The organism is Sinomicrobium pectinilyticum, assembly GCF_003725735.1.
GTDB lineage: Bacteria > Bacteroidota > Bacteroidia > Flavobacteriales > Flavobacteriaceae > Sinomicrobium > Sinomicrobium pectinilyticum.
Genome location: NZ_RJTM01000029.1, coordinates 1 through 57671 on the forward strand (window position 1 = coordinate 1; position 57671 = coordinate 57671).

Below are 57671 nucleotides of genomic sequence, written 5' to 3' on the forward strand. Positions count from 1 at the left end.
TATGGCACCGTAAACCCATTCCCTTAAGCGGTCAACGTAACCCGGTTTACTGTCAAAGCAGTTGGGTATGACATCGGAAGCAAACCCTTAAGCGGTCAACGTAACCCGGTTTGCCGTCAAAGCAGTTGGGTACGACATCGGAAGCAAACCCGTTAGCGGTCAACGTAATCCGGTTTACCGTCAAAGCAGTTGGGTATGACATCAGAAGTAAACCCGTTAGCGGTCAACGTAACCCGGTTTACTGTCAAAGCAGTTGGGTATGACATCGGAAGCAAACCGGTTAGCGGTCAACATAACATGGTTTACCGTCAAAGTATTTGGTTATGACATCAAAAGCAACCCGGTTAGCGGCTAAAGTAAATGGGTTAGCCGCTCAACCAACTACTTCCGGCGTTAAAGGGATTGCTTTAATGGCCGTTTTCCGGGTTTTAGAGCGGGAGCAACAGGTTGAATACTGTTTCATGCATTTATGCTGTGGTACGGGAAACGCCGTTCGGGAATTCCGTGAGAAAAATGATAAAACACTAAGAAACTGTTTAAGTTTTGTTTTTGGTTCCGATAATTATCAGGATCATAGTATGGACCTATAAGGTCAGATGATAGATTGAAGAAGATAGATATAGATTGATATTCGATATTTTCAATCTCTTTAATCTGCCTTTGCCCGGCATGAAGAAAATATTTATATAAATGAACTGAAGGATAAAACTTAAACAGTTTCTAACTTTATCCGGAAAGACCATGTGTATTAATAAAATCATTAACCGTTTTTCCTAAGTAAAATATATCCTCTTCCGTATGTGCGGCCGAAAGCACTATGCGCTGTACCAGGGGAGAAGATGCATCCGGATAATGAAAGGACGTGGTCAGGATTCCCTTATCCAGCAAATGCCGGGTGAGGGATTCCTCTTTATAGGCATATGCAGGATGTCCCTGGGTACGGTTAAAAATAATATCCATACCGGAAACAGCATGATCGAAGATAGCCATGTGGTTTCGCAGCTTCTCCCGTTGTAGCTCGTATAAAGATAATGCTTCCGTAAATGTTGCCACAGCCGCGGGAGAAGCCGGACTGGCACCTGCAAAGAACGGGTGTTCCCACAATTTACGGATTATATTTTCTGAAGAGCAAACCATTCCGGCCTGCACACCGAATCCTTTACTGACAGATCCGCATACCACCAGTTCCCGGAACGGTATTTTCCGCAATTTTTTATAAATACCCTCACCGTGTCTGCCCATTACCCCCAGGCCATGAGAATCATCGGCAATAAATACGGTTTGTGCGATAGGCAATTGTTCGTACCAGTTGTTTTCGTAAAGATTATTTCCGGGTGTAACAGAATCGCACAGCACTACGGCTGTCCGATCGGGACCGGATGTGGTAAAAGCATTGACTTCCGCAATGAGTTTTTCCACGGAACCGGAGGTTACCGTACCGGGGTGGGAGAGTGCCGGATGGGTATCTGAGGTACTGAAAAAAGCAAACATATCTCCCTGAAAGGCCTGTAATGCCAGTTGTCCGGCCAGGAATCCCGAAGACACGGAAAGAGCGGCTTCGCTACCGATAAGGTCTGCCATAACCGCTTCGGCCTTTTCGTATACGGACATGCGGATATTGGCCTTACGGGATGCTGCGTAACCCGTACCGTACCTTTGAATATTATGAATGAAAATCTGCTGGAAATCAGGAAGGGTAGCCAGGCCGAGGTAGGCGGTCCCCCCGAAATAGCGATAGCTTTTCCCTTCGGAAAATACCAATCGGCCCGGAAAGGAATCGCTACGGCAGATCATGCGGTAAGCACTACTCCCGACCCGGGTTCCTTCGGGAAGATTACTTTTCCGTTGTCTCGTATAATAACCCCGGTAGCTATATCACTTTTCAGCAGCATGGCCCCGTCCATGTCTACATAATCGAGTTGGGGAAGTAGCTGTGCAATGGCCGATATGCCCACCGTAGACTCGGTCATACATCCCACCATAACCTTCAGGTCAAGGGATTTTGCTTTTTCTATCATTCTCCTGGCCGGAGTAAGTCCGCCACATTTGGTAAGTTTTATATTAACCCCGTGAAAATGGTCTTTACATTTTTCCACATCGCTTTCCACGATACAGCTTTCATCGGCAATGACCGGAAGAGCGGATTCCGCCATTACTTTTTTCATGCCTTCCCGGTTATCTGCTTTTAGCGGCTGCTCAATGAACTCTACCCCCAGTTCTTTAAGTTTGTAAGAGTTTTCAATAGTTTCTTCCGGGGTCCAGGCACAGTTGGCATCTACCCGGAAGGTAGCATCCGTATGTTTGCGCAAAGCCTTTACAATAGCTACATCGTGGTTAGTGCCCAGTTTTATCTTGTATAAAGGCCACGGTTTTTCTTCCATTTTCTCCACCATTTTTTCAATAGTGGCTATACCTATGGTATAATTGGTAATAGGATATTTAGCTGTGCTATAACCCCATATCTCATAAAGGGGTTTGCCGTGTAATTTGCCGTAAAGATCATTTGCCGCAAGGTCCAGGGCACATATGGAAAAGTTGCTCAGTCCTTCCCGGACGAGAAACCCGTGAAAGGCTTCGGGGGAGATGAGATCGAAACCGGCAATACGGTTTTCTATGGCGCGGATCTCATTGATCATGGAATCTACGGTGATATTGTAATACGGGTTTGATGTAGCCTCGCCGTAGCCCGTTTTTCCGTTGAGGGATAAACAAACGATTAGTGTATCCTGAAAATCACGGGATTCCCTGGAAATACTGAAGGTGTGTTTTAGTTCTAGTTGGTATTTTTTCAGTACTGTTTGCATTATGCGATATTAAGCAGGGAACGGACGCTAATTGTTCATTTCGTATTCCTTATTTTTCGTCGGTTCGTAACCGAACAAATGCTTTTCTTTGATGAGGCCGGCCACACCTTCGGGGAGCATATCTTCCCAGCCTTCTTTGCCATCGGCTATCATTTTCAATACTTCTCTCGAATAAATATCGAGGGTATTGGGGTCAAAATCCGTAATATCCACTACTTTACCGTTGAATTTGAAGAACTTGTAAAGCTCCTTCATTCTCGGGTGTACCTTCAGGTTATCGCTGGTTATGATCTCTCCGGTGCTCGGGTCTTTCATCGGGTAGAGGTATACTCTCAGGTCTTTGAAGAACAGTTTACCGAAAGCTTCCAGGATACCTCCGCTGAGGTGGCGGTAGTATTTCTCATCAAATACATCAACGAGGTTACTCACTCCCATGGAAAGCCCCATACGATATTTGGTATACCGCGAAAAGTATTCCACCAGTTTGTAATACTCCTGGAAGTTGGATATCATTACCGTTTGTCCCAGGGAACACAGCAGTTCGGCCCGGTCCATAAAATCCTGCTCGTCAATTTCCCCTTCGGCACGCAGGTTGGACAAGGTTATTTCAAAAATAACTTCTGTTCTTTTAGGGTCTACCTTGTTTTCCTTGATAAACATTTCGTATGCCCTTTTGTACATGGTCATGTTTACCTTGGTGACCGGACGGAAGCTACCCCTGAGCCCCAGTATATTCTTTTTGTAAAGCAGGGCGGCAGGGAGAATATTGTTGCCGTCGGGTCCGAACATTACGGCCTCTGTCATTTCGTTTTTCAGTAGTTGAAGGCTCATCAGCCTGTTGTCTACCTTTACAAATCTGGGCCCGGAAAAATTGATCATATCTATCTCCAGCGTATCTTTTTCTATATTGTCATAGAGATATTTAAGCAATTTTTTAGGCTTGTCGTGCTTGTAATAAGCACCGTATATCAGGTTAACCCCGAGCACTCCCAGGGTTTCCTGCTGCAAGCGCGGATCCGTCTGGTGAAACCTGATGTGGAGGATGATCTCGTTGTAATTTTCCTTAGGGTCTGCCTGGAAACGGATACCTACCCAGCCGTGACCCTTGTACTTTTTGGTAAAATCGATGGTAGCTACGGTGTTGGCGTAGGTGAAAAAAAGTTTGTTCGGATGTTTCTTTCTGGAAATACGCTCTTCCACCAGCCGTGTTTCGTGATCCAGCATTTTCTTCAAACGCGATTGGGTAACATATCTGCCGTCTTCTTCCAGGCCGTATATGGAATCACTGAAATCCTTGTCATAGGCGCTCATGGCTTTGGCGATGGTCCCGGAAGCCCCGCCGGCCCTGAAAAAATTCCGAACGGTTTCCTGTCCGGCACCTATTTCCGCAAAAGTTCCGTAAATGTCTTCATTAAGATTAATTCTCAGTGTCTTCGCCTTAGTGGAAGGTACGTTCTCAATTTGCTTGTCGCCCTTTAAAACAATTGTCATCTGGTGTGCGTTTTATTTGGAACAAAGTTAAAAATATTCGTTAAGTTTTACGGTAAATAAGTTACAAAATTCCGGATCAAAAATTGCAGGATTGTCATGTAAATTAAAGCTTCCGGATTTTGCATTCGATTTTTTGGCAAGGATTTTTATGTAACTTAGCAATTCGTATATTACAAGTATAACATTTGAAAATCAACCTAAAATTTCCGGTTTGAAAATCACATTTTTAGGCACAGGTACTTCACAGGGAATTCCCATTATCGGCAGTGACCACCCGGTATGTCTCAGCAGTGACCCCAGGGACAAACGACTTCGGGTTTCCGTACTGGTGGAATGGGATGATTACTGTTACGTAGTAGACTGCGGGCCCGATTTCCGGCAACAGATGCTCAGGGCCGGGGTTTCGCGGATAGACGGTATCCTGTTTACACACGAACATGCCGACCATACCATGGGGCTTGATGATATACGCCCTTTTTTCTTTCGTCAGGGAGATATACCTATATATGCACATGCAAGGGTCCTCGGGGAACTGAGACAACGATTTCCGTATATTTTTGTCAACGGTAAAGATAAATATCCCGGTGCCCCGGGGGTGAGAGAATTCGAAGTGATTAACAACCGCCCCGTATCACTGGGGAACATGAAAGTAGTCCCGGTAAATGTTATGCACAACCGGTTACAGGTTTTCGGTTATCGCTTTGGCAATTTTGCTTATCTGACAGATGTAAAAACCATAACGGACGAAGAGGTTCGCAAGGTTGAAGGGGTGGAGGTACTGGTCATTAACGCTTTGCGGATAAAACCGCATCCGTCACACCTGAACCTGGAAGAAGCTCTGAAAATGGTCGAAAAAATAAAACCCGGCAAAGCCTATTTTACACATATCAGCCATTTACTCGGGTTCCATGAGGAGGTCGAAAGGGCCTTGCCGGAAAACGTGTTTCTGGCTTACGACAACCTGGAGGTGAAAATTTAATATCAGGCCGTTCCCCGTGTCCACAATAAGAGAAACAGACAACTTTTGAAGAAAAACAGGGGTAAAATAGAAGAGGTACAAATGGATTCGCGGGAGCTTGCCACCCCGGCAGGGTATAGCATAACCGCAAAAGAATTTGTATGTGCAACACGTTTAAAGGGAGTTGTTGTCATTGTTCCGGCTACCGGAGTGAAACAGTCGTATTATTTTAAATTTGCAGATTTTATCCGGAATAACGGCTATGTGGTCTTTACTTTTGATTATGGCGGTATCGGGGCTTCACGGAAAGGTCCTTTACGGGACTTTCACACCTCGGCCACGGCCTGGGCAAAGAACGACCTTGAAGCGGTCATCCGTTATGCCGGCAAAAAATACCCGGAAGCAAAACAGGTATTGATAGGACACAGCATAGGAGGACAATTAATAGGACTGGCCCCATCCTCGGTACTGGCAAGCCGGATAGTACTTATAGCAGCCCAGAATGGATACTGGAAATTCTGGAAAGGTGCCGGGCGACTGCGGATGCTTTTGAACTGGTATTTTTTGTTTCCCGTAATTACAAAGATTTTCGGATATTTCCCGGGCAAAAAACTCGGGGTTATGGAAGACCTTCCGAAAGGAATGGTCCGGGAGTGGAGAAAATGGTGTGTAACACCCGATTATCTCTTCGGGTATTATGAAGAGGAATCGCTGTTCTTTCATAAGGTTCGGGGAAAACTGATTGTATATAGTGTAGAAGATGACCGCTTTGCCCCTGAAGAAGCCGTAAACTGGCTGTCCCGGAAATATGCAGGTACCGGGATGGTGAGACGACATCTTATCCCGGCTGATTTCGGGCTGGAAAAAATAGGGCATTTCGGAATATTCAAAAGTAAAAATAAAAGCCACTTCTGGAACCTGCTGCTCGGGGATATGGAAAATTGAGAAATTGAGAAGAGAGCGTTAGAAGTACCATAAAATACTTTGGAAGAAAGCATAACCCGGTTTTAGAGGAGTGTCCCGGAAGATCAGGAGAACATTCCCGGAACAGAATTTTGTGATGCACTGATAAATAAATGAGTAAAAATAAGACAGGCAACACGGGAAAAACAAATTCATGCCCGGAACCGTTGACTGCCGGATAAATTGTAAAGCTGATGAAAAGCAGAATATTTATGTACCTCTCGGTGTTTGCCATACTCATGGCCTTGTTCCTCTATGTGAATTCAGACAAGATGCTGGAATCCAAAGAGAAAAGGATCGAAGAGCTGGAAACAGAGATAGAAAAACTGAAGGAAGAAACAGAAATTATTCGCGATTCTTCACAAACGCTTCTTCTGGATAAACTGGATCTTCAATATTTTTCACTGGAAAACAACGAGGAGGCATTATCTGCCCTGGACGAATTTTCACTGGAAAACCCGGCACAGTATATTGCAGATAAACTTCTGGAAACCAACGAATCGGAAGGAGATAACCCGTTGGTGCCGTATGCGGGAATGAACGGCCCTATGAAGATCAACAAGATAAAGGTGCTCAACCACCGGTGGATCATAGCCGATTTTTCGGATGGTAAATACTGGGGAGAACTCTTTATCCGCTATGAAATCAAAAAAGACCTGGGGATTAATTTTACCCTGACAGATCACCTGCTTTACAAAGCGGAGTAGCGGCGTCCCCGATCAGGGAAATTACGGGATTCGGCTTTTATAAAAAAGAAGCCGTGAGGCCGAAGATTAGTATCTCTGTGCTATGGAAATCTCCGGCAAGTAGTAGAGGCAGGCAGGCTCACGGCTTCTAACACGGGCAAGGGAGAGAAAAAATTTGATGCTGCCCGTTCCGGGGAACCGGGCTGTGACAGCCGGGCATACCCGGTGTAACGGGAACAAATTTATTTTCCTGGTATTGCTTCGCATTGGGGCATATTTTTATCTGTGAAAAAGGTGGAAAAGAGTAATACGCACTATTTTCCATCCTGATTAACAGGATAATTTTTCATCCGTTTATTTTTTATTGTTTCTCAATGGTCAGATGTAACCCCTGCCTACCGGCAGGCAGGTTTGATGACCAAAATAATCATTGTCCTGTGTGTCTAAAGATTATTTTAGTCATGTCGGTTTCATTTGGTAAATATACACATGCTCTTCCCGGAAAACTTATCTAAAGAGGATTATTTACTTATCTGAGAGGGATTTTCTGCGTTCTTTCAGGTTCTAAAAAATTATTTATGCCACAAATTCACGAATGAATATGGATTTGTACTTATAAAAATATTGGTGAATTCGTGGCCAAACATACTTTCAGTCTGCCACAAACCTATGGACTTCAAGTCCGGGAGTGGTTTAATTTGACAGGTAACTCAGTAACAATCTCGGGATAGTGCAGGGGAAGTAACGATAAAAACGGCCGCAGGCAAAATTGGTAACATGCAAAAACGGATAGGATTGCCCGCGACCGCTGAAAATAAGATTTCCGTGATAAGGCTGGTGAGTTATATCTAATCGCGTATTTTCTGTTTGAAGCAGGCAATGGGCGAATGTAGCGCCTTTTAATTTCAGAAGCTTATCCGGGAGGGATTATTTCTTATCTGAGAGGGATTTTAAACGGGTACATGATGGATAACTTCAATATAAAACGGGAGCCTGTTCACCGGACTCCCGTTCCTTATGGTAATGGAAAAATATATTATAATTTTGGTATGGCACCTATCTGCTGCAGGACTCCCAGGCGGTCCGAATACACCTCGTTCTCTATGATCTTGCCATTGCGGAGCTTGTAGACAGTCACGGCCTTGTTGATTACCTTTTTTCCCGTAGCGGGAATACCGAAAGCCGTATGCAGGTGTGTGCCTTCGGATGTCCATTGCGTAACAACCATATCCCCCTCCGCAATAAGGGTCTGCAGGGTGAAGTGTATATCCGGAAAGCCGGTAAGTATTTCCCTGACGGTCTCGGCATAGCCGGCAGGTCCATGAACGGCTTTTCCTTTGTACAGGCCGGTGTAGTCCCCGGCGATAAAGAGAGGCAGGATGTCCGTATTTCCTGTGTTCAGGCATTCTTTGTAAAACCTTTGAATTGTTTCTTTGTTTTTGTCCGGGGTTTGTACTGTGAGCATGTTTTCCTGATTTTGAGGGTTACGCAATGAAAAAGAATCTCTTTGCTGTGCAGATATGCCGGTAGTCAGTACCGACAGCAGCGAATGTTATTTAAAAATTTCATTTTGTTGATTTTTCAGATAAAAATAGCCTGTCACATAAGGTGATCATTGTAAAAAATCATTGATTTACCAATAGGTCCCGGAACGGAAGAAGACTGTGGGTGTGGTGCCTGTGAAGCGGCGAAAGTCCTTTATGAAATGAGCCTGGTCAAAATACCCGGAAGTATATGCAACAGCAGTAAGACTATCTTTCGGAGGACCGGAAAGGATGTTCCGCATTCTGACAATGGAAGCAAACTGTTTGGGAGAAGTCCCGGTTAACCGGCGGAAACGTTTTTCAAATGGGTCCCGGCTTAAAGGAAGGCCTTTCAGCAAATCCCGGATAGGCAGCAGCCCTTTGCTGTGTTCTATTTTTTCTATGGCCCTTGCAATAACAACATCATGAACCGGAGGATGGAACAGGGAAAGCAAAAAATGTTCTATCACGGCAATTTGCTGTAGCCGGTTTCCGGCTTCCCCTAACAGGTTTTCTACCCGGTTGATCTCTTCCCGTGTTGTAAAGTTATCCAGTGATACAGTCTCCCCGAAAAGTTCGTGAACCGGTAAGGGCAGAAATGCGGATGCCCCGGTCTCAGTGAATTTCACGAGAAATGTTGCCGATCCTGCTGCATAACAAACATGTCGCGGAGATTTTCGAAGGCCGGTGATTACGGAGAAAGGAAGCGGCCCGGTTTCCTCTTTCGTGCCGTAGGATATTTGTCCGCGCATACGAAAAGCCATAACTATCGACGTGTCCGGTACCAGGTTGTTTTTCATACCGCCTTTGCTCTCAATGATGAGATAGGATTTTATAAACGGACGTAGATGTTCCCCCGGAAGATAGGTATGTACTTTCATAGCTTTCCTTTCTGATTTACGGATTGCGCGTAATCTGTAGTTATAAAGGTACGGATTATAGCATAATGTCTGTCACGATTGCTGGGGAGGGAAATTAACCGGCCAGCTGTGCGGTAAGCCAGCGATGAAAGGAAAAGAAGTTCTGTGGAGCAACTCCGTGTCCTACGGGAAATTCCTCAAAGGTATGTGTAATACCCAGCTTTTCCAGCAACAGCGGGGCTTTTCTGGCCCAGGCGACAGGGATGACCTGGTCTGCCGTGCCGTGGGAACAGTAAAAAGAGAGATGAGAATGATCTTTTTTGTCATAGCTTTCCGTGAGTATGCTTTCATTAATATAACCGCTTAACGCTATGATATTCTTTACCTTTTCCGGATAAGACAGGGCAAGGGCATAACTCAGTATGGTCCCCTGGCTGAATCCAAGCAGGGTAATGTTCTTGTCATCGAGATTATATGCGGTGACAGCCTCGTCAATAAATCGGGCCATCATATCGCGGGATGCTATGGCTTGTTTGTCGTCCGACCACTTACCGTCTTCGGAATCGAAATGGATGGCATACCAGGCGTATCCGTAAGGGGGCAGGGCATAAGGGGCCTGAACGGAAATGATACAGAGTTCTTCTGGAAGTTCTGAAGCAAAAGAAAAAAGATCTTTTTCATTGCTGCCGTAACCGTGAAACATAAAAAGCGCAGGTGTTTTCTGCCCGGTGATCCCGGACGGGCGAATAATGTGCTGTAACGAAAGTTCCTGTGTTTGCATATGTAGTTTTTTATCCGTTCGGAGCTTGTTAAATGACCTTGGACTCAATTGTTCTTTTTGTCGGTCCGGATACACATCCGTGACCTGAATTCTCTTATATAAATCCTAGCCATTTCTGAAAGAGTTTCCCCAGCAGCGGAACCATTTGTTTCTTCCCCGAAAGGGCCCCGGTAAAACCGTAGAGCAGCAATATAATAAAAAAGATATAGAGACCCATGGTGGCATATATGCTATTGGCGTGGCCTATGAGAAAACCCAGGGCAAAAAACGATATCCAGAGCCCGAAAGCCTGGCGGATATGAAAGACGGCAAATTCGTTTTTGGCCTCCATGTTCATGGAAAAGGCTATTAACGTGCCGATAATGGTAATGTAACTTACAATTGCGGTGTTTTTTCCTTGTTTTACAGTATCGCTCATGGTTGTTCTTTTGTCTGTATGATCGTATAGCGAAGTTCCGGGCTTCATTGTATTACTCCCCGGTTATTTCCGGCTTACCGTTAGCGATACTTCCATATACCCTGCCTCTGAGTTTTTGGCCCGTAAAAGCACTGTTTTTTGACGTAGAGAGGATATCGGATTCACCGAAGCTGTATTCGGTATCGGGATCAAACAGGGTAAGGTCCGCTTTTTTTCCTGTCCTGATGTCGTTCTCTTCCAGTCCGAAACGCGAGCGTCCCTTAGTGAGCAGGTCAATTACGGAGTCGGTATCGAGCAGGGTCCTAAGTGCCCCGAAAGTGCTCTCCAGGGCGGTACTGCCGTACATGGCATGATCGAACTCTACATTTTTGTGTTCTACGTCGATAGGATTGTGATCGGAAGTTACAAAGTCGATCACCCCTTCTTTTAAGCCTTCCAGCAGGGCAGCGATGTCTTTTTTACCCCGTAACGGAGGTAAAAGTTTATAATTGGTGTTGAATTCTTCCAGTACTTCATCGGTAAAGCACAGGTTGTGTATGGCTACGCTACAGCTTACATCCAGGCCTTTTTCTTTGGCTTCGCGGATCAGGTGTACCGATTTGGCCGTTGATATGGTAGGTATGTGCAGCTTGCCGCCGGTATATTCCAGAATAAATAAATCTCTTGCTATATGTAATTCTTCGGCCAGGGCGGGAATACCTTTGAGACCCAGCCTGGTAGATATTATCCCTTCGTTCATGACCCCTTTTCCGGCTATTTTGTTTTCCTGGGGGAAAGAGACTACCAATCCGCCGAAATTCCCGGTGTACTGCAGAGCGATCTTCAGCAGGTTCGGGTTGCTCACGGGCTTTTGATAATCGCCGAAAGCCACCGCTCCGGCATTTTTCATATCGAACAGTTCTGCCAGATCTATGCCTTCGCTTTTTACGGTAAGGGCGCCTATGGGGTGCAGGGCGGTAGTATGGCCCTGCGCTTTTGCCTTCAGAAAAGCAATATCGGCATTTGTATCCGCGACGGGGTACGTATTCGGGTTGACCAGAACTGTCGTGAAACCGCTCTTTGCAGCTGTTTTAAGGCCGTTACCGATCGTTTCCCGGTCTTCATAGCCCGGTTCGCCGAAACTTACACTGGTATCCAGCCAGCCCGGAGATACATGAAGGTTTTTTAGCTGAACAATTTCCGTGTCTTGGGGAGGGGAAACGGTATCTGCTATTTCGGAAATAATGCCGTCTTTGATTAGGATATCGAGCGAGTTGCGGTGGTATTCGCTCTGCGGGTGGATGATCCTGGCAGATTTTAAAAGAATGTTCATTTAAAAAATTTTAAAAGGAGTATTTCTGTCACGAGGAATACGAGGGCAAAAATAACAAACCATTTCCAAAGCTCACGGATGCTTCCGGTATTTTTTATTTCCTCCAGGGTGTTTCGGAACGAATTATGAACGGTTACATTCCCGGAAGTGCGAAAGGAAGGATAACGCAGGTCGCTTTCCTTTCTGTCGTAATTGAAACTTATATTTTGCAATACGCTGTCGGAAGCCTTTACCTGGTAAATACCATCCCTGGCAGGGACTTCTCCCGTAGTGATCTGTATTTTTTCCGGAAATACCCGCTGCATGGGAATGAAACTCTTCCCGTCCTTTTCCAGGGAAACAACTGCATCACGGGAAAGGCCTGTCCGTTTACGGATGTCTATCGTATGGCCTTCTCCGGTAAGGTAATACAGTTCCGGAGTCCGGAGGGATAGTTTGCCAATGTTGTAAAGCGCGGGGACGATGAGCGGTGAATTCCGGAAATTGGAATAGGAGGTGTCGAGGGACCCGGTGAAAAAATATACCCGGTCTTTTTCTGCCATAAACGGATTGCCGTCTTCAAAAGCCAGTATGGTATTTGCATCCGTTTGAAGATCAAAGACCATCCCGGCTTCGGGATATTGAAAATTGGTCAGCTGCTTTTTTCCAGGGTCAAAAACATTTTCAAACAAAGGGTGGGAAATGCGGATATCCGTAATTTTTTTCCGATCTTTGACAGCGATATCTTCTTTGCCTTTCGGGAGTGCTGGTTTTTCCGTGGAAATCTCATTTTTGTAAGAAAAACCACCGGAATAGATTTTCTTTATAGTGCCTGTATTTAATGTGTTAAATAATTGGTTATGAGATGGGTGATTCGGGTTATGTGAAGGAATTATTAAGATATTTTTTCCGTTGTCATGAAAAGCCTTCAGAGCTGTTATCAGAGGAGCCGGAATGGTATTCAGGCCATTGAGTACAACCAGATCCTGCCCTGAAATAAGACTGTAATCCAGTTGCTGGAGATCGGTAGAAAGAAAGCGGAATTCATCATCGGTAAATATCTTTTCAAGGAAGTTTGCATCCGTTTGACTGATGGCAAGTACCCTTGCTTTTTCCCCCGGATTCAGATTAAAATACATGGTGTTGTCATACAGCAGTCCGTTATCTTCAATGACCACTTTTCCGTTCAGGATGTCGTTTCCGGATATGCGGAATTCTGTTTCCGCTTTATCCGAATTAGCGAATCCGGCCGTGGTTTTGGCAATAAGGGTGTCGTCATTGTACAGGGAAACGGGCAGCGTCAGGTCGGTACTGTCGTTTTTGGACAGGGTTACGGAGAGTACAAGGCCCCTTGAGGTGCTTTCGGAAATATATATGCTGTCTATAGCAGTATTCCGGGTGTTTTGCGGAGATAACCGTACCAGGTTGTAATGTATGTGAGTATCGTTTTGAGGCAGGATGCTTTCGGGCCATCCCCGGAAATCGGAAACAAGGATAAAATTTTTCAGGGTGGCGGTGTCTTTGCCAAACAAATTTCTGCCACGGAGCAAAACGGATTGTGGTGCGGGACTGCCGGGAGAATAATCCAGTTGCAGCAATTCCTGTTTTATGGAAGGTATGTTTATGTCGGTATAGGTGGCATCATTGGTAAAGAGGGAAACAGTGCCGTTGCTGTTCTCCTCGGTCAGGAGGTCACGTACCGCCTGTGCCAGTAATTCCCCCCGGGGCCCACGCGCCTGCATACTGAACGAATTGTCCAGGTAAATGACCGTTTCCAGTGTTTTTCCGGAATCTTCACTGTTTGGCAGATAAGGTTGTGCAAAGGCAAGGACAAGACAGGCGAGCAACAACACCCTGCTCATCAGTACCAGCCATTTTTTTACCTGTGAACTCTTTCGTGTTTTTTGCTGTATGGCTTTGAGAAACCTGACATTCGTGAACGGGGTTTTCTGAAACTTTCTGAGCTGGAACAGGTGTACTATTACCGGAATAAGCAGGAAGAATAATGCCCAAAGTATCTCAGGATGTTTAAAATGCATGGTCTGGGTTTTGTTGTCCAAACTTACGCAAAAAAAATTAACGATATACGACCTGCAGCCGGTCTGTTCACTTTACCGGATGCGGGTCGTACAGGCTTGCCTGTGCCCGGGTTAGTCCAGTTTTTTCGCCATCCGGAACCCGAGGAAGAGTCCCAGTCCTGCCATAATGAGGATACATGCCGGGTAAACGATCCTTCCCTCCATGCCCTGGTACTCCAGCAAATGCCCGGCGAAAAGGCCGAGGCCTATGCCGATGAGCAGGAGAGAGAGGTTGAGGATAAGGATCTTCCAGACGGGTGCCGTTTTCTGCTTTTTGCTGAAAAAAATGTCGGCATCAGCGCCCTTTTCAATAAGGGCCATACGCTCTTTGTTCCGTGTAGTGTAATACAGATAGGTTATTCCGAAGATCGTAGCGAAGATAATCAGGAAAATTAATACGGGTTGTAACTGATGCATAATGTTCGTTTTTTTGATATATTCAACAATCGGTTTTCCTGGTATGACGATACCGGGAAACTAGCGGTTACAAAAATCGTTTTTTTATTTTTTGTAACCGGACCGGAATTTTGTCGTCCTATGAAATGATATGGCCAACCATAAAGATGATTATTATATCCGACAGGTTATCGTGGGAAATGCAAATGCCTTTGCTCCCCTGGTGGAAAGACATAAGGACATGGTCTTTAGTCTGGCTGTTAAAATGCTGAAAAACAGGGAGGAGGCCGAAGAAGTAGCGCAGGATGTTTTTATAACATGCTATCGTTCGCTGTCCGGGTTCCGGGGAAAATCGAAATTTTCTACCTGGTTGTACAAGATTACCTATAACAAATGTCTTGATGTGTTAAAGGTTAAGGGGAGATCCTGGGGCTGGAGTGAGAGCGTAAAGGGGGCAGAGCAGCAGGAAGAAACATTAAATGCCTTGCAGCAGATAGCCGAAAACGATCGCAATGAAGCTATTAGGCAGGCTGTCCGGCTGCTTCCGGAAGAAGAACAGATACTGGTCTGGATGTATTATTTTGATGAATTGACTGTCAAAGAAATTGCAAAAGTGGTAAATTTGAGCGAAACCAATGTAAAGGTTAAACTTTTCCGGAGCAGGAAGTCCCTGTACCGGATACTGGAAAATAACAGCGTAATCCGTGAATAATGCTAGATGGAGATCCACATAAAGAAGACCTGATAAGGAAGGCGGTAAAAGAGAGCAGCCCGGAAATCCCGTCTCCTGATTTTGTGCATCATGTCATGTACCGGGTAGAGCGGGAAGGGGAGCGAAAAAAAACAGATAAACCCATAATATCCCCTGCAGCCTGGGGAATTATTGCCGCTATGGTCGCCGGAATTGTTTTTCTTTCGCTTTTTAAACAGGAAAACTCCTGGACGGTGGATCTTTCGTTTTTCTCTTTTCTCCAAATATCTGTCTCACCTTTCCTCTGGTATAGTGTGGGAGCCATAGCGCTCCTGGTACTTGTACAGATCCCCTTGCTGAAAATATATCACAGCAGGAGAATAGATCATATGTAGGCATCCGGATAGGGACGAAAACAGGTCTTTTTGCGGGAATTTTATGGGGGCATCCCGGTAACGGCACACAGGATATCTCGTTTTGGTTTTAAGGACAACACCTTTAATGGTTGCTGGCATGGAAAACATAAAACAGCCCGGTATGATCCTCCATACCGGGCTGTTTGTTAAATGATTTTTAATAGTGAAGGAGGCTATTCCTCTTCGGCAATCACCCATTCTCCTTTTTTCAGAAGGGGTTCGGCCTGTTTGAATTTCATGGTCTGGCTTTCGCCGCTCATGACATTCTTGATGGTCACCTTGTCATTCCTGCCGATTTTCGGCTTGTCTCTCACTACGGTTTCGATAGTCTGTTGTTGACGCGGCTGGGCCTGCTGTCCTGCCCGGCGGTGTCTTTCTGCTATTTCATCGCTGTTCAGTACCTCTTCTTTGGAAGTCCGGTAATCTTCCTTGGTTTTTGTTTCCCGTGCTTCGTGTATGTTGGAACTGTCTTGCGCGGGGAGCTCTCCCTTGAACAGGAAGGTTATCACTTCCTTGTTTACATTCTCGATCATGTTCTTGAAGAGTTCAAAAGCTTCGAATTTGTAGATAAGCAGCGGGTCTTTTTGTTCGTGTACGGCAAGCTGTACCGACTGTTTCAGCTCATCCATTTTGCGAAGATGCGTCTTCCAGGAATCGTCTATGATAGCCAGGGAGATATTCTTTTCAAAATCAGCGATAAGTTTTTTACCGTTACTTTCGTAGGCATCCTTCAGGTTGGTCACTACATTAAGTGTTTTGGTACCGTCTGTAAAAGGAACTACGATGCGTTCGAACTTGTCCCCCTGGTTTTCGTAGACGTTCTTGATAACCGGGAAAGCAGTTGCTGCGTTGCGTTCTATCTTATCGTTATAGTGCTTATATGCGGTTTTATAGATATTGGAAGTTATTTCCTGAACGGTCATCTTGTTGAAATCCTCTTCGGAGATCGGGGAAACCAGTGAGAAATACTTGATAAGCTCAAATTCGAAATTCTTAAAATCACCGGCCGCTTTATTCGTTTCCGTAATTACTTCGCAGGTATCGAATATCATATTGGCGATGTCTACCTTAAGGCGCTGGCCTTGCAGGGCGTGTCTGCGCCTTTTGTAGACGACCTCTCTTTGTGCGTTCATTACGTCATCGTATTCCAGGAGGCGCTTCCGTATGCCGAAGTTGTTCTCTTCAACTTTTTTCTGTGCTCTCTCAATAGATTTGGTCATCATGGAGTGTTGTATCACTTCTCCTTCCTTGAGCCCCATTCTGTCCATCATTTTGGCCACGCGATCCGACCCGAAGAGACGCATCAGGTTATCTTCTAAAGAAACATAGAACTGGGAACTTCCGGGGTCTCCCTGACGTCCGGAACGACCTCGGAGCTGTCTGTCTACCCTTCTGGAGTCATGGCGCTCCGTACCGATGATGGCCAGACCTCCGGCCTTTTTCACTTCATCAGTGAGTTTGATATCCGTACCACGACCGGCCATATTGGTGGCTATGGTCACTACGCCGGGGTTCCCTGCTTCGGCCACGATATCCGCTTCTTTCTTGTGGAGTTTGGCGTTGAGTACGTTATGAGGTACTTTCCGGAGTTTCAGCATTTTGCTGAGCAGCTCGGATATTTCTACGGATGTGGTACCTATCAAAACCGGTCTTCCCGCCTGGGAAAGCTCGGTAACTTCTTCGATAACCGCGTTGTATTTCTCTCTTTTGGTCTTGTATATGAGATCTTGTTTGTCATCGCGGGCAATAGGCCTGTTGGTGGGTATTTCTACCACGTCCAGTTTATAGATTTCCCAGAATTCCCCGGCTTCCGTAACTGCCGTACCGGTCATACCGGCAAGCTTGCGGTACATACGGAAGTAGTTTTGCAGGGTTACCGTGGCAAATGTCTGTGTAGCGTCTTCGATCTTCACATTCTCCTTGGCTTCGATGGCCTGGTGAAGTCCGTCGGAATAACGCCGTCCGTCCATAATACGGCCGGTCTGCTCGTCCACGATCATTACCTTGTTGTCTATGACCACATATTCCGTGTCTTTTTCAAACAGGGTATATGCCTTCAGCAACTGGTTCATGGTGTGGATGCGTTCACTCTTTACACCGAATTCCCTGAAGAGTTTTTCTTTCAGTTCGGCTTCTTCCTCTACCGGGAGGTTTTGTTTTTCTATTTTGGCTATTTCCGTTCCTATATCGGGCATGACAAAGAAGTCCGGATCGGTATCTCCGGAGAGGTATTCCACTCCTTTATCGGTGAGTTCTATCTGGTTGTTCTTTTCGTCGATGACAAAAAGCAGTGTTTCGTCTACCTTGGGCATTTCCCGGTTGTTGTCCTGCATATAATGGTTCTCGGTCTTTTGCAGGAGCTGTTTTACACCTTCTTCACTAAGGAATTTAATAAGGGCCTTATTTTTCGGGAGCCCTCTGTGTACGCGGAGCAAAAGGAAACCTCCTTCTTTGGTGTTGCCTTCGGCAATGAGTTTTTTTGCTTCCGCCAGTACGCCGGTCAGGTATTGACGTTGTCTCTGTACGAGGTCTGAGACCACGGGTTTCAGTTCGTTGAACTCGTGCCTGTCGCCCTGAGGTACAGGCCCTGAAATGATAAGCGGTGTACGGGCATCATCCACGAGAACGGAATCGACCTCATCGACAATGGCAAAATTGTGCGGGCGTTGTACGAGGTCGTTCGGTGTGTGGGCCATATTGTCCCGTAAGTAATCAAAGCCGAATTCGTTATTGGTACCGTATGTAATATCGGCGTTATACGCTTTTCTTCGTCCGTCGGAATTTGGCTGGTAATTGTCTATACAGGCTACGGAAAGTCCGTGGAATTCAAATAAAGGTCCCATCCAGGCGCTATCCCTTTTTGCGAGGTAGTCGTTAACCGTTACCAGGTGTACCCCGTTGCCGGTAAGGGCGTTGAGGTAAACGGGCAGTGTAGCTACAAGGGTTTTACCTTCACCGGTCTGCATCTCCGCTATTTTACCCTGGTGCAATGCAACACCCCCTATGAGCTGTACGTCGTAGTGTACCATGTCCCAGGTGACCTCTTTACCGGCAGCATCCCAGGAATTCTTCCATACGGCCTTATCGCCTTCTATGGTAACATGGTCTTTGGTGGCAGATAATTCCCGGTCGAAGGGACTTGCAGTTACGGTAATGGTCTCGTTGGCGGCAAATCGTTTTGCGGTTTCTTTGACCACGGCGAATGCTTCGGGAAGTATTTCGTCGAGAGTGGCTTCGGTAGCCTTGTAAGCCTCGTCGTTGAGTTTGTCGATCTCGGCATAGATATCTTCTTTACGGTCTATGTCATCCGAGGAATCGGCTTCGCTTTGCAATTGTGTTATTTTTTCATCAAAAGAAGCTCTGGCTTCTTGCAGGCGGGATTTGAAGTCCGCCGTTTTAGCCCGCAGTTCGTCGTGAGATAGCGATGATAACTGCTGTTCCAGTGATTTGATCCTATCCACCAATGGCTGTATCTCTTTGATATCCTTCTTCGCTTTATCTCCTACAAAAACTTTGAGAACAGAATTCAGTAAACTCATAATGGTTTTATTTTTAATTTTAAAACAGGGAGGTCCATGATGTGTTTTCTCCCGTTGAGGTGCATTGTTATCACGGCTTTACCGGTCCTTTCAATTACCTTTTACAAAGCTAATGAAAAAAAACAGTGCCCCGGTGAATTGATATGCAGGGATTTAAAGGTGTTTGACCATAGGTCCTTTCACCTTCTGTGTTACCTGTTTTTACAGCGCTTATAAAAAGAGCAAAAAAAAAGCCTCTTGAGAGACTTTTAGTTTGTTGTTATTGTGTTAATATTCATCTTCGTTCCAGAGGTAATCTTCCTCTGTCGGATAGTCCGGCCATATTTCTTCTATAGACTCATAGATCTCACCCTCGTCCTCCATGGCTTGCAGGTTTTCCACTACCTCCAGCGGCGCTCCGGTCCTGATAGCATAGTCGATCAATTCGTCTTTTGTAGCCGGCCAAGGTGCATCACTCAGATAGGATGCAAGTTCTAATGTCCAATACATGAGCTATTCGGTTTTTATTTTTTGCAAAAATAAATTTTTAAACTAAAAAGTCAAGTTAAAACTATTTTATTTACGCATTAATTTTAAGAACGTAATGAAACACGGGTTTTATTGTCTAATAAGTAATAAAAAGCCACTCTGTTTACGAGATCGGCAAGTTTTTTTGCATCGTGCCGATTCTGCCTTCCCGGGAGGGCCTTTGTATGCCCGTTTTCAGCATATTGTGTTTCAGATCTTTGTCCGGAATAAACATTCCCTATTCGGAATTTCCTTTTTTCGGAATCCATTTAATTTCCTCGACTTTCAGCGAGAAGGACAACTTTCGTGCCAACACAAAGAGATAATCCGAAAGGCGATTGAGATAGGGAAGAACAGTGTCTTCAAACGGCTCGTTATCATATAGTTGAGTGGCCAGTCTTTCGGCCCTCCGGCACACACACCGGGCTATATGACAATATGACACGGTAGTGTGACCTCCCGGAAGGACAAAATGTGTCATAGGGGGGAGTTCTTCGTTCATATGGTCCATTTCCCTTTCGAGGACGGCGATATCTTCTTCGGAAACCCGCGGGATATCCAGACGTTGTTTTCCGCTTTTCAGGATGGCTTTCCCGGGATCGGTGGCGAGGATGGCTCCCAGGGTGAACAGCTTGTCCTGGATAGAGAGTAGTACCTCCCGTTGTGCACCTGTATCCTGGTCGCGTATCAGCCCTATCCAGGAATTAAGCTCGTCTACCGTGCCATAGGTTTCGATGCGGATATGATGTTTCGGTACCCGGGTGCCCCCAAAGAGAGCCGTGGTGCCTTTATCGCCGGTTTTGGTATATATCTTCATGTTCTTTGCTGTTAGTGTATGTTACAAAGATACACAGAGATTTAGGATTTACGGGAAGGGGAATACCGGAATTAAAAAGCGTACCTGCAAACGGGGAGATGTCCTTTCTTTTACAAATACGACAGTGTTTGTCAGGGAATTCTAGAGGGGCGGGGGTATTCCGGTTAATGTGACCTGCTCCGGAGTTTTTTGCTTTTCTGCTGTTGATAATATATCCGTTATCCGCGTCAGAATCTTCCCGGTTTGGTACGCCATATTGGCGAGACGGCATGGCAGGGTACTTTTTGCCCCTTCATCTACAGGTGATCTCTGTTGTTCTTCTTCGCGGATAACCAGGAAGAAATTCAATTTACGATCGTTTTATATTTTTTTGCTAACCTTCGTTGGTTTTTTTGTTCCGGTGGCTTCCTGCCGTTTTTTTATCCGCGTTGTCGGGAGAAAGGTTGTACTCCGGTTTCCACTGCCTGATATCGCCATTGTATATGGAGGTATTGGCCAATGCTACACAAATGGCTGTAGTACCCCCGGTGTATACATTGGAATCGGGAAGGGTATTTTCGGAAATAGCCTTGTAAAAATCCTCAAAGGCATAATAGCTTCCGTCTTTCAGTTTCGAATCTGCCAGTTGTATCCCTTTTTTATCATCATTCCAGGTGAGTTTGGTAGCACCGCTTACCCCGTCAACTTCTTCCAGTTCTTTCCTGGTTTCCGGTTCCGGATAAAAAATGCCATCATTGACGAGAAGTGACACCATTCCCCTGGAGCCCTTGATGCGGAAAGAGTAGCCATCGTGCTGGTTGGAGCACGTAGCGCCAAAGTTACCTATCATCCCTTCCTTTTCATAACGGATATTTACCTGTACGTTGTCATAGGTTTCACGACCATCTTTAAAACGGTCTATACCTCCCGTACCATAAATGGTGGTGGGCAGGCAGTCAAAGGCCCAGTGTATGAAATCCATCTGATGGGAGAGGAGTTCGGCCGGCAATCCGCCGGAATATTCCCTGTACATCCGCCAGTTGATCTTTCTTTCCAGTTTGGGATCGGGAACCGGCCTTCGCCAGTTCCAGTTACGGTCCCACCGGGCATCTATCTGGGTTACTTTTCCGAGATAGCCCTCCTGTATCATGTTGCGTACTTTGTAGTAAAGAGGAGAGTAACGGTACTGGTGACCTATCTGGAGTGTTTGCCGGGGATGATCTTTGGCAATACGTGCCAGGCTTATCGCCTGATCGGTAGTGAAAGCCATAGCTTTTTCGAGCAGTACGTGCTTTCCTGCTTCGAGTGCATTCCTGGCAATTTCGTAATGGGTATTCAGCGGAGTGGCAATGATCACTGCATCTATATGCTTATTATTCAGTAATTCGCGGTGATCCCTGTACAACCTGACCTTATTTGTATCTGCCATTTCCCGGGCGCGGTTCAGACGCATATCCAGCGGGTCACAGAGGGCGGTCACTTCAAATTTTCCGGGGAAGTCCCGGAGAACATTAAACAGGCCGCTGCCACGATCGCCAAAGCCAATAATGCCTATCCGGTATACCCGGTCGTTTTCAATATGGGTCATGCCCGGCAGGACAGCTCCCGAAAATAGAAGAGCTCCTGTGCCCAGGGTACTGTTTTTAATAAAATTTCGTCTGTTCAAAGCTTTAATAATATTTTTCGGAATCGATTGCATTCAAATAGCATCGAATAAATGAAATCCGCATAAAAGTAAATATTTTTTTGTAAAGAAGGAAAATGTAGCCGGTGTTTATTGTTAAGAGCTTGTTTAAACTAATTCCAATTGGTTGCAAAATGATCTTTTCACCCCATATTTCGTCTTTTTCTTGCTCCATAGTTATGGCTATGCAGCGCAAAAAGGCCTTCATCTGGGGCAAAAATCTCTATTTTTCGCGGCAATCAAATCAATTTAAACAAGCTCTAAATGAGTTCAATAACAAAAATGCCCCGCTTTTGTTATTTTCTGAATTTATTGAGGTACCGGCCACCGGAAACCCCCTGAAACATTCGGATCTGAAAGCATGTACAGAAAAAACAGGATTTTAGCACCGCAAGGAGAGATAGCGTTAATTTTCTTTTAAAGGTGAGGTATACCCGGGGCTGCTAATTGGTTGTCCGTTATTTTTTTCTTAGCTTTATTGGAAAATTATTTTTTACCGCTTTATTTGTGTATATTCTACGGGGACATTAGGATCTGAACTGATGTGTAGCTGTGATTCCGGAACGATTACCCGGCAATGATATTCTTATAATCACCGGCAAACTTTGTTTTCAGATCAGGGAAAACATGTTTAGATCACCGTTGGACATGCTTATTTACAATAATGGGCAAAAAAGGTATTATCCTCCATGGAGGCATAAAGGGATAGCTTTATCCCGGACCAGAAATCAAAGGTATACAGCACCTACTGACCGCAAATCCTAATCAAAAAAATAAAAAAGAAGACTATGAAAAAGCATTTGATCGGATTTTTAGGGCTCTTGTGTCTTACCAGTTCTTGTGGTGTTTTAGGTAAAAAGGGGAGTACTGGTGTTACTTCCGGAAATACGTATACCCATACGGAGGCAAAACCTTATGACAAGATCATATCCAAAGAAGCGGTCAGCAGCAAAGGACTGGTAGATGTTCACCTGGTAGAAGACAAGTATTATTTTGAAATCCCGGACAGTTTGCTGCAAAGAGAGATGCTCGTAGTGAGCAGGTTTATTAAAACCCCGGCGGGCGCAACCACTTATGGAGGGGAAGAGATAGGAGAAAAGACCATCTGGTTTGAAAAAGGACCTTCCAATAAAATATTTCTGCGTATACAAACCCTGGTCAGTGTAGCCAGTGAAGAAGATGCCATTTCCAGAGCGGTTACCAGCTCCAATACCACCCCTATCCTCGAAGCCTTTGATATTAAAGCCATAAATGAAAAAAATAATGCCTATGTCATTGATGTAACCGATTTTATAAATAGTGAGAACCCGTTGCTTAGTCTTACGGAAAAACAAAAAAAGAACTTTAACCTTACCACGCTGGAAAAAGACAAATCTTTTATCCGGGCCATAAACACCTATCCTATAAATACCGAAATAAAAACGGTAAAGACATATAAGGCGAGAATATCGGAAGATAAGAACAAAAACCTTCCGGCCGCCATCCTTTCGGGAATGGTCACCGTAGAAATCAACAATTCTATAGTATTGCTTCCGAAAATTCCCATGAAAAAACGCTATTATGATCCCAGGGTAGGGTATTTTGCCAGTTCTTACTGGGAATACGGGGACGACCAGCAACGGGCGGACCGCAATACGTATATTCACCGGTGGAGGCTTGAACCGAAGGAAGAAGATATTGCTAAATGGGAACGGGGAGAACCGGCAGAACCCAAAAAACCGATTGTGTTTTATATAGACCCCGCCACACCCGCTAAATGGCGGCCTTACCTTATTCAGGGAATTAACGACTGGCAACAGGCATTTGAACAGGCAGGGTTTAAAAATGCCATTATCGGGAAAGAATGGCCCGTGGATAATGATAGTATGAGCCTGGAAGATGCGAGGTTTTCCGTACTCCGCTATTTCGCTTCACCGGCCAAAAATGCTTACGGTCCCAATATTGTGGACCCCCGCAGCGGAGAGATCTTGGAAAGCCATATCGGCTGGTATCATAATGTTATGAATCTTCTGCACAACTGGTATATGGTACAGGCCGGGGCAGTTGACCCCCGTGCACGGAAAATGGAATTTGAAGAGGAGCTTATGGGGCAGCTTATACGCTTTGTCGCTTCACATGAGGTAGGCCATACCCTCGGACTGCGGCATAATATGGGGGCCAGCTATGCCACTCCGGTGGAAAAGTTACGGGACAGTGCCTGGCTGGAGAAACGCGGGCATACGAGTTCTATTATGGACTATGCCCGTTTCAATTATGTCGCCCAGCCGGAAGACAGTGTTTCGGTAAACGGGTTGATGCCAAGGATAGGGGATTATGACAAATGGGCCATCCGGTGGGGGTACTCTCTTTTCGAGGGGCATAAATCCGTTGGAGAAGAGAAGGAGATATTGAGCAAATGGGCCACGGACAGTATAGCGGCCAATCCCCGGCTGTGGTTTGGGGGGGAAGGCCGGAATTTCGATCCGAGGGCGCAGTCGGAAGACCTGGGGAACAATGCTATTATAGCGGGGTTTTACGGTATAAAAAACCTGCAGCGCATTGTTCCGCAGTTAATTCAGTGGACGAGTAAAAACGAAAGTGATGACTATGACAACCTGGAAGAAGTCTATGATGCGGTTTTAAGACAGTACAACAAATATATTTCCCATGCTCTTAAGAATATCGGTGGTCTGTATGTTACTCCCAAGACCGTAGGAGACGAAGGCGATGTATACAGGCCCGTTCCGAAAGAAATGCAAAAGGAGGCCCTGGCCTTTGTAGACACTTATGTGTTCCATGAGCCGTCCTGGTTGTTATACGGGGATATTCTCAATAAAATAGAGGCACCGCTGTCCAAAAAAGATCTATCCCAGACCATGGAGGGGGTGATGACCACATTATTGGGAGGCAGCAGGCTTAGCCGGATGGAATTTATTGCCGACAGGTACCAGTATGAAGAACCATATACTCCGGAAGAATTTGTGGAAGAAGTAGACAAACTCGTATGGAAAGAACTGGATTTCAATGCACCGGTAAATGCCTACCGGAGAAGCCTACAGAAAGCTTATGTGGCCAATATGCTTACCCTGTATAATCCGAAAAAACCGCAAGGAGGTTTTATCGATGCCCTCCTTGCCAAACTATCCGAAGGGAGGACTTTGCATACGGATGTAAGGGCCATAGCCCTGGATAACCTCATAACCCTGGAAAGCAGGCTGCGGGCCAGCATCCCCTTTACCCGGGATACCATGACCAGGATACACCTGCAGTTCCTCTATAAACAAATAGAAGATGCGATAGGCGAGGATAAATTCCCGAAAAAGATTTACTCGCCTCTGGACAATAAAATGTCGATACAACAGGACGATAAAGGAAACTTCTAGGCGTATTTTTTCTGCCCGGCCTTTGTATGTGATAAAAAGTGTTTTGATCCTGTTCCCCGGAAAATCACTTGTATCCCTGCCTGCTAAAAGGGAACGGAACTCCGGGGATTGTGATTCGGAACCGTTTTCCTTACTACATGTAACTCCTTCATATCGACGACATGCAATATCTTCATGTAAGCAATACGGAACACTTTGATATAGACGACATGAAGCCGAATGACAGGGCGGGTGAAGGTGTACAAAGGGCGGGTGGTTACCTTCCTCCGGTTATATATTTAGAACTATCCTGTAAGGTAACGGCATTCAGTCGAGATTTGCCCTGCAGATTACTATAACACCGACCGAATGACATTGCAAGGCATGGAGATAGTGCTCTATATCCCCCGGTAGTATTCCAGTACCCGTACCCTGAGCAGGTATTCGTATTTGGCATTGGCCAGTCCTATCCTGGCATTATCCATATTGTTTTTGCTTGTAATGTACTCTACGATATTGGAGACACCACTGTTAAACCGTACTTCATTGACGCGGAAAGATTCTTCATAAGCCTTCACCTGTCCGGTCAGAATATGATAACGGTCATAGGCAGACTGCATGTCCAGGTAGGCCTGTTCTATAGCCTGTGTGAGTTGCAGCGTGGTGTTTTCCAGGTCTACTCTGGATTCTTCCATTTTTATTTTTTCTAGGGCTACATTATTCCTGGCCCGGAACCCGTTAAAAAGAGGGATAGTTACGGACAGCCCTATGGCAGAGCTGAGGTTGTTGTTAAACTGGTCTTCATAACTAATAGCTTCACCCACGTGATGTGTCTCTTCCCGTAAAACCGGGTACTCCTGTCCGTTAACAGAAACAAAATCCCCGGTTTCTTCTACGGATGTGCCGGTTTCGTTCAAAAACTCGGCAGCACTGGAATAATTGGTATTTAGTTCCCCGAATATTGAAACCTGGGGGATGTAACCTGCCCGGGCTACTTTCACCCCGTTTTTGGCAGCATCCAGACGGAGTGCTTTTGCTTTGAAAGTGGCCAGGTTGGCCAGTGCGTCCGTGAGCACTTCTTCGGCAGACAGCGGATATTGTTGCAGGGTATCAGTAGCCTCTATTCCGGCAAATGCCATATTCGGGGTGCCTTCCGTATTGAGGAGTTGATAAAGGTTGAGAACGGAGGCTTTGAGGCTGTTTTCGGCCTGTATTGCCGTGGTCTTGTCGAGGGCAAGTTGTCCCTGCATATCCGTATAATCTGCCGGGTTCCCGGAACCTTCCTTATAGAGGGAGCCAAGTCTTTCCAGCTGTTTTCCGGTGGTTTCCATTCTCGCTCTGGCCTGTTTAAGAAGTTCCCTGTTGTTTAATATCTGCAGATAGGCGAGGGTAACGTCCAGTACCAGGTTCTGGCGTGCTTCCCGGACTTCCATTTCGGAAGCCTGGAGGTTGTACCGGTTCTGCCGGATGGTATTGAGCAGCCGGAAGCCGTTGAATACCGTAAAATTCAACTGGAGTCCCGCATTGGAAAAGGTCAGACGCTGGTCCAGATAACTATTGGTGTAAGGGTCTATACTCCGGCCATTGGTAACTCCCAGGTTATAACTGGCATTGGCATTGGGCAGGATATTGAACCTGGATTGCCGGTAATTTACCCTGGCGGTATTCGCTTTGAGATGTGAGCTCTTCAGGTCAAGGTTGTTCTGAAGGGCGGTTTCTATACAGTATTCCAGGGTTACGGGCCCGGTATTTTCCTGTCCGTAACCGGATAAGCATGCCATAAGACATAGTGCGCTAATATATTTGGCTGACATAATTCTTCTTTCTTTATGTTCTCCGGGAAAATGATTTGCCGGCGGTTTTACAGGCTGACTTTTCTGCCATCCAGCAGTTCGATGATCCTCGATCCGTAGGCAGCGTTTTTCTCGGAGTGGGTAACCTGGAGAATAGTCACCCCTTCTTCATTAAGCTGTTTGAAGAGCTCCATGATCTCTTCACCCTGTTTGGAATTGAGGTTCCCCGTTGGCTCATCGGCCAGGATGAGTTTGGGTTTGGAAATAAGTGCCCGGGCGATCCCGACCAGTTGCTGTTGTCCGCCGCTTAGTTGTTCCGGGAACAGGTCTTTTTTGCCTACAATATTAAACCTGTCCAGCATATCGGCTACCAACGCTTTGCGTTCGGCCGATTTGAATTTTTTATACAGGAGGGGTGTTTCTATGTTTTCATACACGGTGAGCTCATCGATGAGATGGTAGGCCTGGAATACAAAGCCGATATACTCTTTATATAGGTTTGCGCGGTGCTTTTCTTTCAGTTGATGAACGGATTCATCCATAAAATGATATTCTCCTTCATTAAAACCATCCAGCATTCCTATAACGTTGAGCAGCGTAGTTTTTCCCGATCCGGAAGGCCCCATGATGGAGATGAACTCTCCTTCTTTTACGGTGAGGTTAATGTCTTTTAGCAGGAAGGTCCTTTGCCCCCCGGCATTTACCCATTTAAAGATATTGTTAAGTTGTAGTAGCATTTTTTAGTTTTAATTATTAGTGTTACAGGTTTCAAAAGTACGAAGCGGGAAGCCCGAAACCCGAAGGGTGGAGTCTTGTAGTCTCTTTGTCTCCCAATCTCTCGATCTTGTAGTTCCCATTTTCAAATTATCAAATTGTCTCATTTTCAAATTAATTTATTCGGTCTTGAGTGATTTAACCGGATTTTCCAGTGCCGCCTTTATACTTTTGAAGCCGATTGTTATCATGGCAATGAGCATAGTAATAAGTGCTGCCAGGACAAACACCCACCAGGCCATTTCGGTGCGATAGGCGAAATCCCTCAGCCAGCGATCCATGAAATAATAACCAAGGGGAAAAGCGATGGTAAAGGACAGCAGTATGAGTTTTAAAAAATCTTTGGAAAGTAAGGTTACGATCTGCGGTACGTTGGACCCGAGTACTTTGCGTATACCGATTTCCTTTAATCTTTGTTCCGTGGTAAAGGTCACGAGACCGAACAGGCCCAGACAGGCTATAAATATGGTAAGTAGGGCGAATATACGGAGAATGTCGCCCATTTTTTGCTCTGCATGATAGGTTTCCCGGTAGGAATCGTCCAGGACAGTATAGGTAAATGGTTCCCCGGAATCAAATTTGTTCCAGGTGCCGCGGATACTTTCAATGAGCCCGGACATATCCGCAACAGTGGTTCGCAGAATGAGTCCGCCGTACGGATTGTTCCTTAATATAAGCGGATCTATCTGCTGATGTAAAGATTTGAAGTGAAAATCTTTAACGACCCCGATAACCGTAAGCTCTTCACCGCCGTTATCCGTATCTCTTACCAGGGTCTTTCCGATGGGATCATCTTTGAATCCCAGTACTTCCGTTGCCGTTTCGTTGATGATGATTTTGAGGGAATCTCTCCCGAAATCTTTCGAAAAGTTCCTTCCGGCAACCAGTTCCATACCCATGACGGGAAGATAATGCTCATCCACATCGTAATAAAACATACGTCTCTGATAATTTCCATTCAGAAAAATACCGGACATACTGTTGTTAGACGGACCGGCAGGCAGATAGGAGGATGTGGTTATATTTTTTACCCTCGGATCTTTCAGTATCTCATTTTTGAAGGCGGTTTGGTTATTTCCCAGCAGGTAGGCATCCCTTAATACCAGGATCTGTTCCCTTTCATAACCTATATTTTTATTTTGTATATACGACATTTGCCTTCCCACGACCAAGGTGGCAAAAATAAGTCCGGCCGATATGACAAACTGAAAAACTACCAGCCCGTTGCGCAGGGTTTTAGTGCCCTTACCCGTGAAAAACTTGTTCTTCAGCGCACTTACGGGTGCAAAGGAAGAAAGTACAAAGGCGGGATAAGCCCCGGCCGCAAGGCTTATACCAGCAATCATAAGGAACAGGAGAAGCCATACCCGGTATTGTAATAAAAAAGAGAGGTCGATCGCTTTTCCTGACAGGTCATTGAACAGGGGAAGGATGAGAATTACAACCAGGATCCCGATAACCGTGGCAATACAGGTTGCTATAAAGGACTCGGTGAGGAACTGGTATACCAGCTGTATTTTTTCGGAGCCGAGTACTTTGCGTATACCTACTTCTTTAGCCCTTTTGGCGGCGGTTGCCGTAGACAGGTTCATAAAATTGATGCAGGCAATACACAGCATAAAAATCCCGACAGCACCAAAAATGTAAATGTATTTGATATCGCCGCCCTGTTCCAGTTCGCTGGCACTGGCGAAATCCGAGTTCAGGTGTATTTCGGTAAGGGGTTGCAGAAACAACCCTATTTGATTGTCCTTGGTGAAATCGGCGAATGACATCCCGATCTCGTCTTTAAGCTGTGGCCCCATATGGCTTTCCACCACGGAAGGCAGTTTGTTTTCTACCGATCGGATATCGGTGCCTTTATTCAAAAGAAGATAGGTGAAGAAATCCGATTTGGTCCAGGAGGTCCCTTTAGCCGGTAAATATCCGAGCATAGAAGCGAACATGTCAAAATGAAAATGCGAGTTTTCCGGGACCTTGTCTATGATGGCGGTTACCCGGAAAGGCTCATGGTTTTCGCCCACAAGTAATTCCTTCCCTATGGGGTCCGTGTCACCAAAATATTTCCTGGCCTCATCACGTGTAAGTACAATACTGTTCGGCTCCCCGAGCGGGTTTACAGAGTTTCCCCGGACAACCGGGAGCGTGAAGATCTCAAAAAAATTAGGGTCTACATAGGCAAAGCGACTGTTCCGGTAAACGGTGTTCCCGTAGCTTATTTTCGGGGTGCCTACCCTTCGTATGCGTGTGGCATCGGCCACTTCGGGGAATTCCTCTTTTAAGGTTTGTGCCACAGGAGCCATGACTACAGCTTCCTTCATAACTTCTCCGCCGACCTTTCCCCTAAAAACCACCCGGGCTATGCGATCCGATTGTTCATTGAATTTGTCGTAACTCAGTTCGTCTGTGATAAAAAGGGTCAGGAGCAGGCAGGAGGTTATTCCTGTTGCGAGCCCCAGGATATTCAGTAAAAAGACCCCTTTGTTCTTCAGGATGTTCCGCCAGGCGATTTTAAAGTTATTTTTTATCATGAATCTTGGATTTCATTCTGTTTCCGGAAATTTAGCAAAGCATCTACTTTATTATAAGCTGAAATATACAGCAACCAGGCCAAAAAAATAAAGCCTTTATTATCAGTGTTTTGTATTAGTCCGGAATTTGAATACTGTCCGATATCGAACAACCGGTGTTCAGATACGGGCAGTTTTGAGGTTGTCCGTTCCGGTATAATTGTTAATCTGTTTTCAGGGTTTTTACAGGGTTCAGTAAAGCCGCTTTTACGGACTGGAAGCTTACGGTAACCAGGGTGATGATAACAGCTCCGAGAGCGGTTACGGCAAACATCCACCATTGTATTTCTATCCGGTAGGCAAAATCGAGCAGCCAATTGTACATGGCCCACCATGCCAGGGGGGAGGCGATGAGAAAGGCTACTCCTACCAGTTTTATAAAATATATCGAAAGCAGGTGTACAATACCGGTTACCGGAGCGCCGAGTACTTTGCGTATACCAATCTCTTTGGTACGCTGTCTTATTGTGTAGGCCGAGAGGCCGAAGAGACCAAGACAGGCCAGCAGGATGGTGATAGCTGAAAATATACTCAATATTTTACCGATACGCATTTCACCGGTATAGAGTTTTGAAAAAGCGTCATCCATAAAGCGATACTCAAAAGGGCGGTGCGAAGCTGTTTGCTGCCATTTTTTCTCAAGAAAAGCCAAAGTCTCGGGGAGATGGCGTCCCGAAGTTTTGACAATGAGATGCGCTCCCCAGTTTTCAGGAAAAAGAACCAGGGGTTGAATTGGTGTATGTAGGGAGGCAAAGTGAAAGTCGCGAACAATTCCTTTTATTTCGCCTGTTCTTCCCCCGAGAAACATTTTTTTCTCGATAGCTTCATCCGGGCCCCATCCCAGTGTTGCTAATGCGGACTCGTTAAGGATAAAGTGAAAATAATTGTCTTTATCATTTCCATGCGATGCATCGCGGACATCCTGTTCGGTCAGGTCCTGCCCGGCTATCAGTTGCAGGCCGTTTGCACGGAGGTATTCTTCGTCAATGACATTGCCGCCAACCATAATGGATTGTTCGTAAGGTGTGGTGTTTCCCCATAGCGAATATCCGCCCCGGATATGTGTTGGTAATTCTCCTGCCATGGATACAGCAAGAATATTCGGATTTTGTTTCCATTCTTTTTTAATGAAATCCAGTTTGTCTTTTATTTTATTGTCCATAGGAAGGACAAGGACATGGTCACGGTCGTATCCCAGTTTTTTGTTGCGGATATAGTGTAACTGGCTTTGCATGACCATTGTGGCGATGATAAGGAAGGTGGAAATGACGAACTGGAACACAATAAGGCTCCCTTTAAACCAGGTACCGGCAGCGGAGCGGTGGAAAGCGCCTTTGAGCACTTTTACCGATTTGAACCCGGAGAGCACAAAAGCAGGATAACTCCCGGCGAGGAAGGAGATGCTGACCAATATAACAAGCATGCCTGACAAAATTCCGGGGTGTAAAATACCGGAAGGCGAGAGGGATTTTCCTATAAGATCATTAAAGGCGGGAAGCAGTAATAAAGTGATGCCGATACTCAGTACTATGGCAAAAGCGGTAAGTAAAGCGGATTCACCTATAAACTGCCAGAAGATCTGGTTGCGATAAGCCCCGGTTACTTTCCGCATGCCCACTTCGCGGGCACGTTCGAGGGAACGTGCCGTACTGATATTGACATAGGTAAAGCATGCAATAACAAGGATGAGCAAGGCCACACAACCGGAAATATACAGGTATTTGATATTGGTGTTAGGCTCAAAACTATCGTAAGGAGAGTGGAGGTGTATCTGGTTGTAGGGTTCAAGCTCGTAATTGACATAGATGTCCCTTTCACCTTCCGCCGCCATTTCCCCGGCCATAAAAGGTGCTATTTTGGGTTGCAGGGAATGTATGGATCCGGGGGACCGGAGAAGGAGATAGGTGGTGTAATTGGCGCTCCAATAGATAGGTTCGGTCCGGGCCGCCTGCCGACTGGCAAAAGAAGCGAGAAAATCGAACTGTATCTGGGAATTGACCGGGCAATCGGCTGCAATCCCGGTAATGAGATAATCCTTTTCACCGGCTCCTATCCGGAGGGTTTGCCCGATAGGATCTTTATCCCCGAAATACTTTTTGGCCGTGGTAAAAGAAAGAACAATTTTGTACGGGGCGTTCAGCGCTTCCGTAGCACTGCCCTTCAGCAAAGGAAAGGAGAACATTTTAAAGAAGGCGGAGTCTGCATAGAGGAAACGGGTTTCATTAAAAGCATGTTCCCCTTTTTTTACCAGGGTCGGCTCCTGGTACATCCGCACACCATCCTCCACTTCAGGAAAGTTACTTTTCATGGCGGTCAGGACCTTGGTGCCGGTAAAATTTCCTTTTTTAACATCGTCTTTAGTGCGTCCGTATGCCATAATAGCCCGGACAATACGATCGCCATTTTCCTGGAATTTATCGTAACTCAGTTCGTGTTGTATGTACAGGATCATTAACAGACAGCAGGTAATACCGGTAACCAGACCAATGATATGTATAGCAGAAACCGTCTTGTTCTTCCAGAGGTTCCGGAAGGCTATTTTGAGATAATTTTTGATCATAGCAGCTCTTAGTTGTTTAGTTCGGAGTTTTGGAGTATCGTTTTCCAAATCTCAGAATGTTTGTTTATAATTTGGCCGGGGCTTCGGTACATCCCGAACGGAGTTCGGGACACTCAGCCGCCTTTGTTCTGGCTTGTAAAACCACCCTTTGGCTACGCTCAGGGACTGCAACTTGCAACTTGTAGCCTGTAACTTTTTTCAACCCGTCCCTCTTTGTGAAACTCCATGTTTCTTTGTGCATCTTTGTGTCATAACTTCCCAACTCCTTCACTCTGTTTTTAACGATTTCACCGGGTTTGCCATAGCGGCTCGGATGGTACGGATACTTAGAGTGGCAAATGCAATCAATACGGTAATTACGCCGGCTACCACAAAAAACCAGATGCTGAGATTTATGCGGTAGGAGTAATTTTGCAACCATTTATACATTAACCACCAGGCAATCGGTGCAGCGATCAGGAAGGCCACGATCACCAACCTGATAAAGTCCTTACTCAAAAGGATAGTTATGGAGGATATGCTTGCTCCTACTACTTTTCTGATTCCAACCTCTTTGGTCCGCTGGGCTATGGTAAGCAGGGAAATGGCAAAAATACCCATGCAGCTTAAGAGAATGGCAATAATGGATCCGCACGTAATAAGAGTAGTCATGGTTTTTTCCCTATCGAGAGTCCTGTTTATGTTTTCGTCGAGATAGGAACCGAGAAATTCGGCATTGGGTTCTGCTTTTTTCCAGGCTTCTTTTACTACAGACAGTGATTGTGCCAGGTTAGCCGAATTAACTTTTATATAAGCATAGTCCAATTGCTTGTCGCGATTGAAAAATAAAGTAATTGGTTCAATAGCCTGGTCGAGATCCCTGAAATGGAAATCCTTTATAATTCCTATTACCGTGTGCTGTTTGGAGTCCAATAGGCTAAGCGGGGTGTTCAGTATATTTTGTCCTCCCAGTTCTTTTGCGAGGGATTCGTTAATAATCACGGACAGGCTGTCACGGGAGAAATTTCTATCAAAAGATCTGCCGGCAACCAGGGAAATTCCCAATGTTTTCAGGTAATCGTAATCAACGACCAGCATATTGGTATTGACTCCTTTTCCCTTGTAATCAAAATCAAATGCGCTTGTACTCCGGCTGCCATCCCTTCCAAGCCCTAGGTTGTTATCGGCGGCAGTAATGCTTTGTACTTCGGGGATCGGTAGTAGTTCATTTCTGAGAAGATCGAGTACAAGTTGAGAATCCTTTTTTCCGTTTAAGGGGAGAGAAATGACCTGCTCTTTATTAAACCCTAGGTCTTTTCCCTGCATGTATTGCAGTTGACTGTATAAAGTTATAGTACAGCTTATTAATAGAATGGCAATACTGAACTGTACAACAACCAGCAGGTTTCTCAAGCGGTTTTTACCCTGGACTTTCAATGTTCCTTTCAGGGTCTGTACGGTATTGAGTTTGCTGAGACGGAAGGCAGGATACCCTCCTCCAAGCAGGGTAACTATTAATAGTACAATGAAAGTCCCCCACAGGAATACCGGGGTGTTCATATCGGAAAAAACAGCCCCGGTGCGGAAAAGTGTTTTAAAACCAGGGAGCAGGGCTTTACTCAGAAGTATTCCTGTTACGATCGAAATTGCGAATACGATAATGCTTTCACACCAGAACTGGAAAAATAACTGCTTCTTTGCGGCTCCCAACGTTTTTCTTACCCCGATCTCCCGAAGCCTTTTTATATTGATACCGACACTCATATTGATAAAATTCACACAAGCAATGAAAAGGATAAGTAATGAAATGCCAATAATCAGGAAAGGAAAGGTCTTGCCGCCCGTAATCCGCCCGTTGATTTGACGTATAAAGTGCCAGTCTTTAAAGGGGAACAGATTCAATTGAATGTATTGTCCGTTGGCATCTGCCTGTGCTCCGTCGCGTTTATCTTTTTTAATGTCGTCTTCAAAATACCGATTGCTGAATGCCCGGGTATTCTTTTGGAATGTTTCCACCGAGACCCCTTCCTGTAGCGTAAGAAAGACCTCGTGATTGCGGTAATCCCATTGTCCTTTTTGACGACTGTATGCGGGGTTATTAACAAAATTGACAATAATATCGAAATGGAAACTGCTTTGTCTCGGAATATCTTCAAGCACCGTAGCAACGGTAAAGGGAGTTTCTACTCCGTTGAGCATTAACATTATATTTTTTCCTATGGCCGTATCATCCCCGAACATGATTTTTGCGATTTTTTGTGTAATGATTATGTTCTGACCTGATTGAAGTGCCTGGCGGGCATCTCCTGCAATGGAAGGAAAAGAGAAAACAGAAAAGAAATCGGGATCAGTATAAAGAATATCGAGATTGATTTCCTTTTCCCCGAATATTCCTATTATACCGGACTGCAAATGTCTTGTAATGGAGGCTATCCCCGGAATTTCCTCTTTTAGCGCTGGAGTGAGGGGTTCCGGATTGGATATACTGCTTTCAGGTCCTTTCGGTGTCTGTTCCGTGCGATAGAGAAGATAGGTGCGGTCCAGGTTGTTATGAAAACTGTCAAAATTCAGATGAAAAATGGCTGTCATGCTCAAAAGTATGGCAATGGCAAAAGCAATGGATAGCCCCACAGTATTTAATACGGTAAACATTCTGTGTTTCCAGAGATTCCTGAACGCTATCTTTAAATAATTTCTGATCATAGTTTCTTAGTTATTGGTCCAGAGTTTTAGAGGGTTGTTTCCACATTTCCGAATGTTTGTTTATAATTTGGCCAGGGCTTCGGTACACCCCGAACGGAGTTCGGGACACTCAGCCGCCTTTGTTCTGGCTTGTAAACCGCCCTTTGGCTGTACTCAGGGACTGCAACTTGCAACCTGTAACCTGTAACTTTTTGTAACCTGCAACCACTTTCTCTGTGAAACTCCGTGTTTCTTTGTGCATCTCTGTGTCATAACTTTTCAGCTCTCAAACTCTATCACTCTGTTTTCAGTGATTTCACAGGGTTAGCCATGGCGGTTTTTATGGCCTGGAAACTTACGGTTAACATTGCTATGATCAATGCCCCGGCTCCAGCCACTAAGAATACCCAGGATGAAATATTGATGCGATATGCATATTTCTGAATCCATGAAGACATAAAATAGTATGCTAAAGGCGAAGCCAGAAAGAGCGAAATAACTATTAAAAGCATAAAATCTTTGGAGAGCAGGAGCCACAGGTTGGCTACGGTAGCCCCTAATACCTTTCTAATTCCCAACTCTTTGGTGCGCTGTTCGGCAATAAATGAAGCCAAACCGAACAAACCGAGACAGCTGATAAAAATGGCTAAGCCGGTAAATATACCAGCCAAGCCGGCGATCCGTTCTTCCGAAGCAAATTTCTCGGCATATTTTTCATCTATGAACTGGTATTGGAAGGGGAGGTGCGGGAATTGTTTTTTAAATACCTTTTCTAAGGTTGCTAAATTTTCGCTGATACTGTTATCCGGATTTAGCCTAAGATTGTAATAGCTTGCAGATTCATACTTGTCAAAGGCATAGACTGTCTGCTTTACAGGCTCGTAAGGTGATTGCATGATCATATCTTCAACGACTCCGATAATCTGTAGTGGCAATTCGGGATCATCGGCATCGGTATCTCTTAAATACTTGCCAACAGGATCTTTGAGTCCCATATATTGTGCGGCGGTCCTATTTATGATTACTGCATTAGTATCTGAAGGGAACTCCCTGGAAAAATCCCTGCCGGAGATAAATTTGAGGTCGAGTGATTTTGCATAATCATACGAAACATTTGTCCAGGCAAAATCTTCCTGAAAACCTTCGGCTTTGCCATCCCATGTATACCCCGATCGATTAGACCATACGGAAGTTGTAGGACTGCTTGAGGAAGACATTTCAACAGCAGCACCAGAGCCAAGAAAGGTATTACGCATCAATTCGTATTTGCCTATGTAATCGGAGCTCATCACAGGTATTTGTATCAGACCGGCTTTGTCATACCCGGAAGGCCGGTCCTTGGTATATTGTATTTGTTTTTGAATGATTAGGGTACCGATAATGAGTACTATGGAAACAGTAAACTGAACTACAACAAGGACCTTTCTCGGGACTGTGGAGAATCTCCCCGTCCGAAATGTCCCTTTTAGTACTTTGACCGGTCGGAAAGAAGATAAATACAGTGCCGGATAACTTCCGGCCAATAAGGCCGTAAGCAAAATAAGGAATGTAGAACTTATCCAGAACGTTGCATTATTCCATGGAAAAATAATTTCCTTTCTCGCCAGATCATTGAAACTGCCCAGCAATAACAGTATTATAACTAAAGCAATCATAAAAGCAATGACCACGACTAAAAAAGATTCACTTAAAAACTGGCTGATAAGCTGGCTTCTCACAGAACCGATCGTTTTCCGGATACCTACTTCCCTGGCTCTTTTTTCCGAACGGGCGGTGCTCATGTTCATGAAATTTATACAAGCCAAAAGCAATACAAAAATTCCTATAGTTCCGAATAGCCAAACGTATTCTATCCTTCCGCCTACTTGTTTGCCATTCTCGAAATTAGATCGCAGATGCCAGTCTTTCATAGGTAATAGCATGAATTCGGGATTGAATGGCCTGGTTTCTGCCGAAGCATTTTTCTTAACATCCTTTATGACAGAAGATACTTTTTTCATGGATGTATTATCCGCAATTTGAACAAAGAGCTGGAATGAGTTATTTCCCCAATTGTCAGCAGATTCCTTTACCCAATTCTGTGTAGTGATAAAATGCTTCCATGGCATGATAAAATCGGTATTGTCGAAACCATTATTATAAGGAATGTCATTATAAATACCTGTTACCTTCATTTGGTCCTGGCTTCCTACTTCCACGATTTTCCCAATGGGGTCTTCAGCTCCGAAAAGGGCTTTGGCACAAGAGGCAGAAAGCATGATGGAATTTTTTTCCTGTAAGCCGTTTGTCTCACCTTTCAGGATATCTAGCCATAACATTTCAGGAGCATTCTCCTGCATAAAATAGCCTCTTTTTGAAATGTTTGTTTCACCATATCTGAGATATTTTTCCTGTGTTCCGGAGGACATTACTATATGCTTGAAATAATCCCTGTAGTTGTTACGTAAAACCATTTCCAATGGCCTCGGAATAACCGGAACGGTATGGATTTCATTATTGAATGTCTGATTTTGAAACACCTGTGCAATTTGCTCACGATCTTTAAAATAATTGTTATAGTCCAGCTCATCTTTTATCCAAAGCCCGATCATTATGGCTACAGCCATACCCAGGGCAAGTCCGAAAATATTCAGGAAAGAATATGTTTTGTGATTCCACAGATTCCTCCACGCTATTTTGAAATAGTTTTTAATCATGATTTTTCAAGTTATTCTGTTTTTAATGATTTCACAGGATTGGCCATTGCCGCTTTTACCGCCTGGAAGCTCACCGTACACAAGGCAATGCCGATAGCTGCCATTCCTGCTATAGCAAATACCCACCAGGAAATTTCAATCCGGTAGGCATATCCCGTTAGCCAGTGTTGTATAATCCACCAGGCGATGGGTATGGCAATGCCAATGGCTATAAAAACCAACTTTAAAAAGTCTGTGGATAATAACTGAACGATCCGCTTTACATTAGCCCCCAATACTTTCCTGATACCGATCTCCTTTTGCCGCTGTTCTGCGGTGTATGCTGCCAGGCCAAAAAGCCCGAGACAGGAGATTAAAATGGCCAGGAAGGCAAATACACGCGATAATTTTCCGATAAGCATTTCACTTGTAAACCTGGCATTGAAATCGTCATCCACAAAACTGTATTCAAAAGGATAGGCAGGGTTGTGTTTTTTCATTATGGCCTGTAAACTGCTGAGGGTTTCTTGGATATTAGCGTTGACAGACATTCGGATATACATATAAAAGGCATAATCCGGTTCGTTGAGAAAAAATATGACCGGGTCGCTGTTGCCGTACATATCTCCATAAACAAAATCCCGGACCACGCCCAATACCTCGAAATCTTTTTCAAATAACCGTATGTCTTTCCCTACTGCAGTTTCGGCCCCCATGAGTTTAGCCAGCGACTGTGTGATAAGGATACGGGTGCTGTCTCCTGGGTGGTTTAGGCGAAAGTCTCTTCCTTCAATGATTTCCATTCCGGCGGTGGAAATAAATTCGGGACTGATATACCTGTAAGAGATCAGTATGTCGCTGCCACTTTCGTCCATACCTTTCCAGGTAGCCCCGGAACCGTTATTGCCTATAGAAAGGGTCTCATAACTGTTCAGGGCCACATTTTCCACCATTCCTGTATTGAGCATATCCTGTTTAATGCTGTTAAACTTCTTTTCCATATCACCGCGGACCTTCATAGTGATCAAATGGTCCTTGTTATATCCCAATTTCCGATTTTTTACATGCTGGACCTGTTGGTATACTATAATGGTACTGATGATAAGAACAATGGAGACCGTGAATTGGGCGACCACCAATCCCTTGCGGATAAAAACGGCGCTTCCCTTTGCAGATCTTATTTCTTTGAGGACTGCCGCCGGTTTAAAAGAAGACAGGTACAGGGCAGGATAACAACCGGAAAAAATACCACAGAACAAGGTGATGAGTAGCAACACGAGGAGATGTAAAGGTTTGCCGAGGTCCATGACGAGCTGTTTTTCAACCATCAGGTTGAATTGAGGCAATGCCAGTTGCATTAACAATACACTGATAACAACGGCAAGAAAGGCCATGACCATGGCTTCTGTAATAAATTGTATGACCAGTTTCTTCTTTTCGGCTCCTAATACCTTTCGGACACCCACTTCATTGGCCCTTTTTTCGCTTCGGGCAGTGGCCAGGTTCATGAAGTTAATACAGGCAATGAGTAATATGATCCATGCGATACCTGTAAAGAGGCGAACGTAAATGATACGCCCACCAGTTTGCTTGCCATTTTCAAACCGGCCTCGCAAACGCCAGTCTTTCATGGCAAATAAAAATGCGGATGTCTGGTTGTCATAACCTATTTTTTCCTGTATGAATCCATTGAGTTTTTTATTAATAACCTCCACATCGGCATCTTCGGATAATTCCACATAGGTATCCATAGAATTACTCCCCCATTGATGCATCCAGTCTTTATATTTGGCAAAGGGTTCGTAAGCAGCGATCCATTCATAATTTAATGTGACGTTTTGAGGTTGGTCCTTTATCACTCCTGTTATAACATATTCGCGCGTATTGTCGAGTTTTAATGTTTTTCCGATCACATTGGTGTCATTACCAAAAAACTGCTTTACCATTTTCCGGCTGATCAGAATACTGTTGATATCTTTAAATGCTGAGGCGGCATTACCCTGTAAAAATTGTAAACTGAAAATATCTGTAAAATCGGGATCAGCATATATCCCTTTTTCATAAATCGAATTATCTCCGAGACTGAACAAATGTTCTCTCGGAACTACCCTGGAAACGCGTTTTATCCCCGGGATTTCTTCTTTAAGAGCAGGAGCGAGAGGCCCGGGTGTGGAATTGAAGGTACGCCATACCCCGTCATATTTTTGGTTGGTGGGGATATAATATATCCGGTCCTTATTGGGATATATGGAATCAAAATTAACCTCGTCTTCCACCCAGAGAAATATAAGCCCGGCACAGGCAATACCGATGGCCAGCCCAAAGATATTGAGGAAGCTGTAAGTTTTGTTGCCCCATAAATTTCGCCATGCTATTTTAAAATAATTTTTGATCATGGTTTAGTTGTTAGTTTTTTAGTTTGGGAGTTGTGGAGTTTGTTCTCCCAGGATTTCCCAACTTTATAATCTATTAGCTGTACAGCGGTAAAACCGTACACGGAACTTAATGTCTTTTTTCAATAACTCCTCAACTCCAAAATTCATCTCTTCTTAATTGTCAGGCTAACCGGTTGTTGTGCTAAGTAACCGGCTAACCCAACAGGTTTTTAAACCTAATTAACTAAACTAAATTCTTCATTCGCTCCGTAAACTTTTTACCGGGTTGGCGGTTGCGGCTTTTATGGACTGCCCGCTCACCGTTATCCATGCTATGAGTATTGCGACAGATCCGGCAAGGATAAACATCCACCATTGCAATTCAATACTATAGGCAAAGCTGTTCAGCCATCGATGCATTGTATACCATGCAACCGGTGAGGCGATTACAATAGAAATAAGTACTAGCCTGGTAAAGTTTCCGGACAATAAGGTGACGATATTGGTTACGGAAGCACCGAGAACTTTCCGGATACCGATCTCTTTGGTGCGCTGTTCGGCAGTAAAGGCCGCCAGGGCCAATAGTCCCATAACGGAGATCACCATGGCCAGGATACCGAAATACTTGATTAATGTACTGATCATGGTGTCCGTTCTGTATAGTTTTTCGTATTCCGTATCTAAAAAGTGATATTCAAAAGGGTAATTGGGATTGAATTTCCGGGTCAGTTTTTCAAGGTCCTGAATGGCTTGTGCAGTTTTTCCGGCACGGGTCTTTACCAGCATGTGGGAAGAGTTCAAGGGATCCAGACATAGGATCAGGGGAGTTATAGGCATATGTAATGACTGTATGTGAAAATCTTTCATCATACCTATCACCGGAGCTTCTCCGTTCCAGAAACTGATCTGTTGGCCTACCGGGTCTTCCATTCCCATCAATTCTGCCGTTGATTCATTGATAAGGTAGGCCAGGCTATCGGTCCGGAAATCTTTGGAAAAATCCCTTCCTGCGGCGAGCTCAATATTCATGGTTTTTATGAAATCATATCCCACATGCATTACCGATACATTGGTTTGCAGATCCGGATCCTTTCCGGGCCAGGAAAGATCACCGGAAGAGGACCCGATATCAATAGGAAGCATAGCCGAAGTCGTAGCGTTTTCTACGGCCGCAGATCGTAAGACTTCCTGCTTAAAGGGTTCCATCTTGTTGTACAATTCTCCTTCCAGTGGTATGGAAAGGACCCGTTCCCTGTCCAGCCCGAGGTTCTCGGAACGCATGTACTGCATCTGTCCGTTAATAACGATCATGCTGATGATCAGGAAAATCGACAGGGTAAACTGGAACACGACCAATGACTTTCTGAGAAAAGCAGCATTGAAAAATCCCGGTTTCAGTTTGTTCTTTAAATTGTGAATGGGGGATATGGCAGAGAGGTACAGGGCCGGATAACTACCGGACAGGAATCCTGTAATGAGTAATAATGCAATAATACTTGTCAGGGTTGTAGGGTCGGTAATGTCCATTTCTATCGGTCTGCGGACAAACCGGCTAAATGCCGGAAGGGTAAGCTTTACGAGACCAAGGGCCAGGAGCAACCCCAGCAGGCTGGTCAATATCGATTCGCTTATGAATTGTTTAAAGAGGGAGTTTCTGGCTGCTCCAACCACCTTTCGTATTCCTACCTCTTTGGCCCGAAGGGAAGAACGGGCGGTGGCCATATTCATAAAGTTGATGCATGCGATGGCCAGGATAAAGAGGGCTACGATCATAAATATACGTATGTATTCGATCCCTCCGCCGCTGGGTTTGCCGTTTTTGTAATCGGAATATAATCGCACGTTTTTGAGCGGTTGCAGGATGGGGAAAACATCCATATCGGCATATTTCGGATAGATCCCTTTCATATTGGTTTCGGCGTTCTCCGGGGCCGCTTCCGGATGCAGGCGTACATAGGTACGAAGCATCGTATTCCCCCATAGTTGCATCCATTCCTGTTCCGTTTCCTTAAAGTTTACAACCCAGTCCAGCTGTACGGTAGAGTTGGAGGGAATATTTTCGATAACCGCCCCCACGATATAGTCCTTGTCATTGTTGAGCCGTATTGTTTTTCCCAGGGGGGAAATGTCCCGGAAATATTTTTCGGCCACATTCCGGGTTATGACAATGTGGTTCGGAGAGGCAAGGGCATCTTTCGGGTTACCCGCTATTGCCGGAAGCCGGAATACGTCAAAGAAATCATCTGAAGCATAAAGTCCGTTTTCCTTGCCGGCCTTTTCACCGAAGTTAATCAGAAGGTCCCTGTTATACGCAAGCTTGGTAGCAAAAGCGACTTCCGGAACATCTTTTTTCAATGCTTCTGCAAGAGGAGAAGGGGTAAGGGCACTGGTCACAACCTTTCCGTTAAAGTCAGAATTACATCTAACATAATAAATATCTTCATAATCGGGATAAAAACGGTCATAACTCATCTCGTCCTTTACCCAAAACCATATCAGGAGACTGCAGAACATCCCCAGGGCAAGCCCTGATATATTAATTATAGAATAGAACTTATTCTTTTTAAGGTTCCGCCACGCTATTTTAAAATAGTTTCTGATCATAACGGTTCGGTTTATTCGGTTCGCAGGCTTTTTACAGGGTTGGCGGTTGCGGCTTTTAAGGATTGGCCACTTACCGTAAGCAAAGCGATGGTTATTGCAGCTATACCCGCCAGGGCAAACATCCACCATTGCAGTTCTATACGGTAGGCAAAATCTTCCAGCCAGCGTGTCATGGCATACCAGGCGAGGGGAGATGCTATAACAATGGCAATAACTACCAGCTTTATAAAGTCTTTGGAAAGGAGCATAACTACATTGGTCACAGATGCTCCCAGCACTTTACGGATACCTATTTCCTTAGTGCGCTGTTCTGCAGTATAGCTGGCCAGTCCGAAAAGTCCGAGACATGCTATGAATATAGCCAGACATGAAAAAATAGTAAACAGCTTTCTGAACCTGAAGTCTGCCTGGTATTGTCTGTTAAAATCTTCATCGAGGAATTTGTATAAGAACGGGCGATGTGGTACAGTACGGGTCCATACATCCTTTATCTTGGCTATCGTAGCAGGCAGATCACTTGTGGTGACCTTTAGGATCAGATAACGGCATTCCGATGGCGCGAGCCTGAGTGTCAGGGGTTCTATGTTTTGATGTAAGGAAAGGTAATTAAAATCCTTTACTATGCCTATAACTTTTCCCTCTCTTCCCCATTGTTGAAATCTCTTGCCTATAATATCATCAGGATTATTATACCCGTAAAGTCTTGCAGCCGCCTCATTAATTACCAGGGATTGTATGGTATCTACGGGAAAATCGCGGGAATAAGCCCGCCCGGCAACCAGTTCCAGGTCAAAATGAGGAATAAAGTCCACATCTACTTCATAAATTGCAGGTACATTAAGAGCCATAGTTCCTTCCTGCGATTCGATAGTGGTTCCGGCATTCGGGAAATAACTCCCGGGAACACTTCTCGCTGCCGCTACAGAAGATATTTCTGGCAAATTATTAAATGTGGTTTTTAATGTTTCGATCTTATTATTAACCCTGCCATCGTAATTATAATCTATAACAAGCATTTGTTCTCGGTCAAAACCGAGGTCTTTATCTAATAAATACCCCATTTGTGTAAAAACAATACAAGTGCCGATAATCAGGATTATGGAAAGACTAAACTGAAAAATAACCAAGCCTTTTCTCAATTCTGCTCCTTTGGTGCGGGTATTGGATATCCCTTTAAGGATCAGGGCGGGTTTAAAACCGGAAAGGACCATCGCAGGATAAATTCCGGAGATGAGTCCCAGTCCGAATATGATACAAAGATAAACGAGGGCCGACTGCCAGTTGAACAGATCGACACCTCTGAAACTTTTTCCTGTCAGGTCGGTAACAAAAGGCAATGCTATGAAGACAAAAAGCAAGGCTAAAAAAGCGGCAAAAGTCACAATCAAGACAGATTCGCTCAGAAATTGAAAGATCAGGTTTTTTCGGGCAGCGCCAACAGTTTTCCGAATGCCTACCTCCCTGGCCCTTTCTAGGGACCGTGCCGTGGAAAGATTCATAAAATTGATACAGGCAATGGCCAGTATAAATAATCCGATTAAGGAAAAAATATAAATATTGGGCAGGCTTCCCGTATCGCCGGGTTGTCTTCCCGCTTCAGATTTCAGGTATACGTCAGACAAGGGTTCTAATGCAATAGTGTATTTGGAATCGGGGGAAACACCACGTCTGCGGGTTATAAAATCCGGGATCTTTTTTTCAAACGCTTCGATGTTAAAATTTTCGGAAACCAGTAGGTAGGTGTAAAAATCTACATATCCCCACATGTCAAATATATCTTCCCTGGATTTCCGGAAGGTATTCATGGATAAAAGTGCTGGAAAATTAAAATGCGAATTTTCCGGTATATCTTCTATAACACCGGTAACCCTATAACTTCCGGCATTGGCCCTGCCCGGGGCAGACGAGCCTTCGAGCGTTTTTCCAATGGGATTTTCTTCTCCGAAATACTTTTTTGCCGTACTTTCCGGCAATACTATACTATACGGGTCTTCAAGTGCGGTTTTAGGGTTGCCGGCAATGAATTTCCAGCTAAAAAGGTCAAAGACAGTAGCATCGGCAAAGAATATACCCTCTTCCTGAAAATTCTTATCCCCATGCTTCAATAAAATATCGGCTCTGCCCGAAAACTGGACGACTTCTTCTATTTCGGGGAAATCAGCTCTCAAAGCCGGTCCCACAGGTGCATTACCCCAGACAGCAAATTCACCAGGAGCAGGAGGTGCTGTATTTTTGAGGTCTTCACCATAGGTTTCGGCATGGACAACCCGGTATATCCGGTCTGTATTGGTGTGATATTTATCATAAGACAACTCATCCTGAACATACATGGCTATTAATAAGCAACACGCCATCCCTATGCCCAGTCCCAGTATATTAATTGAGGTATATATCTTTTTTTTCCAAAGATTCCGCCACGCTATTTTGAAGTAATTCCTTATCATAACAGTTCGGTTTATTCGGTTCGCAGGCTTTTTGCCGGGTTGGCAGTCGCGGCTTTTATAGATTGTCCGCTTACCGTTATCAGGGCAATAGCCACTGCTATCAGTCCTGCAAGAGCGAACATCCACCATTTTATATATATTCTATATGCAAAACCTTCCAGCCATGAGTTCATGCTCCACCAAGCAATAGGTGAAGCGATGAGAATGGCTATCAACACGGGTTTTATAAAATCTTTTGATAAAAGGGTCACTATACCCCCGGTGGAGGCGCCCAATACTTTGCGGATGCCAATTTCCTTGATTCGTTGTTCTGCAGCATAGGTAGAAAGACCAAGTAGGCCAAGACAGGCAATAAGGATGGCTAACAGGGTCATTATTGTAAAAATGGTTTCTCTTATTCTGTCATGGCGATAGAACAATTGCCATTGTTCATCGAGAAAATGATATTCGAGTTGATGGCCCCGGTCGATCTCATAGAATATTTCCTGCATTTTTTTTAGTGCAGCAAGAACATCCGTATTCCCCTGGGCAAGCCTCACCGTAAAGTAATCTATATTGTGAACCGGATTGTTCTGGGCTCCGATTACCATTGGGGCCAACGGTTCACGAAGCGATTGAAAATTGAAATCACGCACAATACCCACCACCCTGGCAAGGAATGGCTTATCCAGCGGGGAAAAATCACCTCCGAAATTTACGGATGGGATTTCGATAAATTGCCCGGAGGGTTCTACAATATTCAACGCCTCGGCGGCGCTTTCATTGATCAGTACCGACGTGGAATCTGTCGAATGGTCGGGGAGGAAATTTCTTCCCCGTACGAGTTTTATGTCATAGGTTTGTAAAAACTGATCGTCCACTCCCAGGAAAAACATATTTTTTCCCTGTGGAGCCCCGGCATTGTTGTATACAGATACCCTGGGCAGGTTTTTCCACTCCCCCGGAACCCTCGAACTTACGGATACACTGGCAACCTGTGGGAGTTTTGAAAATTCGTTTCTAATGGTTTGCCAGCTGTTCCGGACATCTCCACTGTTAATATCGACTACGACCAACTGATCTTTCCGGAAACCTATGTCCTTGTTGTTGAGGTATTTCATTTGCAGGTAAATCACCATAGTAGCCACGATCATGAAGATAGATACCACAAATTGCAATACAACCAAACTGCGGCGCAGGGAAACTTTCCCTTTGTTCATCTGGTCTTTGTGTTTCATCAGCGAGAGCGGTTTCAAAGCTGCCTGGACCAATGCCGGATATAATCCGGATAACAGTCCTACCACGATGGTAATTAAGCCTATACCTAACAGGATACGATAATCGGTTGCTATTCCGAGTGCCAGTTGCTTTTCTGTGAACGAATTAAACCAGGGTAATGTGATTTTGGTGATAATCAGGGCAAAAATAATGGCGATAACTGTTGTCAAAAATGCTTCGGTGAGAAATTGTCTCGTCAGGTTCTGTCTTGATGCACCTACTACTTTGCGAACAGCGATCTCTTTGGCCCTGTTGGCATATCGTGCGGTGGTCAGGTTCATATAATTGACACAGGCAATAAAAAGCACGAAAAATGCAACAATGGAAAAGACATATATTGTGGTTAGAGAGCCTTTTTTCCCCGAATCACCCTCAATATCTTTAGAATGGAAATGAATATCTGCCAGGGGTTGCAGCGCAAGTTCGGTTTTACCGGGAATACCGGTATCCCGATTTTCTGCTATAAGTGCGGTGATGCCAGCCTCAACTTTTTTAGGGTTGCTCTGGTCTTTCAGTAAAAAATAAGTAGCAAAAGCATCCGAATCCCAGTCTGTGTTTATGAAATTCTTAAATCCGTCGCCTGTCATACTCGATTCGGAAAAAAGCATATTAAATACGATACTCGAATTGCCCGGAAAGTTTTTTAGTACTCCGGTGATCTTAACAGGAATATCATCTACATCGGTCTTTATGGTTTTTCCCAATACATCGGCAGTGCCGAAGAGCCTATGTGCCATTTCCTCCGTCATAACAACGGTATGGGGCTCGGTTAATGCATTAGCCGGGGTTCCCTGCAGGAATTCGAAATCGAAAGCATCGAAAAAATGTGGGTTGCCCAGGGTGATGTATTCGTGAAAAACCAGTGAATTGTCTAAAGTAGAAACATTGGTCCGCCCTAAAGTGATCATCCTGGCCATACCTTGTATTTCAGGAAAATCGATTTTTGCTTTTTCCGAAACCTGGTAACCTGTTCCGGCGATCTTTGTTAATTGGCCGTCCGAATTCGTTTTATGATTTACCGCTCTGTAAATATTGGATGTGTGTTGGTGAAAACGGTCAAAAGTCAGTTCGTCAAAAATATAAAGGGCTATGAGCAAAAAACACGACGTACCGATGGTGAGTCCAAGAATATTGATAAAAGAAAAGAATTTGTTTTCTTTAAGATTCCGCCATGCTATTTTAAAGTAATTCCGGATCATAACTGTTTTTTGATTGATGGATGTGTTTTTATTCGTTTTACACCAGGATATTCTCCGTTACTTTTTGCCCGTCCAGCATCCGTATGATGCGATGGCTGAACTTGGCATCGTGTTCGCTGTGCGTTACCATAACAATGGTCGTTCCCTGCTGGTTGAGTTCCGTAAGGAGGTCCATGACCTCGTTACCGTTGCTGCTATCGAGGTTTCCCGTCGGCTCATCGGCAAGGATGAGTTTGGGATTGTTCACTACAGCACGGGCAACGGCAACCCTTTGCTGCTGTCCGCCGGAAAGCTGTTGCGGGAAGTGATTTTTCCGGTGCATGATCTGCATTTTTTCCAGGACTTCGTGTACCCTTTCCTTGCGGTCTGCGGCTTTTACTCCCGTATAAATGAGCGGCAGTTCCACATTTTCAAATACGGTAAGTTCATCGATGAGGTTAAAACTCTGAAATACAAAACCTATGTTGTGCTTGCGAAGGTTGGCCCGTTTTCGTTCGTTAAAACCTGAAACTTCGATACCATTGAAGATAAAGCTTCCCCCGTCCGGGTCATCGAGCAACCCCAGGATATTCAGCAGGGTCGACTTTCCGCAGCCGGAAGGCCCCATAACCGCCACAAATTCTCCTTCCTTTACATCAAAGGAAAGCTTGTTAAGCGCAACCGTTTGTACCTCTTCCGTGCGGTAAAACTTTTCTAAGTCGGTAATTTTTATCATGGATGTTTGTTTTTGTCTTTTTTAAGATTGTGTTTTACTGCTGTAACACCCCCCTCCCCCCCCTCAAGGGGGGATATCTACCTCTCTTTGAGAGGAACTTTTTCCCCCCTTGAGGGGGGCAGGGGGGGTGTCCCCTAATTCAAAATCAATTCCTGTATATCTCCAAAGTTATCATATCCGGAGGTAACGACCTTATCTCCGGGCTGCAGGCCTTCCAGAACTTCATAATACTCGGTGTTCTGGCTGCCGAGCCGTATTTCCTGCTTATAGGCACTCTTGCCGTCTTCACTTACCTTGAATACCCAGTTACCACCGGTTTTCTGGAAAAATCCGCCTTTGGCCAGGAGCAATGCTTCTTTTTCCTGGCTGAGCGCCAGGCGAATCTGTAATGTTTGTCCGCGGCGTATACCTTCCGGTACATCTCCTTCAAAGTGCATGTCTACCTGAAAACGACCATTGGTAACCTGGGTGTATACTTTTTTAATGACCAGGGTATAGGTTTCGTTTTTAAAGGTAAAGGAGCCGGATTGCCCGTTGTATATCCTTGAAATATAATGTTCGTCGATGTCTGCCCGTACTTTAAAACCGCTGAGCACATCTATCTGTCCCAGTCGTTCTCCCTTGGTTTTGGATTGTCCTATTTCGGCATCGAGAGAGGTTAATTGCCCGTCTACGGGTGCCCTTACCACCAGGTCCCCCACTTTTTTACGCATCAGATCGAGGGCGTTCCGGGTTCTGTTATACGAACTTTCTGCCTGGTCCAGTTCCTGCCGGGAGGCCATAGAATCCTGTTTAACTACTTCTTCGGCCAGTTTCATTCGTTCCTTCTGGTAGTTGTAATTGTTTTCCGATTCCAGCAATTCCTGTTTGCCAACAGCCTTTTCGTCAAAAAGCCTTTTATTTAGTTCGTATATCCTTTTGGCTTCGATAAGGCTGTTTTCCACATCTGTTAATTGATTGAGCCTGTTTATAGTATTTTGCCTGGCAGCATTTTGTTGTATCTGCATTTGGGTAAGCAGGTTATATACGGCTGTTTCCTGGTTTACCAGACTGAGTTCCAAATCCGTATTGGATAACCGGAGAATAGGGTCACCTGCTTTCATCACGGCTCCGTCTTCCACAAATTTTTCTTCTACCCGTCCGCCTTCCACGGCGTCCAGGTAAATGGTGGTAATAGGGAGTACGATACCGTTAACGGGAATATTTTCCTGGAAAACGCCCTGTTTTACTTCACTTATGGTTATGCGTTCGGTGTCTACATTGAGTTTGGACCCTCCTGAAGAAGAGATAATTGTGAAAATAATAAGAGATAAGAGTAAAACACCCCCGACCAGCATGATAATGCGGGAAGTGGTAAAACGTTTCTTTTTAATCGGAATATCCATAAAGTGCAATTTGTCGAGTATTATATCATTATCGTGCCAAAAGTCTAAAATACTGTTTTATAGTGGTTTGATTGATTTTCTACTGAGAAAAGTGTTCGGTTTCGATACACTTTATGTTCGCTGGTAATACACTTTTGTACTTGGGGAAATTAGGATCGGTACTTTTTTTATTAAAAGGGATTATATTGTAATATTGTAGAGATGAGTTGCAGGTTTCAGGTTGCAGGTTGGTTTGATCAGATACAGAATATAATGGCCAGTATTAAAAGATTTGAAGATTTAGAGGTATGGCAGCTTGCCAGGGGAATCTGTAAAGATATTTGGAACCTTATAGAGTCAACACCACTAAAAAACGATTATAAATTAAGAGAGCAGATGAATGGCTCTTCGGGATCCATAATGGACAATATAGCAGAAGGGTATGAACGTGATGGAAATAAAGAATTCATTCATTTTCTCAGTATTTCAAAGGCTTCCTGTGGAGAGCTACATTCTCAATTATACAGATGTCTGGACCGAAATCATATTAATTCAGAAACTTTTGAAAGAACGTACGATAAGTTAGTTTTGACCAGCAAAAAAATAAAGTATTTTATGACCTATTTACAGAAATCAAACAGAAAAGGCTCTAAATATAATTACGATTAAATTACAATGCAATCTGTAACCTGTAACCTGCAACCTGTAACCTGCAACCTGTAACTTGCAACCTGTAACCTGTAACTTACAACCAATAAACAATGCAGCTAAAAGACGCCCGAATATTAATCATAGATGACGATACCGATGTATTGACTGCCATGCGGCTATTGTTCAAAGCGAAGGTAAAGGAGGTTGTGACGGAGAAGAAACCCGATCATATCCTGTCTATTCTCAGTAAATCGAGTTTCGATGTCATTATCCTGGACATGAACTTCAACGGGCTCGTCAATACCGGTAATGAAGGCTTGTTCTGGCTTCGCAAGATCCGGGAAGCAAATGACAAGGTAGATGTTATTCTTATTACGGCCTACGGGGATATTGACCTGGCCATACGTTCCCTTAAGGAGGGGGCTTCCGATTTTTTGGTGAAACCCTGGAAAAATGAAAAGATACTAGAGTCCGTTCAGGATCTTCTCAATAAGAAAAGATCACCGAAAAATGCCGTTAGACCTGTGCAGCTCCGGGGCGACAGGATACTGGGGGAAAGCGATGTGATGCGTAATGTCTTCCTGAAACTGCAAAAAGTGGCCCCCACCGACGCCAACGTATTGATACTGGGAGAGAACGGAACCGGTAAGGATCTTATAGCGAGAGCACTACACGACAACTCCCTGCGTAAAGACAAGCCTTTTGTTAAAGTGGACCTCGGGGCACTTACCCCTTCACTTTTTGAAAGTGAGTTGTTCGGTTATAAAAAAGGGGCATTTACCGATGCGCGGGAAGATCGCAAGGGCAGGTTTGAAGCGGCTTCCGGCGGAACGCTTTTTCTCGATGAAATTGGTAATATAAGCCTGCAGCAACAGGCACGCCTGCTGACGGTATTGCAAAACAGGTATATTACACCCTTAGGATCTAATGATACCGTTCCCGTAGATATCCGGCTTATCTGTGCCACCAATATAGGACTCCCCGAACTTGCCGATGAGAGCCGGTTTCGGAAAGACCTCATTTACAGGATAAATACCGTAGAAATAACAGTTCCCCCCTTGCGGGAACGCGGAAAGGACATCCGGTTACTGGCCGATTATTTTGTACAGCGTTATGCCGAAAAATATATGAAAGAACCGTTTTCACTGGATAAGAGTTTTGTGGAAAAACTAACGAGCTACTCTTTTCCGGGTAATGTGCGGGAGTTGCAATACGCCCTGGAACGCGCCGTTATTATGGCCGAAGGAGAAACCCTCTATGCAGACGACCTGGTGTTCTCCCCCATTGAAAAGTATCAGCAGCCCGAGGGCCCCCGCGACCTGAAACTGGAAACCATTGAAAAGAATACCATTCTCAAGGTGGTGGAGAAAAACAACGGCAATATCTCTAAATCCGCCAAAGAACTGGGTATTACCAGGGCTGCCCTGTACCGTAGATTGCACAAATATGACCTTTAGATCTTATAAAAAGGCCCTTCTGTTACGAATAGGCATTCTGCTGATTTTCCTCGTAGCACTTGCCTTTGCCATAAGCAGAGGCAATGCGTATTATATCATTCCAACCTGCCTGTTAAGCGCCTGGTCCTTCAATTACCTCTACACATTTTGTGTAAGGCGGTTTAATGCGATAGATGATTTTTTCGAGGCCGTAAAATACAGGGACTTTTCCCGCTGGTACCCGGAGAAGAACGGTACCGGGGATATCTTGGCACTTCACAGGGGGTTTAACGAGGTAAACCGAACCGTAAAGGAGATTAACAGTGAAAAGGAACGGCAATACCTCTACCTGCAAAAAATACTGGAAATGGTAGATGTGGGCATCATGGCCTATGACCGGGAAACCGGAAATGTATTGTGGGATAACGAATCTTTGCGAAAACACCTGGACATACCCTCGGTAAAAAATGTCCGCTTTATATCCAGCAGGAAACCCGACCTGTTCCGGGATATATTCGAAAAAGACCATTCCAGGGAAACATCCGTAACCGTAGAGGCAGGCCAGCAGAAAAACAAGATGCTGGTATCCAATGCCGTATTTCATGTGGGTGAAAATACCTTTAAACTGGTTGTCCTTCAGAATATCGAAGATACGCTCAACCAGAATGAGTCCGAAGCCTGGAAAAAACTGCTCAGCGTCATGACGCACGAAATTATGAATTCCATAGCCCCCATATCGTCCCTGGCCGAAACACTGAAATCCAATGTGCAAATGGCTATAGACCATCCGGATGAATATCCGCTGGAAATGGAAGATATGCGGATGGGAATAGAAAGCATAAAAAAACGAAGTGAAGGGCTGATGAAGTTTGCCAAAACTTACCGGAGCCTGAACAAAGTGACCAGTCTTAACAAAACCCGGGTCACATTATACGAACTCTTCCGCAATATAGACAAACTGATGTCGCCCTCCCTGCAGGCAAAAAAAATAAAAGTCGATTACAGGACGGAGCCCCAGGATCTGGAAGCACGTATAGATACCTACCTGATAGAACAGGTACTCATTAACCTGATTTTGAATTCGGTGGACGCATGTGAAGGAAGGGATGATGCCCGGATTATAATTTCTGCCGAGCGCCACCTGAACGGCAACGCAGTGATCCGGGTCACCGATAACGGAAAAGGCATTCCCGAAGAGGTGATCGATAACGTATTCGTTCCGTTCTTCAGTACCAAAAAGAAAGGCAGCGGGATAGGGTTGAGCCTGTGTAAGCAGATCATGCTCCTGCACGAGGGGAGGATACAGATACGCAGTGTAGAAGGAGAGGGAACAACAACCAGCCTTATTTTTTAAACTGATTTACGCACTTTACCGGTTAATTTTCCGGGAGAGGAAACCCTCTTTTTGGTCCGGTGGAAACTGGTTCCGCTCAAAATTCTCCTGAAATATATCTCCACAAAAAAATACACGTTCAATTTTCGGTTGCCGTCGGCAGACCACAAGTCTAATTTTGCCTCTGTTCAGGATCCGGATGAAACAGGATTCTGCCATGAACATGTAAAATCCTAAACCGATCATCTTATGCAACTAAAAAACAGACCTGCGATATCGGCATTAGCCGTTGTTCTGACAGCGCCGTTGTTATATGTTATAGACATTTTTATCATTAATATGGCCATCCCTGCCATACAAACGGGTTTAAGTGCTTCGGACGGGGAAACACAGCTGGTTATAGCCGGTTACCTTTTGGGCAGTGCCGCTTTTCTCATTACCGGCGGAAGGGCGGGGGATTACCTCGGGAAAAAAAAGGTGTTTTTCTGGGGGATGTTCTGGTTTACATTGACCTCATGTATTTGCGGTATGGCCCAGACGATTTTGCAATTGAATGCGGCCCGGTTTTTTCAGGGGATGAGCTCGGCTTTTATGGTGCCTCAATCCATAGCCTTCATACAGGTGCTGTTTCCCGAACCGGAGGAAAGGGCGAAAGCTATCGGGTGGTATGGGATAACCCTGAGTATTGCGGCGATCATAGGACAGATATTAGGCGGGTACCTGGTGGAAACCCGATTTTTAATAGAAGGCTGGCGTTTGATCTTTTTTATAAACCTTCCCGTTGGCCTGGCGGCCTTGTGGACCATAGACCGGTATCTGGACGAAACAGAAAAGGAGAAGAGTATAGGTTTTGACTATTCGGGTTCCGTTATTTTGACGTTGGGCCTGGGCACTCTTATATACGCAATTACCGAAGGACAGGAGCAACACTGGCCCTTATGGAGTATTGGTCTGATCGTTTCAGGTATTCTGGTGTTGGTCTTTTTTGTCAGGGACCAGAGAAAAAAACAGTGGGAGAACAGGTCCCCGCTTATGGATATGAGCTTATTCCGCAACAGGGAATTTAATATCGGCCTCGGTGTGGTATTGTTTCATTTTATGCTCCATACGGCCTACCTGCTGATGAGCGCGGTATACCTGCAAAGCGGACTGGGAATTTCTGCCCTGGAATGTGGAATGTATTTTCTGCTTCATGCCCTGCTGTTTATGATCTCTTCATTGGTAGCGTCGAAGCAACTGGTGAAATACGGGAAGAACGTCCTGTTTACAGGGCTTTTTATCATATTTCTTTCTTTTGTTTTACAGTCACTTTTTTTTACTGCGGTAACTCCCCCGTTCGTTTCCATAATGCTGATCGGGTTATACGGACTGGGCAACGGTATGGTATTGCCTTTCCTGTTAAATATTGTCCTGAATAATGTCCCGCAAAAACACGCGGGAATTGCCTCGGGGATATTTTCCACTTTTCAGCAAACCGCATCCGCATTTGGAATAAGTATTATAGGAGGTGTTTTTTATTCGGTTATAGAAGGGAAAAGCGCACAGGAATATACTTTAGGTATTGAATATGGTCTTATTATCAATATGATTTGTCTCGGAATAGTATCAATAATGCTTTACCGGCTGCCGGGCGGACTTAAAAAACGTACCGGAATTATCGGGACAGATTGAGAGGTGCTGCGCTATGTCCGGATTATTCCCTAAACTCCTGCACATCAAAAAACATATGCCGATCCCCGCATATCCTCTGGTATTTACATGTTAAAGCGATAACGTTTTAGTGTTAAAAAAACATAAAAAACCTGAGTTAAACAATTGTTTAATTTAAACGATTGTTTAATTTTGCTTCTTCATATTTAATACGGAAGAAGTATGGAGTTGAACGAAAAACAGTCGCGTATCCTGGAGGTAGCCGAAAAACTATTTGCGGAAAACGGTTTTGACGGAACTTCCGTACGTCAGATAGCCAGGGAGGCCGATATTAATGTTGCCATGATCTCCTATTATTTCGGCTCCAAGGAAAAGCTGCTGGATGCCTTGTTGTTCCACCGTTTTTCCGGTTTCCGGAAGGAGATGGAAAAGGTCATAGCAGGAGAAGGGGGATATATGACCAAAGTAGATAATATGGTCGCTCTAATGGTGAGGCGCATACATGACAACCGGCGGGCATATAAGGTGGTGAATTTCGAATATTCCAATCCGGTGCGCCGGGTTAGTTTTGACAACTACGTCCGCCAGAAAAGGGAAAACTACAATATGATCGAGGGGCTTATCCGTAACGGACAGGAAGAAGGTGTTTTTTCGAAGCATGTGAATATACCGCTTATCGTGCCGACCATCCTGGGAACTTACTTCCATTTCTATTATAACAAGAAGTTTTTCCAGGCGCTCCACGGCTTTAACGAACAAATAACCATAGACGATTATGTATACACCACATTAACTATACATATTCAACAAACGATTAAAGCATTACTTACTTATGAAATGCCGGTTAACAAGGGATAAACCTCCCGATTCTGATAATCATCGGGATGATAATACTATTAAACACATTCTGCATACCGAAGTGAAACATATGATGGAATCATAACTTTCGATGTCCATCTGTCCTGTTAAAAACAAACAAACCATCAAATGAAAGTTAGCGTTTTATTGCTTTTTATGCTGTCTCTGGTCCTGTCGGGTAGCCTGGCGGCACAGGAAGAAAAGCCTCTGGGGCTTAAAGAGGCCATACAACTGGCACTTACCAACGGAGATGATGCCAAAATAGCCGATGAAAAAGTCAATACGGCCGAGAGTGAACTTCATGTAACCCAAAATGCGCAATACCCGGAACTGGGGCTTTCCGGACAATACCAGTATTTGACCGAACCCAATGTTCAGTCCGGCCTTTTAGGGGGCGGGTCGGGCGACGGTGAAGAAGAATCAGGGGGATTTCCGAAGGTCAACCAGCTTCTTCTGGGGCAGGTGAGCGCTTCCGTTCCCGTGTTTTCCGGGTTTCGCCTTAAAAACCTTGTAAATGCCGGAGAAAACCGTCTTGAAGCTGCGAGACTGAATGCCATAAGTGACAAGGAACAGGTGGCGTTGCAAACGGTTACGGATTATATCAACCTGTATAAAGCCAGGCAAACTGTTGCCCTGGTGGAGGAAAACCTCAAAAGTGCGGAGCAAAGGGTTAAAGATTTTTCCGCGATGGAAGTGAACGGTCTCCTGGCCCGTAACGACCTTTTAAAAGCGAAACTGCAGGAATCCAATGTACGGGTTACCCTGGAAGAAGCTATGAAAAACGAGCGTATCCTTAACTACAGGCTTACAACCTTGCTGAAATTGCCCGCAGGGACCCTGATTAAAACAAGCGACGATGAACTGGAGATCATACCCGTATCCGGCAAAGATACCATGGCCATATCCAGGAGCGACCTGGAGGCATTGCGATACCGGGAAAAAGCTGCGGAAGACGAGATCAAAGTGGCACAGAGTAAGTTTTTTCCTTCCGTAAACCTTGTGGGAGGGTATGTGGCACTGGATGTCCCCAATGCTCTGACCGTGACCAACGCTATGAATGTAGGAGTAGGGCTTTCGTATAACCTGTCCGATATTTTCAAGTCCAAAAGCGATGTCAGACTGGCCAGGAGCAAAGCTACCGAATTGCAGTACACCCTGAACAAATATACCGACCAGGTGAACATACAGGTCAGAAATGCCCTGGAAGATTATCGCCTGGCACTGAATAAATACGAAGTGTATACCGAATCTCAGGAACAGGCCATTGAGAACTACCGCATCGTCAAAGATAAGTACGACAACGGCCTGGTCGATACCAACGACCTGCTGGAAGCCGATGTGGAGCAGTTACAGGCAAGGATCAACCTCGCTTATTCCAGGGCCGATATTACCCGGAAATATTATGAATTCCTGACAGCACAGGGAACCCTTACAAATTATATAAATAAGTAAACTAATCATTTTTCATAAAAATGGAACAAAAGAAAAAGACCAACAAAAAGTTCGTGATCATTATTTCGGTTTTGGTT

The 57671-nt window shown here is 44.8% G+C and carries 41 protein-coding genes (1 of these 41 running past the window's edge); 14 read left to right on the forward strand and 27 right to left on the reverse strand.

The window, feature by feature from the left end; genetic code table 11:
* Nucleotides 1-323: 323 nt before the first annotated feature.
* Nucleotides 324-590, forward strand: a complete 267-nt coding sequence (locus ED312_RS05355) for a hypothetical protein (protein ID WP_123214981.1) — start codon at nt 324-326, stop codon at nt 588-590.
* 136 nt (nt 591-726) lie between these two features.
* Here ED312_RS05355 and ED312_RS05360 read toward each other — a convergent pair whose 3' ends face one another.
* From ED312_RS05360 to ED312_RS05370, 3 genes are read right to left on the reverse strand one after another with little or no spacing between them, the layout of a single operon-like run.
* Entirely contained in the window at nt 727-1794 is a 1068-nt protein-coding gene (locus tag ED312_RS05360; RefSeq protein WP_123214982.1) for an aminotransferase class I/II-fold pyridoxal phosphate-dependent enzyme, read from the reverse strand.
* The gene (locus ED312_RS05365) at nt 1791-2804 is read right to left on the reverse strand and encodes a dipeptide epimerase (RefSeq protein ID WP_123214983.1); all 1014 of its coding nucleotides are present in this window, start codon (nt 2802-2804) and stop codon (nt 1791-1793) included. Before ED312_RS05365 ends, ED312_RS05360 begins: the two co-directional genes overlap by 4 nt.
* 27 nt (nt 2805-2831) lie before the next feature.
* Entirely contained in the window at nt 2832-4295 is a 1464-nt protein-coding gene (locus ED312_RS05370; protein WP_123214984.1) for a TonB-dependent receptor, read from the reverse strand.
* Between the two features lie 211 nt (nt 4296-4506).
* Between ED312_RS05370 and ED312_RS05375 the strand changes: the two genes are divergently transcribed.
* The 3 genes from ED312_RS05375 (at nt 4507) to ED312_RS05385 (ending at nt 6923) form a co-directional block, all read left to right on the forward strand.
* The gene (locus ED312_RS05375; protein ID WP_123214985.1) at nt 4507-5274 is read left to right on the forward strand and encodes an MBL fold metallo-hydrolase; all 768 of its coding nucleotides are present in this window, start codon (nt 4507-4509) and stop codon (nt 5272-5274) included.
* A 45-nt stretch (nt 5275-5319) separates the two neighbouring features.
* Nucleotides 5320-6198, forward strand: a complete 879-nt coding sequence (locus ED312_RS05380; RefSeq protein WP_123214986.1) for an alpha/beta hydrolase family protein — start codon at nt 5320-5322, stop codon at nt 6196-6198.
* 212 nt (nt 6199-6410) lie between these two features.
* Entirely contained in the window at nt 6411-6923 is a 513-nt protein-coding gene (locus ED312_RS05385; RefSeq protein ID WP_123214987.1) for a hydrolase, read from the forward strand.
* 1015 nt (nt 6924-7938) lie between these two features.
* On the opposite strand, the gene ED312_RS05390 is transcribed toward ED312_RS05385, so the two are convergent.
* The 7 genes from ED312_RS05390 to ED312_RS05420 all read right to left on the reverse strand — a co-directional run bounded on the left by ED312_RS05390 (nt 7939) and on the right by ED312_RS05420 (nt 14270).
* Nucleotides 7939-8367 carry an ester cyclase gene (locus ED312_RS05390; RefSeq protein ID WP_123214988.1) on the reverse strand — a complete coding sequence of 143 codons (429 nt, stop codon included), beginning with the start codon at nt 8365-8367 and terminating at the stop codon, nt 7939-7941.
* Between the two features lie 168 nt (nt 8368-8535).
* Nucleotides 8536-9306, reverse strand: coding sequence for a helix-turn-helix domain-containing protein (locus ED312_RS05395; protein WP_123214989.1), 771 nt, complete (start codon nt 9304-9306; stop codon nt 8536-8538).
* Nucleotides 9307-9400: 94 nt separating this feature from the next.
* Nucleotides 9401-10066 (reverse strand): alpha/beta hydrolase, encoded by a 666-nt coding sequence (locus ED312_RS05400; protein ID WP_123214990.1) that lies wholly within the window; start codon nt 10064-10066, stop codon nt 9401-9403.
* 94 nt (nt 10067-10160) lie between these two features.
* Nucleotides 10161-10484 (reverse strand): hypothetical protein, encoded by a 324-nt coding sequence (locus ED312_RS05405; RefSeq protein WP_123214991.1) that lies wholly within the window; start codon nt 10482-10484, stop codon nt 10161-10163.
* Nucleotides 10485-10536: 52 nt separating this feature from the next.
* Nucleotides 10537-11796, reverse strand: coding sequence for a dihydroorotase (locus ED312_RS05410; protein ID WP_123214992.1), 1260 nt, complete (start codon nt 11794-11796; stop codon nt 10537-10539).
* Nucleotides 11793-13814, reverse strand: a complete 2022-nt coding sequence (locus tag ED312_RS05415; protein WP_123214993.1) for a BatA domain-containing protein — start codon at nt 13812-13814, stop codon at nt 11793-11795. Before ED312_RS05415 ends, ED312_RS05410 begins: the two co-directional genes overlap by 4 nt.
* 111 nt (nt 13815-13925) lie before the next feature.
* Complete coding sequence (locus ED312_RS05420) at nt 13926-14270, reverse strand: DUF6249 domain-containing protein (protein ID WP_123214994.1); 345 nt, start codon at nt 14268-14270, stop codon at nt 13926-13928.
* 130 nt (nt 14271-14400) lie between these two features.
* On the opposite strand from ED312_RS05420, the gene ED312_RS05425 reads away from it, so the two are divergent.
* Nucleotides 14401-14961, forward strand: coding sequence for an RNA polymerase sigma factor (locus tag ED312_RS05425; protein ID WP_123214995.1), 561 nt, complete (start codon nt 14401-14403; stop codon nt 14959-14961).
* Nucleotides 14961-15335 (forward strand): hypothetical protein, encoded by a 375-nt coding sequence (locus ED312_RS05430; protein WP_123214996.1) that lies wholly within the window; start codon nt 14961-14963, stop codon nt 15333-15335. The genes ED312_RS05425 and ED312_RS05430 overlap by 1 nt, the downstream gene beginning before the upstream one ends.
* A 194-nt stretch (nt 15336-15529) precedes the next feature.
* Here ED312_RS05430 and secA read toward each other — a convergent pair whose 3' ends face one another.
* The 5 genes from secA to ED312_RS05460 form a co-directional block, all read right to left on the reverse strand.
* A complete protein-coding gene (gene secA, locus ED312_RS05435; RefSeq protein ID WP_123214997.1) occupies nt 15530-18895 on the reverse strand; it encodes a preprotein translocase subunit SecA in 3366 nt (1121 codons plus the stop codon).
* Nucleotides 18896-19162: 267 nt separating this feature from the next.
* Entirely contained in the window at nt 19163-19384 is a 222-nt protein-coding gene (locus ED312_RS05440; protein ID WP_112373142.1) for a DUF2795 domain-containing protein, read from the reverse strand.
* 256 nt (nt 19385-19640) lie between these two features.
* On the reverse strand, nt 19641-20219 hold the full coding sequence (locus ED312_RS05450) for a cob(I)yrinic acid a,c-diamide adenosyltransferase (protein ID WP_123214999.1): 579 nt from the start codon (nt 20217-20219) through the stop codon (nt 19641-19643).
* Nucleotides 20220-20360: 141 nt separating this feature from the next.
* Nucleotides 20361-20567: a hypothetical protein gene (locus ED312_RS05455; protein ID WP_123215000.1), complete on the reverse strand. Its 207-nt coding sequence runs from the start codon at nt 20565-20567 to the stop codon at nt 20361-20363.
* Between the two features lie 25 nt (nt 20568-20592).
* Nucleotides 20593-21864 (reverse strand): Gfo/Idh/MocA family protein, encoded by a 1272-nt coding sequence (locus tag ED312_RS05460; protein ID WP_123215001.1) that lies wholly within the window; start codon nt 21862-21864, stop codon nt 20593-20595.
* Between the two features lie 806 nt (nt 21865-22670).
* Between ED312_RS05460 and ED312_RS05470 the strand changes: the two genes are divergently transcribed.
* Nucleotides 22671-25244, forward strand: a complete 2574-nt coding sequence (locus ED312_RS05470; protein ID WP_123215003.1) for a zinc-dependent metalloprotease — start codon at nt 22671-22673, stop codon at nt 25242-25244.
* A gap of 377 nt (nt 25245-25621) precedes the next feature.
* Here the strand turns inward: ED312_RS05470 and ED312_RS05475 are convergent, their stop codons facing one another.
* The 12 genes from ED312_RS05475 to ED312_RS05535 form a co-directional block, all read right to left on the reverse strand.
* Nucleotides 25622-27037, reverse strand: a complete 1416-nt coding sequence (locus tag ED312_RS05475) for a TolC family protein (RefSeq protein WP_123215004.1) — start codon at nt 27035-27037, stop codon at nt 25622-25624.
* Nucleotides 27038-27084: 47 nt separating this feature from the next.
* Nucleotides 27085-27753: an ABC transporter ATP-binding protein gene (locus ED312_RS05480; RefSeq protein ID WP_123215005.1), complete on the reverse strand. Its 669-nt coding sequence runs from the start codon at nt 27751-27753 to the stop codon at nt 27085-27087.
* A gap of 156 nt (nt 27754-27909) precedes the next feature.
* On the reverse strand, nt 27910-30321 hold the full coding sequence (locus ED312_RS05485; RefSeq protein WP_123215006.1) for an ABC transporter permease: 2412 nt from the start codon (nt 30319-30321) through the stop codon (nt 27910-27912).
* A gap of 202 nt (nt 30322-30523) precedes the next feature.
* On the reverse strand, nt 30524-32920 hold the full coding sequence (locus tag ED312_RS05490) for an ABC transporter permease (protein ID WP_123215007.1): 2397 nt from the start codon (nt 32918-32920) through the stop codon (nt 30524-30526).
* Between the two features lie 267 nt (nt 32921-33187).
* Nucleotides 33188-35602 (reverse strand): ABC transporter permease, encoded by a 2415-nt coding sequence (locus ED312_RS05500; RefSeq protein ID WP_123215009.1) that lies wholly within the window; start codon nt 35600-35602, stop codon nt 33188-33190.
* A 275-nt stretch (nt 35603-35877) separates the two neighbouring features.
* Complete coding sequence (locus tag ED312_RS05505; protein WP_123215010.1) at nt 35878-38277, reverse strand: ABC transporter permease; 2400 nt, start codon at nt 38275-38277, stop codon at nt 35878-35880.
* Between the two features lie 11 nt (nt 38278-38288).
* Complete coding sequence (locus ED312_RS05510) at nt 38289-40652, reverse strand: ABC transporter permease (protein WP_123215011.1); 2364 nt, start codon at nt 40650-40652, stop codon at nt 38289-38291.
* Nucleotides 40653-40889: 237 nt separating this feature from the next.
* Nucleotides 40890-43235 (reverse strand): ABC transporter permease, encoded by a 2346-nt coding sequence (locus ED312_RS05515; protein WP_123215012.1) that lies wholly within the window; start codon nt 43233-43235, stop codon nt 40890-40892.
* An 11-nt stretch (nt 43236-43246) separates the two neighbouring features.
* Complete coding sequence (locus ED312_RS05520) at nt 43247-45679, reverse strand: ABC transporter permease (RefSeq protein ID WP_123215013.1); 2433 nt, start codon at nt 45677-45679, stop codon at nt 43247-43249.
* A gap of 11 nt (nt 45680-45690) precedes the next feature.
* The gene (locus tag ED312_RS05525; RefSeq protein WP_123215014.1) at nt 45691-48135 is read right to left on the reverse strand and encodes an ABC transporter permease; all 2445 of its coding nucleotides are present in this window, start codon (nt 48133-48135) and stop codon (nt 45691-45693) included.
* Between the two features lie 37 nt (nt 48136-48172).
* On the reverse strand, nt 48173-48850 hold the full coding sequence (locus tag ED312_RS05530) for an ABC transporter ATP-binding protein (protein ID WP_123215015.1): 678 nt from the start codon (nt 48848-48850) through the stop codon (nt 48173-48175).
* Between the two features lie 134 nt (nt 48851-48984).
* The gene (locus ED312_RS05535) at nt 48985-50235 is read right to left on the reverse strand and encodes an efflux RND transporter periplasmic adaptor subunit (protein WP_123215016.1); all 1251 of its coding nucleotides are present in this window, start codon (nt 50233-50235) and stop codon (nt 48985-48987) included.
* Nucleotides 50236-50487: 252 nt separating this feature from the next.
* On the opposite strand from ED312_RS05535, the gene ED312_RS05540 reads away from it, so the two are divergent.
* The 7 genes from ED312_RS05540 to ED312_RS05570 form a co-directional block, all read left to right on the forward strand.
* Complete coding sequence (locus ED312_RS05540; protein ID WP_123215163.1) at nt 50488-50883, forward strand: four helix bundle protein; 396 nt, start codon at nt 50488-50490, stop codon at nt 50881-50883.
* A gap of 92 nt (nt 50884-50975) precedes the next feature.
* Nucleotides 50976-52322, forward strand: a complete 1347-nt coding sequence (locus ED312_RS05545) for a sigma-54-dependent transcriptional regulator (RefSeq protein WP_123215017.1) — start codon at nt 50976-50978, stop codon at nt 52320-52322.
* On the forward strand, nt 52312-53655 hold the full coding sequence (locus ED312_RS05550) for a sensor histidine kinase (protein WP_123215018.1): 1344 nt from the start codon (nt 52312-52314) through the stop codon (nt 53653-53655). The genes ED312_RS05545 and ED312_RS05550 overlap by 11 nt, the downstream gene beginning before the upstream one ends.
* A gap of 228 nt (nt 53656-53883) precedes the next feature.
* The gene (locus ED312_RS05555) at nt 53884-55305 is read left to right on the forward strand and encodes an MFS transporter (protein WP_123215019.1); all 1422 of its coding nucleotides are present in this window, start codon (nt 53884-53886) and stop codon (nt 55303-55305) included.
* A gap of 201 nt (nt 55306-55506) precedes the next feature.
* On the forward strand, nt 55507-56142 hold the full coding sequence (locus ED312_RS05560) for a TetR family transcriptional regulator (protein WP_123215020.1): 636 nt from the start codon (nt 55507-55509) through the stop codon (nt 56140-56142).
* A 129-nt stretch (nt 56143-56271) separates the two neighbouring features.
* The gene (locus ED312_RS05565) at nt 56272-57594 is read left to right on the forward strand and encodes a TolC family protein (RefSeq protein WP_123215021.1); all 1323 of its coding nucleotides are present in this window, start codon (nt 56272-56274) and stop codon (nt 57592-57594) included.
* Nucleotides 57595-57614: 20 nt separating this feature from the next.
* On the forward strand, nt 57615-57671 hold the 5' end (the start) of the coding sequence (locus ED312_RS05570) for an HlyD family secretion protein (RefSeq protein ID WP_123215022.1). 1026 nt of this gene lie beyond the right edge of the window; only the first 57 of its 1083 coding nucleotides appear in the window; its start codon is at nt 57615-57617; the stop codon falls past the right edge of the window.

Bases quoted from the DNA above. Each gene is read 5' to 3' on its own strand.
- ED312_RS05355 (WP_123214981.1), top strand. From the start codon at position 324: ATGACATCAAAAGCAACCCGGTTAGCGGCTAAAGTAAATGGGTTAGCC.
- ED312_RS05360 (WP_123214982.1), bottom strand. From the start codon at position 1,794: ATGATCTGCCGTAGCGATTCCTTTCCGGGCCGATTGGTATTTTCCGAA.
- ED312_RS05365 (WP_123214983.1), bottom strand. From the start codon at position 2,804: ATGCAAACAGTACTGAAAAAATACCAACTAGAACTAAAACACACCTTC.
- ED312_RS05370 (WP_123214984.1), bottom strand. From the start codon at position 4,295: ATGACAATTGTTTTAAAGGGCGACAAGCAAATTGAGAACGTACCTTCC.
- ED312_RS05385 (WP_123214987.1), top strand. From the start codon at position 6,411: ATGAAAAGCAGAATATTTATGTACCTCTCGGTGTTTGCCATACTCATG.
- ED312_RS05390 (WP_123214988.1), bottom strand. From the start codon at position 8,367: ATGCTCACAGTACAAACCCCGGACAAAAACAAAGAAACAATTCAAAGG.
- ED312_RS05395 (WP_123214989.1), bottom strand. From the start codon at position 9,306: ATGAAAGTACATACCTATCTTCCGGGGGAACATCTACGTCCGTTTATA.
- ED312_RS05400 (WP_123214990.1), bottom strand. From the start codon at position 10,066: ATGCAAACACAGGAACTTTCGTTACAGCACATTATTCGCCCGTCCGGG.
- ED312_RS05405 (WP_123214991.1), bottom strand. From the start codon at position 10,484: ATGAGCGATACTGTAAAACAAGGAAAAAACACCGCAATTGTAAGTTAC.
- ED312_RS05410 (WP_123214992.1), bottom strand. From the start codon at position 11,796: ATGAACATTCTTTTAAAATCTGCCAGGATCATCCACCCGCAGAGCGAA.
- ED312_RS05415 (WP_123214993.1), bottom strand. From the start codon at position 13,814: ATGCATTTTAAACATCCTGAGATACTTTGGGCATTATTCTTCCTGCTT.
- ED312_RS05420 (WP_123214994.1), bottom strand. From the start codon at position 14,270: ATGCATCAGTTACAACCCGTATTAATTTTCCTGATTATCTTCGCTACG.
- ED312_RS05425 (WP_123214995.1), top strand. From the start codon at position 14,401: ATGGCCAACCATAAAGATGATTATTATATCCGACAGGTTATCGTGGGA.
- ED312_RS05430 (WP_123214996.1), top strand. From the start codon at position 14,961: ATGCTAGATGGAGATCCACATAAAGAAGACCTGATAAGGAAGGCGGTA.
- secA (WP_123214997.1), bottom strand. From the start codon at position 18,895: ATGAGTTTACTGAATTCTGTTCTCAAAGTTTTTGTAGGAGATAAAGCG.
- ED312_RS05440 (WP_112373142.1), bottom strand. From the start codon at position 19,384: ATGTATTGGACATTAGAACTTGCATCCTATCTGAGTGATGCACCTTGG.
- ED312_RS05450 (WP_123214999.1), bottom strand. From the start codon at position 20,219: ATGAAGATATATACCAAAACCGGCGATAAAGGCACCACGGCTCTCTTT.
- ED312_RS05470 (WP_123215003.1), top strand. From the start codon at position 22,671: ATGAAAAAGCATTTGATCGGATTTTTAGGGCTCTTGTGTCTTACCAGT.
- ED312_RS05475 (WP_123215004.1), bottom strand. From the start codon at position 27,037: ATGTCAGCCAAATATATTAGCGCACTATGTCTTATGGCATGCTTATCC.
- ED312_RS05480 (WP_123215005.1), bottom strand. From the start codon at position 27,753: ATGCTACTACAACTTAACAATATCTTTAAATGGGTAAATGCCGGGGGG.
- ED312_RS05485 (WP_123215006.1), bottom strand. From the start codon at position 30,321: ATGATAAAAAATAACTTTAAAATCGCCTGGCGGAACATCCTGAAGAAC.
- ED312_RS05490 (WP_123215007.1), bottom strand. From the start codon at position 32,920: ATGATCAAAAATTATCTCAAAATAGCCTTCCGGAACCTCTGGAAGAAC.
- ED312_RS05500 (WP_123215009.1), bottom strand. From the start codon at position 35,602: ATGATCAGAAATTATTTAAAGATAGCGTTCAGGAATCTCTGGAAACAC.
- ED312_RS05505 (WP_123215010.1), bottom strand. From the start codon at position 38,277: ATGATTAAAAACTATTTCAAAATAGCGTGGAGGAATCTGTGGAATCAC.
- ED312_RS05510 (WP_123215011.1), bottom strand. From the start codon at position 40,652: ATGATCAAAAATTATTTTAAAATAGCATGGCGAAATTTATGGGGCAAC.
- ED312_RS05515 (WP_123215012.1), bottom strand. From the start codon at position 43,235: ATGATCAGAAACTATTTTAAAATAGCGTGGCGGAACCTTAAAAAGAAT.
- ED312_RS05520 (WP_123215013.1), bottom strand. From the start codon at position 45,679: ATGATAAGGAATTACTTCAAAATAGCGTGGCGGAATCTTTGGAAAAAA.
- ED312_RS05525 (WP_123215014.1), bottom strand. From the start codon at position 48,135: ATGATCCGGAATTACTTTAAAATAGCATGGCGGAATCTTAAAGAAAAC.
- ED312_RS05530 (WP_123215015.1), bottom strand. From the start codon at position 48,850: ATGATAAAAATTACCGACTTAGAAAAGTTTTACCGCACGGAAGAGGTA.
- ED312_RS05535 (WP_123215016.1), bottom strand. From the start codon at position 50,235: ATGGATATTCCGATTAAAAAGAAACGTTTTACCACTTCCCGCATTATC.
- ED312_RS05540 (WP_123215163.1), top strand. From the start codon at position 50,488: ATGGCCAGTATTAAAAGATTTGAAGATTTAGAGGTATGGCAGCTTGCC.
- ED312_RS05545 (WP_123215017.1), top strand. From the start codon at position 50,976: ATGCAGCTAAAAGACGCCCGAATATTAATCATAGATGACGATACCGAT.
- ED312_RS05550 (WP_123215018.1), top strand. From the start codon at position 52,312: ATGACCTTTAGATCTTATAAAAAGGCCCTTCTGTTACGAATAGGCATT.
- ED312_RS05555 (WP_123215019.1), top strand. From the start codon at position 53,884: ATGCAACTAAAAAACAGACCTGCGATATCGGCATTAGCCGTTGTTCTG.
- ED312_RS05560 (WP_123215020.1), top strand. From the start codon at position 55,507: ATGGAGTTGAACGAAAAACAGTCGCGTATCCTGGAGGTAGCCGAAAAA.
- ED312_RS05565 (WP_123215021.1), top strand. From the start codon at position 56,272: ATGAAAGTTAGCGTTTTATTGCTTTTTATGCTGTCTCTGGTCCTGTCG.